This window comes from Mycobacterium sp., from assembly GCF_049683935.1.
Taxonomy (GTDB): Bacteria; Actinomycetota; Actinomycetes; order Mycobacteriales; family Mycobacteriaceae; genus Mycobacterium.
In genome coordinates this window covers 1-57,671 of sequence record NZ_JBAUJR010000071.1, presented here as the reverse complement: position 1 = coordinate 57,671, position 57,671 = coordinate 1, and the positions used below count along the sequence as shown (strand labels likewise).

The following is a 57,671-nucleotide window of genomic DNA, read 5'->3' as shown; positions in this document are numbered from 1 at the left end:
GGCGTAGATGAGCGAGCCGCCACCGAGCCCGCTCGCTGTGATCGCGTCAATTCCGGTGAACGACCACATCTGGAACATCCCGTTCCGGTAGGGCGGATCCCAGAAGCTGGCGTTGAGGCCGTTCCATGTTCTGGGAAAAGACCCCGGCGGATACGCTTTGCCACGTTCAAACAGACAGACTGAAGTCTTATCGTCCACGTTTTCGGCCAGAGTAGCCGCCGCCACCGACCCGCCGAAGCCGCTGCCGATCACCAGATAGTCGACGCCCTTCTTGATCAGGCACTTCGAAGGTCCTACCTGCCACCCCACCATGTGCGTCACCATAGCCGGGCGAAGCCCGCACTACATGCAGATCAGCGAGCACTCACGCGGTCGCGAGTTGCTTGCTACTAAGTAGCGCTACGAGCATAAACACGTAGTCGACTACGCGTGACGCCACAGTCGTCGCGTTCATACGCTCCTCCTCGTCACCCAACGCGTTTGGGCAGTACCTAGGAGGCACCAGTGCACGTCGTCGAGATGGCCCGAACTTCGCTTAACGACGGATCGATCCGATGACGGTGCCGGTGATCGAGATTCCCAGCGTGCCCGACCTGCGCGCCCTTCCACAATGGAGGTACCGACGTGACCTGCCCTCATCCTTCCCGAGCAACCCTCGAACCGGCGCTTGTCTCGGGCTGCAGTTCCGCCCGTACTTCGCCGGTCCCGGATCGCCTCCACCGGTAGGCCGGCCCGTGAATGCGAAGGACGAAGCAGCAAGCGTCACCGAATTTATCGACGCGGCAGCGCGCCAACCGTCGGCGCTGCTCATCGACGGTGAGCCGGGGATCGGCAAGACGACACTGTGGCTGGCCACGCATGACGAGGCGCGGCAGGCCGGCTTCCGTGTGCTGTCCACGCGGGCGAGCGAAGCGGAGTCGCTGTTGGACTTTGTCGGGCTCGACGATCTGCTCGGTGATGTCGAACCCGAGGTGCTCGACTGTCTGCCCGCCGCGCGGCGGGAGGCGCTCGAGCAGGTCTTGATCCGCGCGGGTGGCCCGAGTGCCGATATCGACCGTCGTTCGGTCGCCGCGGCTTTCATGTCGATCATCGAGGAACTGGCGGTGCGCACGCCGGTGCTGCTGGCGGTTGACGATGTGCAGTGGATCGATGCGGCGACGCGTGACGTGTTGGCGTATGCGCTGCGGCGGGTGCGAGGTCGGATCGGGATCGTCGTGACCGAGCGGACTGTTCCGGACCGTTCCGGTGCGGCGTCCTGGCTGGATCTGGGACGGTCCGAGAGCGTGACGCGCCTGACGATCGCGCCGATGCCGCTCGGTCGGCTCCACCGCCTCATGTCGAGTCGGACCGGCCGGTCGTTCCCCCGCTCCACGATGGCGCGAATCGCTGAGATCTCGGGTGGAAACCCCTACTACGCATTGGAACTCGCCCACGCACTGGACACCGCGGACTCGGCCTGGGGATCCGCGCTCCCGTCGACCCTGACCGACGTCATGGGTCTGCGTGTGGGCCAGCTCGACGAGGAAGTCCACGAGGTGCTGCTTGCCGCGGCCTGCGTCACCCACCCGACGCTGGACCTGCTCGCGGCGATCCTGCGGCGGCCGGTCCGGCGGATCGTGACGCTGCTCGAGGTCCCGGAGAATCGTGGCATCGTCGTCATCGACGGCGGCCAGCTACACTTCTCCCACCCCCTGCTCGCCCATGTCGTCTACAGCCAGGCACGCCCGGCGGACCGACGACGCATCCACCGGACCGTCGCCGGTATCGAGCCGGTGCTCGAACGTCAGGCCCGGCACATGGCTCTGGCGGCGACGACAGGTGACCCCGAAACCCTTCTTGCACTTGACTCAGCGGCAGATGCCGCGCGTGCGAAGGCCTCGCCGGCAGTTGTCGCGGAGTTGCTCGAACTCGCCATCGGCCTCGGAGGCGGCACCGCGACACGTCGGGTGAACGCCGCACACAGCCACCTCCTCTCCGGTGACGTGGATCGCGCGCTCGCACTGTTGGAGCCCGCCGCATCCGAACTCCCCGAAGGACCGCTACGCGCCCGCGCCCGGGTGTTGCTGGGCGGCGCCCTCTCCGTCCGCGGCGACTTCCGCCGCGCCATCGAACAACTCCACGCCGCCGTCGTCGATGCCGCCGACGATCCGGCGCTGACGGTGCGAACCCACCTCACCTTGGCGATCACGTTGTCGACCGCCGGGGACGCCGAAGGTGCCGCTCGCCATGCGCAACTGGCCCGGACACGTGCAGACGAGTTCGCCGACCGGATGTTGATCAGCCAGGCGCTGGCTGCGCAGGTGCTGTTCCGTTGTGCCAACGGGCAGGGTGTGGACGAGGTGTCCCTACAGCGGGCGATCGATCTGGAGCAGCGCCACGACACCGGCGTGCACACCGCGGCACCTTTCAGCGCGCACATCGTCAAGGCGCTCGTCTCGTCGTGGACCGGCAGGTTGACGGAGGCCCGTGGGCAATTCATCGACGCCCAGAGATACTGCGCTGCCAGGGGTTCCGATGTCGACATGCTCTGGGTCCAATCCCACGCGGCCATGGTCGACATCTGGCTGGGGCGGCACCGAGACGCCACGCAGGTCACCGACGACATGCTGCTCGGTGCCGAGCAACTGGACAGCATTCCAGCCCGCGCCCTGGCGGCGGTACCGCGGGGGCTGATCGCCGCGCTGGAGGGTCGCGAGGCCGACGCCCGGGCCGAGATCGGACTGGTCTTGGAGCACTCGGATCAACTTGGGGAGACGACGCTGCTCGACGGACCACGAATGGTGCTGGGCTTTCTCGAGCTCTCGCTGGGACAGCACGCTGCGGCGGTCGAAGTACTCCATCCGCTGCTGGCCCGCGGCGGCGTCGACGGACACACCGAGATCGCGTCGTGGTGGTTCCTGCCGGACCTGATGGAGGCGGCGTTCGCACTGGGCCGCACCGACGAGTTCGAGCCGTGGGTCGACGCACTCGAGGACAACGGTGCCCGCCTGAACCGCCCGTGGATGATCGCGATCGGTGCCCGGTGCCGAACCATGCTGCTGGCGGCGCGCGGTGAGATCCATGCCGCCGAAGAAGCCGCCGCCCGGTCGCTCGAGGCACACGACGCGCTGCCGATGCCCTTCGAGCGCGCCCGCACCCAATTGGTCGTCGGCCAGTTGCAGCGCCGCCTGCGGCAGAAGCACGCCGCCCGTGTCACTCTCGCCGACGCTCTCGCAACGTTCGAAGGTCTCGGGGCATCACTGTGGGCTGACCGGGCCCGCGCCGAACTCGAGCGCGCCGCCGCCGGCCCGTCGCAGCACATCCTCACCCCGTCCGAGTTACGCGTCGCCGAGTTGGTCGCGTCCGGAATGACGAACAGGGACGTCGCAGCTGCGATGTACATCAGCCCGAAAACGGTGGAACACAACCTCGGTCGCATCTATCGCAAGCTCGGCATCCGCGGTCGCGCCGAACTGGGGCGACAGATCGACACCCTGCGCGAGGTGTCGGGCTGAGATGGGATACTTCCTCGCCGAATGGCACCGGTCCGCATTCACCGACCCCGCGATCACCAAGTTCGTCGCGTTGCTGGAGTCCTGCAGCGCTGCGGTCGCGACCACGGAGTTCTCAGCCCGGCTGCTTCTGGTGCTCTCCGTGTCGGCCGACGACGCGGTGTATGCACTCTTCACTGCCGGATCCGCCGAAGAGGTACTGCGGGTATGCACTCGCGCCGGTGCGCTTCCACAGCGATTGACCCCGGATGTTGATGCGCGGATTCTTGCCGGTGCGGTGCCCTACGGACCAGGGTCTGCGGCCTCGTCGAACTGAGTCACCGGTGCGCGTTCGTCAAACTTCTTCGTAGCCGGGGTGGGCGATCGACAACCGGTGACGGACCAGAGCCGTCAAACACGCCATCACGTCCTCAGGGCGATCATCCAGCAGGCCACTGCGGATCGCGTGGGACAGTTCGGCCTCGTCGGCGTATCCGAGATCGTTCAGCGCGGCAACCGCCGCGTCGGCCGTGTCGTCGAGCAGTTCGCGTTCGACGATACGCAGGACGTTGGCGGCGACGCGGGCGTGGAACCCCACCTGACCGCTACACGCCGCGCGGACGTCGTTGTCGAGGAACTCGGCGACGGCCGCTACGAGTTCGGCCGCCGTGGGGCGCCCGTTCAAGGCTGTCATCTCGGTCCGCCTCCCGACATCAGATCGAGTACGTCCCATTCGGTTTCGCTGACCCGGCGACCGATCGCCGCGAGTTCCACCGACCGGGCCTCGCCGGAGAGGTGCCGCTCGGCCTGGTGCCGGCAGATGACCCCCCACCGCAACGTCGCCACCGTCAACCACCAGCGGAAGGCGCCGCGGTCGACGGCCGTCCCCGAAGCGACTTCGTACGCGCGCAGGAATGCCTCGACGCTGCCGATCCCGCCCGCACCGAGTGTCTGCGGCGCGCCGAACCGCCACGCCCGGATGCAGAACCATGCCAAGTCCTCGTAGACCTCGCCGAGGTGTGTCAGCTCCCAGTCGAGGACCGCCGCGAGGCCGGAGTCGTCGACGATCAGGTTCCCCATCCGGAAGTCGCCGTGCACCAGCCGCATCGGCGACGCTGCGGGGCGCTGCTCCGCCAAGCGGCGAAACGCCCATTCGAAAGGGGCTGTGGTGTCACCCATCTCATCGAGGCGGGCGCGCCAACCGGCCAGCTCATCCGACGATGTCAACCCGATGCCGTCCGGATCGGCATGGTGGATGGCCGCGAGCGCTGCGGCGCACTGCTCGAGCAGTCGTGCCCGACCCGCGTCGTCGAGCCTGCGGAGGATCCGGGGTGCGATCGTCTCGCCGGCGACGGCGTCACAGATCAGATACGGGTTGCCCAGGGCGGCCGGGGAGTTGTCGGCGGTCAGCACATGGGGGACCGGTGCACCCGCGGCAGCAGCACGCCGCTGCACCGACGCCTCCAACTCCATACCGGCGTGCAGGTCGTCGTCGGCACCGGTGCGAAGGATCAGGGCGCGACGTGTGTCCGCCACCGCGTCGAACGCCCAGGTGATCCTGCTCGCTCCGCCGGTGAGCGGCTGCAGGTTCTCGACGCTCACTTCTCCCACAATCGGGTGGAGCACCCGTTCCAGCGCCCTGGCCAGTGTGTCGGTCACTTGTGGCCGAACCCGAAGAGCCGCTGCGCGACCCGGCGGATCTGGATCTCCTCGGCGCCCTCGGTGATCCGGTAGCGGCGGTGGTGCCGGTAGATGTGCTCGAACGGTTCGTGTCTGCTGTAGCCCACGCCGCCGAACACCTGCATCGCACGGTCGGCGGCCTCACACACCAGGCGGTTGGCGCGGTAGTTGGCCATCGACACCTTGTCGGAGACCTCCATGTGGTGATTGCGGTCGAGCTCGGACGCCGCATAGCGCACCAGCAGCCGAACCATCTGCGCCTCGGTCTGAAGCTCCACTAACGGCCACTGCACCGCCTGATTGACCGCCAGCGGCTTGCCGAACACCGAGCGCTCCTTCGCGTACCCGACGGCGCGGTCGATGCAGTACTGGGCCGCGCCGAGACTGCTGGCTGCCTGTCGAATCCTGTTCTCGTGCAGAAACGTCTGCCCGACCTCGAGGCCGCGGTCCACCTCGCCGAGCGCCGCGTCGGCAGGCACCCGCACATCTTGCAGCAGAACCTCGCCGTGATCGGTGGGCATGTTGAACGTCCACCAGTAGTACGGGACGGAGAACCCCGGGGTATCGGTCGGCACCAGGAACGCGCTGATGCCTCTGGCCTGACCCTGGTCGCCCGAGGTTCGTGCGAACACCAGGTCATGGGTCGCCCGGTGCACGCCGGTGTTGAATCGTTTGGCGCCGTTGATGACCCATTCGTCGCCGTCCTGAACAGCGCGGGTCTCCAGCCAGGTGGCGTCCGATCCGTGATTGGGCTCGGTGAGCCCGAACGCCATCGACCGTTCCCCGGTGATCAGGGCTTCGGTCCATTCCTTCTTCTGGGTCTCGGTGCCGAACCGGTCCATCATGATCACCTGGGGGAAGTTGCCCACGATCGAGGACTCGTCCTGCAGGTCGTTGTGCAGACCGAGTCCCTTATGCGCCAGATGTTCTCGGATGACCGCCATGTCGATGTTGCTGCCGTCGCGGCCGCCGAACCGTGACGGCAGCCCGTAGCGCAGCCAACCCCCCTTGTCGGCTCGTCTTCGCATCTCGCCGAGCAGATCCTCCCACTCCCGTCGCGGGATGCCGTCGTTGTCCCAGTCGGTGCGGGCATACTCGCGGCGCTGGTCGAAGTACTGGATGTGTTCGCGCTCGAGCGGTTTGATCTCCGCCTCGATGAACGCATCCATGTCGGCCAGCAGCCCGGGAAGATGGTCAGGCAGGCTGAAATCCACAATTTCTCCTTTGGACGGTCCCCGTTGACAGTCGTGCTAAAACCCGTACAGCGTTCTCTTCCAGATACGCGCCAGTGTGGTGACCGCGTCCTCGTCGTTGATGTCGAGTCCCAGATCGGGCGTACCGACGAAGACTGTGGTGAAGTTCTCGAACAGCAGCGCAATCGCGGCGGCGGTGTACTCGGGATTCAGGTCAGCGCCATATCCCTGCTCCTGGGCGCGGCGCACCGAGGCGGCGACGATGTCGATGCCGAAGCGGCGGAACTCGTTCTGCACCTGTGCGAAGCGCGGCTGGGTGGTCGCCAGCTGTGCCACAGCGATCATGATTCCGATGTTCTGCTTGAACATCGTCCAATAGCCGGAGACCACCGCGGTGAAGAAGGCGTCGTCGTCGGGGGAGTCGGGCAGCTGCAGGCTCAGCCCCGACGGCGTCACGACCTCCCGCAGGAACGACTGGGCCAGCGCCGCCAGCAGATCCTCCTTGTCGGTGAAGTACCGGTAGAACGCGGCGGGTGACTTGCCCGCGGCGGAAGTGATGTCACCAAGCGTGGTGCCGTGGAAACCGTGCTCGGCGAACAGTTTCCGAGCCGCCTGCTCGATGGCCAGCTGTGTCTGACGCCCCTTGGCGCTCAACGTTCCCGACGTCGGGGGCGGCACGGCCGCTAGCCCAGCTTCCGGTCGCCGGCCCGCAGCAGCGCACTGGGCAGGTCATGGCCGACCGCGTCCTGCGCGACGCGTGCGGCGGCGATGGCGGCCTGCAAGTCCACATCGACGTGAATTCCGCTGTCGCGCAGCAGGTAGACCAGATCTTCGATGGCGATGTTGCCACTCGCGCCGGGGGCGAACGGGCAGCCGCCGAGGCCACCGACCGAAGCGTCGAGGCGGGTGACGCCGGCGCTGACGGCCGCGTAGGCACTGGCCAATCCGCTACCGCGGGTGTTGTGGAAGTGTGCACCGAGCGGGATGTCACCGATCCTCGGCCGGACCAGGGCGATCAGGTCGCGCACCCGCCGTGGCGTGGCGGTTCCGATGGTGTCGGCGATGGCGAGTCGGTCCACCCCGGCTTCGGTGCCGGCGGCGACGACGTCCAGCACCCGCTGCGGATCCGTCGGACCGTCGAACGGGCAGTCCCATGCGGTGGCGACGATGACCTCGACAGTGACGTCGCTGTCGTGGGCGATCGCGACGATCTCCCGGATCTGTGCCGTCGCCTCGTCCGATGTCCGACCCACGTTGGCGCGGCTGTGTCCGTCGGCTGCCGACACCACGTATTCGATCGACCTCAGTCCGGCGGCGATCGCGCGCTTGGCCCCGTTGGGACTGGCCACGAGCGCGGAGAACTCGATGTCGCCGAAGTGGTGCAACTCAGCGGCAAGCTCGGCCGCATCGGCCAGCGCGGGCACCTTCGACGGCGACACGAAGGCTGTCGCCTCCATCTCCCGCACCCCCGTCGCGGCGATGGCGGCGAGCAGATCGAGTTTGGCCGACAACGGAATCGGGTCCTCGATCTGCAGCCCGTCACGCAGGGACACATCCCTGATGTCGACGTGGGCAGGTGGTTCGCTCACAGCACGCCCTCCGATCGCAGTGTCTCGATTTCGGCGTGGCTCTTACCGAGCAGGCCGTGATAGATCTCGTCGTTGTGCTGACCGGGGCTGGCCGACCCGGCGTGCCGGATGGTTCCCGGGGTCTCGGAGAGGACCGGCACCACTCCGGGCCCCTTGACGTTGCGTCCGATGCGCTCGTCCCAGTGGTCGGCGATCATGCCGCGGGCCTGTAGCTGCGGATCCTCGACCACCTCGGCGACGGTGTTGATAGGACCGCTGATCACCCCTGCCCCCGAGAGGGTGGCGATGATGTCGGCAGGGTGGCGCTCCGCGGCCCAGGAACCGATGATCGTGTCGAGCTCGTCCTGGTTACGACCCCGCGCAACATGATTGGCGAATCTCTCGTCGGTCGAGAGTTCAGGTTGGCCCATGGCCCCGCACAACCTGCGGAAGACGGTGTCCTGGTTGGCGGCGATCACCACCCAGCTGCCGTCCGCGGTCGGATAGATGTTCGACGGCGCGATACCTTCCAGCCGGGTGCCGGAGGGCCCGCGGACCACCCCGCCGACGTCGTAGTCGGGAATCGTGGATTCCTGTACCGCCAAGCATGATTCGGTCAGTGCCGCGTCGACAATCTGGCCCTCGCCGGAAACCGAGCGGCGGTACAGCGCGGCCAACGCGCCCTGGGCGGCGAACATCCCGGCCAGGCTGTCACCCAACGACAGCGCCAGTCGCGGGGGAGGGCCGCCGGGAAACCCGTTCATGTGGCGAAGGCCGCTGGCGGCTTCGGCGACCGAGGCATAGCCGGCTTTGTGGGCGTCCGGCCCGGTCTGTCCGTACCCGGACACCCGCACCAGGATGATGCCGCGGTTGCGGTTGTGCAGTGCGTCGTAGCCCAGGCCCCACTTCTCCAGAGTGCCGGGCCGGAAGTTCTCGACGATGACGTCGCTGTGGTCGACGAGTTCGAGGAAGAGGTCTCGTCCCTTCTCCTCACGCAGGTTGAGGGTGACGGACTTCTTGTTGCGCGCGTGCACCGTCCAGAAGAAGTGGTGTCCGTCGAGTTCGGCCTGCCCCCAGGTGCGCAGCGGATCCGGCGCGCCAGGGGGCTCGATCTTGATGACTTCCGCGCCCATGTCGCCGAGCAGTCGACCGGCGAACGGCCCCGAGATCAGCGTTCCGACCTCGATGACCCGGATCCCGTCGAGGGGCCCCGTCGATGTGGTCACCGGGCTACCGCGAAATCGTGACGTACCAGCCAGTCGGTGGCGATGCCGACAGCCTCGCGCAGTTTGTCGCGCTGATCAGGCCCGGCGTAGTAGTGGTTGGCGCCGGTGATCTCGTGCATCTCCTTGTCGGGGTGTCCGATCGCCTCGAAGATCCGACGGGTGTGACTCGGTGTGCAGGCATCGTCTGCGAGGTTACCGATCACCAACGCCGGCACTGCGATATCAGGTCCGCACGTCACGGCGTCGCCGCGGGCGTCGTCGTAGCTCCACTGCGACAGCCAACTGCGCAGTGTGCAGAACCGCGCCAGGCCCACCGGACTCATGTTCACCACCTGAGGATCACCCAGATAGCAGGTTCCCGGTGTGCGTTCGTTGGGATCGACGGTCGGGTCGAGCCATCGTGGGTCCGCCATCGTGCCGTGCACGACGAACGCGAACTCGTCATCGGGTCGTCCCTGTGCCTCGAGTTCGGCGAGTTTGGCCTTGACCCACGCCGTGATCCGGCGGTTCCGCGCCACCTGCGCCTGGTGATAACGCTCGAGGAATTCCGGCGTATACGGCGGTTGGTTGGGGTTGGCGGGGTTGTAGAGATCGAGTTCGGGATCCCGTCGGGTGGGGTCACTCTCATCGAGGATGGAGGCGTCCATCCACTCGGTCATGGTGCCGTGCCTGCTGATGTGCGCGGCGAGCAGCATGATGCCGTCGGCCGGGATCAGCCCGAGCTTCGTCAGATCGGGACCATCGCCGGATGGGCTGGCCGTCACCGTCGGATGCTGCGCCTGCTGCTGGTAGAACATCGACAGCGACCCGCCGCCACTCCAGCCGGCGAGCACCACCTTTGCGTAGCCGAGTCGATTCTTGGCGTCCTTGATGCACTCGCCGAGGTCCTCGACGACCTTCTCCATCAACAGCGCCGAGTCGGTGCCCCGGAACCGGCTGTTGCAGTAGATGACGTGGTGCCCGGCGCGGGCCAGGGCGTTGATCATCGGCAGGTAGGCACCACCACCGATGGGATGCATGAACACCAGCACGGTGTCCGACGGCACGGCCGGTTTGAGCAGATAGCTCTCCAGCACCACCAGCTCGGCGACACCGCCGTACACATCGCGGACGTCTGAGTTGTTCTGGTAGGCAACCAGATACGGGATGCGCTGGTAGTCGTGCTTGACGGAGGTCGCGGCGGTCCCCATCTAGTGCTGCCCGAGGTCGTTCGCCAGCACCACGGCCGACGGAACCAGTCGCCGCCGGGTGTCGATCGCGATCACCCGCCAGTCCACGGACTGGAAATCGTCGAACTTGCGCCGAGCCCTCTCCCGGGCCTTCTCCGGTGCCCCGTGATGAACCCCCTGCGGCGCATGCGAGATCAGCCCGGGCGGCATCGGGATGCCGTAGAGCGAGCCGCCGTGGAAGAACGCGATCTCGTCGAAGTCCACGTTGCGGTGATACCACGGGGTGCGTTCGGTGCCCGCCACCCCTTCGGCCGGCTTGGGCAGGAAGTTCATCACGTACACGCCGGTGGCCTGCATGAACAGGTGCACTGTCGGCGGGAGGTGGACGCTGTCGGAGGTCACCACGTTGTAGTCGTCGATGTTGAAGGTGAACGCGAAGTTGTCGCCGCGCCAGCCCTCGACGTCGAGCGGATGGTGTTGGTAGAAAAGCGAAGTGGTGCCGGCTCCGTCGATCGGCGAGTGAACCAGCCGAACCTCGTATTCGTCCCGGCCGTCGTCGTCGAAGGGTTGGGGATCGGGGATGACCGCTTGGGAAGGGTCGAAGGGGAAATGACGGCCGAGTTGGCCGGGCGGCGGCACCCTGAAGTCGTCGGTGGCCTGGATCATCAGCCAGGTGCACTGATCGTCGGGGACGTGGCGCCACGTGCACGCCTTCGGCAGGTAGATCCAGTCACCCTTGCGGTAGCGCAGTGGTCCGAACTCGGTCTCGATGAGACCGTCGCCCTCGTGCACGAAGCACAGCAGGTCGCCGTCGATGTGGCGCGCGAAGTACGGCATCGGTTCAGCGCGCCGGGACAGCAGCACCTCGCAGTCGGCATTGGAGAACATCAGCAGGGGACCGCCGTCGGCATCGGTGGCGTCCCCGGGCTTGAGTTCGCTCGACAACACGTCGACGGGCCGCAATGGCCCCACCGAGCGGTATGCCGTCGGATCGTGGCGGCGATACAGGTTGGCCGTGCGACCGACGAATCCGCCGCGGCCGAGTTCGTCGTCCTTGAGGCCGTCGAGGTCGGCGTGCAGGCGACGGGGTGTTGTGCCTTTGCGTAAGTGGACAAACGATTCCATGGGAGCTCCTGTGACGACCAAAAGTGAAACTGACGTTACTTTTATCTTTGGTGCGAGTCAACGCTCAGCCCGGGTACGCCATCAAACCTCTTGTGTCACTGTGGTTTCTGGAGTCACATCGAGTACCGGATTTGTCGGTGGTTCGAACTAGTGTTCGATTCATGGGTGAGGTGTCGGACGCGGTCGCGGCGATCAGGTCTCAGCTGGAGATCCTGCACCAGGCGTGTGAGGTGGTGTCGCATCGCGAGTTGGTCGGGCTGCTGGCCGAGGTGACCACGATCGCTCGGTCGATCCCGGCGTTGGAGCATCGCGTGCTCAGCCGGCTTGTCGCGGAGACCGAACCGCACCGGTTGGGGGAGTCGTCGTGGCCGAAGGTGCTCACGACGGCGTTGCGGGTCAGCAGCAAAGACGCCAAACGCCGGTTGCGCGAGGCCGCGGTGTTGGGGCCGCGCCGGTCGTTGACCGGGCAACCGTTGGCGCCGGTGTGGGAGGCGACCGCCGCCGCCCAGGCTCGAGGGTCGATCGGGGCCGAGCATGTGGAGATCATCGCCGGGTTCCACAAATTGCTGCCGTCCTGGGTCGATGTGGGCACCCGGGTGGACGCGGAGGCCCAGTTGGCCAGCAAGGCTGCCGGATTGGGACCCGAAGCGTTGGACGAAGCGGCCGGGGCGTTGTTGATGATGATCGATCAGGACGGCCCCGAACCGTGCGAGAAGGAGCAGGCCCGCACCCGCGGCATCGTGCTGGGTAAACAGCAGCGTGACGGGACCAGGTCGATCCGCGGGCGCCTGGACGCCGAGGCCGGCTCCTACTGGGAGGCGATCCTGGCCAAAGAAGCCGCCCCCGGTGCCAACATCCCAGACGACGAGCCTGACGAGGGCGAGGCCGGTGCCGACGGCGAACCCGGTGCCGACGGCGGGGCCGACGGCGGGGCCGGTGAGCCGCGGGCTGGGTCCGATACCCGAACCCAGGCCCAACGCAACCATGATGCGTTCAAAGCCGTGGGCCGGGCCGCGCTGGCCTCGGGGAACCTGGGCACCCACAACGGGTTGCCGGTCACGGTGATCGTGTCGACGACCCTGCAGGACCTCGAGCAAGGTGCCGGGTTGGCGGTCACCGGCGGCGGATCCAAACTGCCCATCCCGACACTGATCCGGATGGCCGCCCGGGGCGCCCATCACTACCTCTACATCTACGACCACCACACCAAAGAATCGCTGTACCTCGGGCGCACCAAACGGTTGGCGTCGGCGGCGCAACGAATCGTGTTGCACGCCAAGGAACGAGGCTGCACCCGCCCCGGGTGCACCGTGTGCGGCTACAACAGCCAGGTCCATCACGCAGTCGCCGACTGGAAAAACGACGGCCAGACCAACATCGACGACCTCACCTTCGCCTGCGGCCCCGACAACCGGCTCATCGAGAAGACCGGCTGGACCACCCGCAAAAACAACCACGGCGACACCGAATGGATCCCACCACCAGACCTCGACACCGGCCAAACCCGCATCAACAACTACCACCACCCCCAGCGATACCTCCTGCCCGAACACGACCCACCCGAAGACGGGGGCTCACCCGAAGGCGACTCGCTCAAAGACGGGCGCGGTCCATGAAAGCCGCTGTCAGACAAAGGATTAGTCGACAAGGTCGACACGCACCGTCAGCAGGTTGGTGCCGAACGTGCGCACGCCGATGTTGTTGTACCCCGGCAATGTGCGCATCCGTGACTTGGCGTCGTCGTCCGGAAGTAGGTGTGCGGTACCGCGGTGCCAGCGGCCGTTCAACCGAACCCGCACACTCGGGTCGGCAAGGATGTTGCGGACGTATTGCGATTTTTCGCCGAACTCCGAGACGAACCAGAACGCATCAGCCACCCGCCGGCCGCCCACAGGAGTTGTGCGCCGCTCACCGGATTTACGTCCGGTTGTCTCCAGCAACGTTTGAAACGGCATGCGCCGCATCACGCGGTTGGCGACATTCTTCTGGAAGAACTTGGTGACGCGGTCGCGTGCGGTTTCGGCCATCGGAATCCTCTCTGGAGCTCACACCATGGCGGTGCGCGGGATCGTCATCCCCAGGGTCAGCGCCCCCGCGAGTTCGCGGCTCGTGTCGTAGTCGAACACCACGTGGCCCGCGATGACGTCGACGTCGCGTTTGATCCGCTGCAGCGGATTGTCCAGGAAATGGGCGCTTGCCCCCGACGTCCCGAGCAGATCGGCGATCAGCGCGCGCGACTCGTGCACGATGTGCGCCGCGGCCAGCCTGGCCTGCCCGCGTACTGCGCGCGTCACCGGATCGCCTGCGGCGACGACGGCCTCGATCTCGCCCACGGTGTCGGCCAGTAAGCCGCGTAGCGACCGAAGCCGGACCAGCGCCTGCCCGAGGTGTACGGACGCCACCGGCTTGTCTTTCTGCATGACGCCCTCGTAGGCCAGGTATCGCTGCGAGAGTCGCTCTGTATAGATGTCGGCAGCCCGTTCGGCGCTGCCCAGTGCGGGCATCGCAGCCAGCAGTGCGAGTGCGGGCACCATCGGCCAGCGATAGGTGTCGGAGTCGTGCAACGCGGCGCCGGGTGCGCTACCCGTATAGATGTCGGACACGGCCACCAGGCGGTGCGCCGGCACAAAACCCCCGTCGATGACGACGTCGTTGGACCCCGTCGCACGCATGCCATCGGTGTGCCAGACGTCCTCGATGCGCACGGCCTCGATCGGCAACAGTGCCAGCACCGGATGGAGCGTGCTCGGGTCATCCGGTTGGCGTTCACACAGCGCGCCCACGATCACCCAGTTGCCGTCCATCACCCCGGTCGCCCACGACCACCGCCCGGACAGTCGGATGCCCCCGTCGCAGGCCGTGCCGTGGCCCGTGGGCGCGAGCGGCGCCGGGGCCAGGAAGGGCCGAGTGGCAAAGGCCTCGCTCTGCGCCTGCTCGCCGAAGAGCGCGAGCATCCAGTTGTGGAGCGCGTAGAACCCCAACGTCCATGCGCTCGAGGCGCAGCCGTGGGCCATCGCGCGCACGGGATCCAGGATGGCCGGAAACGGCGCCTGAGTGCCGCCGTAGCGGGCTGGAACCAGCAGTTCGATGAACTGCGACGTTGCCGGGTCGGCCAGCGTGGCGGTGGGCAAGCGGCGGAGTTGCTCGGCCTCCGCAGCGCGGGCGGCCAGTCCGGCGACGTAGTCAGAGGTGATGGCCGGGGCGTCGGTCGAGGTCAACAGCATAATCCGAACGTACCATACCTTTTAGTATGGAAGTGGTCAGTGAGCGAGCATCAGGTCGAGAAACCGCTCCTGTTGAGCAGCCAGTTGGGCCCCGGGTGGCGCGTTGGAGAGGTGCAGGAACCCGATACCCGCCGCGAACGTCGCGTTCGCGCGCACGTCGGCGTCGTCGGCGTCGAACCCGGCATCTCGAAACGCGTGTCGGACCGCGCTGAGCACCCTCTGGTCGGCGGTGTGCACGCTCTCGGCGACGGCGGGGTCGGTGCGCGCCCACTCGCGCATCGCGCGCTCGAGGGTCCACTGCCGTGGGCCCACCAGGGCGCCCATCATCTGTGCGAGCCGTTCGCGGGGCGGGAGAACCCCCAACTCGCCGAAGTGACTCCGGTCGCGGTCGCGTAACCCGGCCCACGCCGCGACGACAGCGACTCGGTAGCTCGCCATGTCCTTGAAGTGCCAGTAGAAACTGCCCTTCGTGACACCGAGGCGGGCACACAGTCGGTCGATCTTCAGTGCCTCCAGGCCGTCGTCGGCCAGGATCGCGTAGCCGGCCTCGATCCAGTCGTCAGCAGACAATCTGCCTGCGCCTGCGGGGGCATTGGCCATCCGCTGCAGCCTACTGAACACGCCCGCGTGTGACCGCGGTCATGACTCACACCTGTTACGGGTGCATGACGGGCCTGTCGGCTCACTCGCGCCACCGACTTCCAGTGATTTCGCAGATTTGGGGCGGTCGGCTTTCCTCGGCGTCAGTTTCCGATTCCTGCAGGAAGTGCGCTGTTCGGCGTGGCCGGACTTTCTCACATGCTGGTCACATGCTTTACTGCAACCGCTACAACTGAAGGTTTCTCGGCCTTCGGCGCTGCCTACTGGCTGCTGCGCAATCGTCCGGCAACGGGGTGAATACCTCGATGTCGGCTGTGACCGGCCGAGAAATCGCAGGACAAACCGCATCATGCGGTAACCGGAAGATGGATGGATTGACGGTATGAGACTTCTTGACAAGATCCGCGGGCCCTGGGCGCGCCGGATCGGCGTTGCGAGCATGACGGCGGCGCTTCTGCCCGCGTTGGTCGGCCTCACCGGAGGTTCGGCAACCGCCGGAGCGTTCTCTCGGCCGGGCCTGCCGGTTGAGTACCTGATGGTGCCGTCCGCCGGAATGGGCCGCGACATCAAGGTCCAGTTCCAGAGCGGTGGCGAGAACTCGCCGGCCGTGTACCTCCTCGACGGTCTGCGTGCCCAGGAGGACTTCAACGGCTGGGACATCAACACCCAGGCGTTCGAGTGGTACCTCGATTCGGGCCTGTCGATCGTGATGCCCGTCGGCGGTCAGTCCAGCTTCTACGCGGACTGGTACTCCCCGGCCCGCAACAAGGGCCCGACCGTCACCTACAAGTGGGAGACGTTCCTGACCCAGGAGCTGCCCAACTTCCTGGCGTCGCAGCGCGCGGTCAAGCCGACCGGCAGCGCCGCCATCGGTCTGTCGATGGCAGGCTCCGCCTCGCTGATCCTGTCGGTGTACCACCCGCAGCAGTTCATCTACGCCAGCTCGATGTCGGGCTTCCTGAACCCCTCCGAGGGCTGGTGGCCGTTCCTGATCAACATCTCCATGGGTGACGCCGGCGGATTCAAGGCCGACGACATGTGGGGCAAGACGCAGGACCCGAACAGCGGCTGGAAGCGCAACGACCCGATGGTGCAGATCCCGCAGATCGTCGCGAACGGGACCCGCATCTGGATCTACTGCGGTAACGGCCAGCCCAACGAGCTCGGCGGCGGCGACCTGCCCGCCACGTTCCTCGAAGGTCTGACCATCCGCACCAACGAGACCTTCCAGCAGAACTACATCGCCGCCGGCGGTAACAACGGTGTGTTCAACTTCCCCGACAACGGCACGCACAACTGGGCGTACTGGGGCCGGGAACTGCAGGCCATGAAGCCTGACCTGCAGGCGAACCTCCTCCGATAGCAAGCTGACGAACGAAGCCCCTGACCGCTTGGCGGTCGGGGGCTTCTTCGTCTGAGTACCCGCGTTGGCTACTGTGGCCGTCATGACGGAAATCAACGCGATGGTGGCCCACGAGGATGCCGAGGGCGGCATCGTGCTGCGCCACGAGGTGGTCGACGAATCGTTCCTGCCCGAGGGTGACGTCGAGATCCGTGTCGAGTACTCGAGCGTGAACTACAAGGACGCACTGGCGGTCACGCCCAAAGGTGGAGTGGCGCGGTCGTATCCGTTGATTCCGGGGATCGACGTCGCAGGTACCGTGACCGCGAGTACGTCGCCGGAGTTCGCCGTCGGTGACGCGGTCGTCGCCCACGGTCAGGACATCGGCACCGGTCGGCACGGCGGTTACGCGCAGGCGGCGAGGTATCCCGCTGACCTCGTGGTCAAACTGACCACCTTGAGCCCGGCCGAGGCGGCGGCGATCGGCACCGCCGGTTTCACAGCGGCCATGAGTGTGAATGCGCTGCGGACACATGGCATCACGCCGTCCGCCGGCCCTGTGTTGGTGACCGGCGCCACCGGCGGTGTGGGCAGCGTCAGTGTCGACCTGCTCGCCGGCCTCGGCTACGAGGTGGTGGCGTCGACGGGGAAGGCCGACGCGCACGATCTGCTGCGGGAACTGGGTGCCGCCGAGGTCATCGACCGGGTTACCGGCCCCGAGGACAAAGTGCGTCCCCTGGGTAAGTCCCAATGGGCCGCAGTGGTCGACTGCGTCGGCGGGAAGACGCTGGCCCATGCGCTCAGCACACTGAACTACGCTGGCGTGGCCGCTATTTCGGGACTCGCCGGGTCGGCGGACCTGCCGGCCAGTGTTCTGCCTTTCATCCTGCGGGGGGTGACGCTCGCCGGCATCGACTCGGTGCTGCTCCCCATCAAGCAGCGCCGCGAGGTGTGGGCTCAGATCGAGTCCGAGCTACAGCCGCGGCACCTGGCGCGGATCACCCAGGACGTCCCGGTCCGCGAGGTCGCCGACGTTCTCGGGCGCATCATCGGGGGCGGCGTCACCGGCCGCACCCGGGTGGTCGTGCACGACGGCTTCTGACGCGGGCTCGCTGTGCTCACCCGGCGGCGGGCGCCGGAACCACCTGGCACTGCACCCCGTTGACGACCTGGGTGTTGCTGGGAACATCAATCAGCGCAGCAGGATTGAGCACATTTGTGTTGACGCCCGGGTGGGCGTTCGCAATGCTCATCTGAGTGCCGTCGACGCCATGGCCCCAGCCGTGGGGTAGCGACACCACGCCGGGCATCATCTCCTCGGTCACCTCGGCGGGCACGCGGATGGAGCCCTCGGTGGTGGAGACATCAACCGGTAGGCCGTCGGAGACGCCGAGGTGAGCGGCGTCGGTGGGATGGATCAGCAGCGTGCAGCGATCCCTGCCACGCATCAGACCGGCGACGTTGTGCAGCCAGGAGTTGTTCGATCGCAGGTGTCGTCTGCTCGTCAGCACCAATCCGTCACTGGCGCGGTCGATCCGGCTGAGAAGCCTCGGGAGGTCGGCGGTCAGCAGCGGATGCATCAGTTCGATCCGGCCCGACGGTGTGGTCAGCACTTCCGAGAGACGACCGCCCTCCAACTCGCCCAGCCTCAGCCCATCGGGGTGGCGACGGACCTCGTCCAGCGTCAGTCCGCCCGGCCGGCGCCCGAGGTCGTCACCCCAGGGGCCGGTGCGGATACCGAGGTCGATCATCCGCTCGGGTCCCCGGCCCCTCAGCGCCGCAAAGACTTCCATCGGGTCACGGCCGAACAGGGGAGTGTCGGCAGCCTGGCACGCGGTGTGGATGATGCCCTGGGTGTACAGGTCGTCCATCGCGGATATGTCGACGTCAGGGATCGGTGTGCCGACCACTGCTCCCGCCAGGCGGAGCATGATCTCCCATTCCTCGGGGCGCCCCGCAGGGGCAGGTAAGACGGCGTCGGACCATTTCACACACGATGCGATGGCGTACATCCAGTACAGGTCGTCGCAGTGGGCGCGTTCCAGCGGAGACAGGCCGGGCAGGATCACGTGTGCGTGCCGTGTTGTCTCGTTGAGCCAATTGTCCACCGAGATCATGGCTTCCAGCCCGCCGAGCGCCGCATCGAGGCGGCGTGCCCCCGGTGCCGAGATCGCCGGATTGCCGGCGACGGTGACCAGCGCGCGGATCTGACCGTCGCCGGGAGTGTCGATCTCCTCGGCCAGGCAGCTGATCGGGAATTGCCCGAGAACTTCCGGTGCCCCGCGCACGCGACTGCGGAACCGGCCGAACTGCCAGCCCGGCCCGTCCTGGTCGGGGGGTTTCATGAACATCGGCGACCAGACCGCGGCTTTGGGGAAGACCGCGCCGCCAGGACGGTCCACCGAGCCGAGTGCCACGTTCAGCACGAACACCAGCCAGGTGGCCAGCGTGCCGAATTCCTGCGTACACGTGCCTATTCGGCTGTAGATCACCGGACTCTCGGCGTCGGCCAGCCCAGCCGCGAGTCGACGGATCGTGTCGGCGGGGATGCCGGTGGCCGCGGCTACCCGCTCAGGTGGAAACTGCGCAGCCAGCGCGATGACGTCGTCGAGTCCTGCCACCATCTCGTCGAGATGGCTCGGGCGGCGGATCCAGTTCCGTTCTTCGAGAGTGTGCAGCAGCGCGAACAACAGCAGTGCGTCCGTGCCGGGGCGCACCGGTACCCATTCCGTCGCCCGCCGTGCCGTCTGGGTCCTGCGGGGATCGACGACCACAACGGTGCCACCACGCTCGCGGATCGCCGCCAGTCGACCCATGATGTCGGGGGCGGAGAGCATCGATCCTTGCGACGCAGAGGGGTTGGCGCCCAACATCATCAGGTGGTCGGTGCGGTCCAGGTCGGGTATGGGCGCATTCCACATCCCGCCGAAGAGCAGCGCGCTGACCACGTTGAGCGGCCACTGATCGACCGTGCCCGGGGTGTAGTACGCGGGCATTCCCGCCGCCCCCGCCAGGCCGACCAGCGCTCCGACGTAGGTCTCCAGCCCGAGGTTGTGGGCGACCGGGTTTCCGATGTACACCGAGATCGCGCCCGCTCCGTGCCGGTCCAGAACCGGCCGTAGGACCCTCTCCGCTTCGGCGAACGCGTCGTCCCATGACACCTGCACGTGCTCACCGCCGCGGTGACGCACCATGGGTAGACGTAATCGATCGGGGTCCTCGTGGATCTGGTTCAGCGAGGCGCCCTTGGGGCACAGGTGCCCGCGGGACCACACATCGTCGGGGTTGCCCCGAACAGCGCCCACGGCGTCGCCGTCCACGGCGACCCGCAAGCCACACATCGCCTCGCACAACGGACAGGTGATGCGGTGCTCCACGAGCGCACGGTAGCAAGCCGTGCGCCCCGGTTACTTCAGTTCAGCCGATGACAGGCCGAGCAGGCGGCGGGCCACCACCAGCTGCTGGATCTGCTGGGTGCCCTCGAAGATGTCGAGGATCTTCGAGTCGCGGGCCCACTTCTCCAGAAGCGCCCCCTCCGAGTAGCCGGCGGTGCCCGCCAATTCCACGGTCTTGAGCGTGATGTCGCTGGCGACGCGGGCAGCTTTCGCCTTGCCCATCGAGGCTTCCTTGGAGTTCGGGATCTTGTTGTCCGCCTGCCACGCCGACCGCAGGGTGAGCAGATAACCGGACTCCCAGTCGGCCTCCATCCGCAGGAACTCCGCGGCCGCAGCGCTCTGGGCGTGAGCGGGCTTGTCATAGGAGATGTCGATGCCGGCGTCGGTCAGGATCTTGCGCAGTTCTTCCAGCGCGGCGCGGGCGATACCCACCGCCATGCCCGCAACGACGGGGCGGGTGTTGTCGAAGGTCTCCATGACCCCGGCAAAACCCTTCTCGACGTTGATGTCCGGGCTACCCAGCAGGTAGTCCTTGGGGATGCGGACATCCTCGAAACGGATCGCGGCGGTGTCGGAGGCCTTGATTCCGAGCTTGTTCTCCAAACGCTCCACCGTGACGCCGGGGTGTTCGCGCGGCACGATGAACGACTTGATCGCCGCCCGTCCCTTGGTCTTGTCGAGCGTCGCCCAGACCACGATGTGCGTGGCGCGCGATCCGGCCGTGACGTAGATCTTCTCGCCGTTGATCACGTACTCGTCGCCGTCGAGTTTCGCGGTGGTCGTCACGGCGGCGGAGTCGGACCCGAAACCCGGTTCGGTGATCGCCATCGCGGCCCACACCTTGCCGAGCCGCTCGAGTTGCTCGTCGGTCGCGACACCGGAGATCGCCGCATTGCCCAGTCCCTGGAAGGGGATCGACAGCACCAAGCCGACGTCGCCCCAGCTGACCTCGACGATGTTGAGCACGGCGGACATGTTGCCCCCGTTGATGTTTCCCTTCGGGCCGTCGTCTCCGTCCCGGAACGCCTCGGCGCCGGCGAACGAGATGGTCTTGGCCTCGGAGATGCCCTCGAACAGGGTCGCGACGGTGTCCAGTTCGACGGGGTACGCGTGTTCCTTCAGGTCGTACTTGCGTGAGATCGGTCGCAGGATCTCCGCCGCGCCCTGATGCCCCTTCTCGATGACCGCCTGCAGCTTCTTCGGCAGTTCCAGATTGATTGCCATGTGAGTCTCTTTTCCGTCAGGTCGGTGAGTTAGAGGACCACGACACCCTCGGCGACGCCGATGGCCCGCAGATCGCGGTACCAGCGCTCGACCGGGTGTTCTTTGGTGAAGCCGTGGCCGCCGAGCAGCTGGACGCCGTCGAGGCCGATCTGCATGCCCTTGTCGGTGCCGAGCTTCTTGGCCAGAGCCGCCTCGCGGGCGAAGGACAGCCCCTGCTCGGCCCGCGCCGCGCCGCGCCACGTGATCAGCCGCAGTCCGTCGAGTTCGATGGCGATATTGGCGCACATGAAGGCGACGGACTGCCTGCGGGCGATCGGCTCTCCGAAGGCCTCGCGCTCCTTGACGTAGGGGATGACGTAGTCGAGCACCGCGTGTGAGGTTCCCACCGCCAGCGCTGCCCAGCCGAGGCGTGACAGCGCGATCGCGTCGCTGTAGAGCTGGGCGTAATCGGCTGCGGGAGCGTCCAACTCACCCAAACGCGCGCTGAGCGGAACCGAGACCTTGTCGAGTTCGACCCGGCCCAGCGCGGCGGCGCGGATGCCCATGCTCGGGTCAGCCGTGATGGTGAGCCCCTTGCTGGCCGCCTCGACGATGAACAGCGCCGGCTTTCCACCGAGCTGGGCGGCGACGATGAAGATCTCGGCGTCCGCGGCAGCCGGTACCAACGACTTGACGCCGTCGAGCCGGTATCCGCTCGGGGTGCGCACCGCGGTGGTTTTCAGCGCAGTCGGGTCGAACAGCGGCTGCGGCTCGGCGATCGCGACACAGGCCTGCGGAACGTTCTCGCCTGCGAACTCCTTGAGGTAGGTGGCCTGCTGGTCGGCGCTTCCCCAGTGGGTGAGCGCCGATGCGACGCCTCCCGGCGCCAGGATCGGCAGGGCCAGCCCCATGTCGCCGTATGCCAGCGCCTCGGCGACCAGCGTGTTGGTGACGGTGCTGCGCCGCTCGGCGATCCCGTCGAAATCCTCGGGGATGTTGATCGCCGTGATGCCGAGTTCGGCGGCCTTGGCGATCAGATCCGGCGGGTACGTGGCTGCCTGGTCGGCGTCGTGCGCGGCGGGCCGCAGGATCTCCTCGGCGAACTCGTTGACCGTTTCGACGATCATCTTCTGGTCGTCGTCGGGGGTCAGGTCGAAGTAGTCGGCGCCGCTGGGCTTGAGTCGGGTCGCCGGCTTGCCGAGGCCCTGGATGCGCTTGAACTGCCGGGTCGAGGCACCCGCTGCGGAGAAGCCGTGTTTGACGCCGTACTTGATGCCCCGGTTGAGCGGGTCGCGCAGGTTGTACTTGTCCAGGAACTCCTGGCCCATGATCGGCGTGAGCAGCGCCATTCCGATGTCGATCGCTGAGCGCTTGTGCTTCTGGAGGCCGACGGCGCTCTCGCGACCGCGTTGCTTGGACGGCAGGGTGTTCGTCATTGGCAGCTGCCCTCGGTTGATGGTCGGAGATGCGCGAACGCGCAACTGACTCCAGAGTAAGGTATAGGAACTGACCGACGAGTAAGGTACTGCGATGTGTAAGGCACGTCACACGCCGAATCGGGCGATCACCGCGTCGTGCAGCAACCCGTTGGTCGCCACCGCGCTGCCGCCGTGGGGGCCCGGCTGGGCCGCCATGTCGGTGAACCGGCCGCCTGCCTCGCGCACCAGGATGTCCAGTGGCGCCAGATCCCACACCTTGACCTCCGGTTCCACAGCGATGTCGACGGCGCCCTCGGCGACCAGGCAGTACGACCAGAAGTCGCCGTAGCCGCGCATCCGCCACACGGCGTCGGTGAGTTCGACAAGCTTCGACCGGTCCTCGTCCCAGCCGGTCGACAGGTCGGAGAACGACAGGCTCGCCGAGCCGAGGTCGCTGACCCCGGACACCGAGATCTTCCTGGTGGTGCCACCGAATGAGGTGAATGCGCCCTGATCCTGGCCGGCCCACCACCGCCGGCCCAGCGCGGGTGCACTGGCGACGCCGACCACCGGCACCCCGTCGACGAGCAACGCAATCAACGTCGCCCACACCGGCACCCCCCGGACGAAGTTCTTGGTGCCGTCGATCGGGTCGAGCACCCACTGCCGACCGCTGAATTCCCTGGTGCCGCCGAACTCTTCGCCGAACACCGAGTCCTGTGGCCGCAACTCGCCGAGCCGGTCACGTAGCAGCGTCTCGGTGTCGAGGTCGGCGTCGGTCGCCGGCGTCATGTCGGGCTTGGTCTCCACGCGCAGGTCGACCGCACCGAACCGCTGCATCGTCAGCGAGTCGGCCTCGTCGGCCAGCTGGAGGGCCAGCTGCAGGTCATTTGCATAGGTGCTCATAGCAGCCGTCCTACCATGTGGGGGTGTTCGAACTCGCGATCATCCTGATGCTCGTCGGCGCGCTGTTTCTCATTGCGCGGCCGTATCTCATGCGGCGCCGTGGCGGAGGTGGCGGTGGCGCCGGTTCCGGATGGCCGCAGGGCACCCTCCTGGTCACCGGAGTCAGCCCCCGACCTGACGATGTCACGGGTGAGCAGTTCGTCACGATCACCGGCGTCATGAACGGACCCACGGTCAACGAACACGCCGTGTATCAACGCCTTTCCGTCGACGTCGACCAGTGGCCGACGATGGGACAGCTGTTCCCGGTCGTCTACTCCCCGAAGAACCCCGACAACTGGCGGTTCGCTCCGCAGATGGAGCCGCCGCCGCCACCTCCGCCGCCACCCGCGCAGCACGGTTGACTCCCGCGTCGTCGTCAGCCCGTCAGCCGTGCTTGATGGGCTGACTCCTCACGGGCTCGTCCCTCGCCCGCTTCGTCATCAGCCGTGCCCGATGCGCAGCAGCTCGGCCACAGTCGTCAACTTGACGCGGGGCCGGCCGCTACCTTCGCCCGCCGAGCGTTCGTGCGCGTCGATCAGCTGCCAGTGATCGGTGGTCACGACCTTCGGCTGTCGCTCGACGAGCCACTGCGCGAGGTGATCAGCGTGATCGTCGGGGAAGTCGGCGAGGTCGGCGACGCTGAGGTCGGCCAGCAGCGTGTTGACGGTGTCCTGGGAGTCCTTCTTGTTGGTGCCGATCACTCCGCTGGGTCCGCGCTTGATCCATCCGGCGACGTACTCCTTGCGGCTACCCGCCACCCGTCCGTCGACGTGCGGAATGGTCCCGGCGCGCTCGTCGAACGGTAGGCCGGGGGTCGGCAGCCCGCGGTAGCCGACCGCCCGCACCACGAGCTGGACCGCCAGCTCCTCACGCTCGCCGGTGTCCTTGGCCGACACCCGGCCGTCGGCGTCGCTGACCAGCTCGTTGCGCCCGAGCACGATCGACTCGACCCGGTCGTCGCCCCGGATCTCGATCGGCGAGGTGCCGAACCGGAACACGATCCGACGGGTGGCCTCGCTCGGTGTGCGTTCGGCGTACTGCCGCAGCACCTTGATGTTGTTGCGGACCGTCTTGCCCGCTGCCTCCAGATCCTCGTCGGTGATGTCGGCGAAGTCGGCGGGGTCGACGACGATGTCCACATCGCCGAGCGCCTCGAGCTCGCCGAGTTCTCGGAGTTCCAAGGTGGTGAACGGTGCCTGCAGCGGGCCGCGCCTGCCCACGACCACGACTTCTTCGACGCCACCTGCGTGCAGCGACTTCAGCGCGTGGTCGGCGATGTCGGTGCCCGCAAGACTCTCGGGGTCGCTCACCAGGATCCGGGCGACATCGAGTGCCACGTTGCCGTTGCCGATGACCACGGCGCGATGACGGGTCAGATCGGGTGCAATCTCCTCGAAGTGGGGATGCGCGTTGTACCAACCGACGAAGTCGACGGCGGCGACGCTGCCCGGCAGATCCTCTCCCGGGATTCCCAGTGCCCGATCCGATTGTGCGCCGGTGGCATAAACGACGGCGTCGTAGCGCTCCGCCAGCTCCGCCGGGTGTACGTGGTCACCGACCGCGACGTTGCCGAAGAACCGGAACCGCGGGTCCAGCGCCGTCTTCTCGAACTGGGCGCTGATCGATTTGATCTTCGGGTGGTCGGGAGCCACGCCCGAACGCACCAGGCCCCACGGGGTCGGAAGCATCTCGAGCATGTCGACGCGTACGTCGCGGTCACCGGAGGCCGCGAACTTCAACAGGGACGCGGCGGCGAAGTACCCGGAGGGTCCTGAGCCGACGATGGCCACGTGATACGGCCGCATTGGGGGCATATAGGGCTGCCTTCTGTCGCTGGCGGGCCACATGCGAGGGCTGTCGCGGTGTGGCCGAACGAGGGTCCAACCCGATGCTAGATCGCCACCGAGGTCGGACGCGGGATTCTGCGGCGGTCGCCGGGATCGGATTCGAGAATGTGCCGAGACAGCCGTGGCATCACCGAGCTGCACGGTGAGTACCCTGAACTCTCGTGGATCCTGACCGTCAATCCGATATCGCCACCCTGGACTCCACGCTCACCACCGTGGAGCGTGTGCTCGATGTCGAGGCGCTTCGCGGCCGTATCGAGCAGCTGGAGCAGGAGGCCTCCGACCCGAACCTGTGGGATGACCAGTCGCGGGCGCAGAAGGTGACCAGCGAGCTGTCGCACGCGCAGAACGAACTGCGTCGCGTCGAGGAACTGCGCGGCCGGCTCGACGATCTGCCGGTGCTCTACGAGATGGCCGCAGAAGAGGGCGGCGCCGGCGCCGAGGAAGCCCTCGCCGAGGCGGACGCCGAACTCGAGAAGCTGCGTGAGGACCTCGCGGCGATGGAGGTCCGCACCCTTCTCTCCGGTGAGTACGACGAGCGGGAAGCCCTTCTCAACATCCGTTCCGGCGCGGGAGGCGTGGACGCCGCCGACTGGGCCGAGATGCTGATGCGGATGTACATCCGCTGGGCCGAGCAGCACAAGTACCCGGTCGAGGTCTACGACACCTCCTACGCGGAGGAGGCGGGCATCAAGAGCGCGACCTTCGCCGTGCACGCCCCGTTCGCCTACGGCACGCTCTCGGTCGAGCAGGGCACCCACCGGCTGGTGCGGATCAGCCCGTTCGACAACCAGGCCCGGCGTCAGACGTCGTTCGCCGAAGTCGAGGTGCTGCCCGTCACCGAGACCACCGACCACATCGAGATCCCCGAAGGCGACGTCCGGGTGGACGTCTACCGGTCCAGCGGGCCCGGCGGTCAGTCGGTCAACACCACCGACTCGGCGGTTCGACTCACCCACATCCCGACCGGTATCGTGGTGACTTGCCAGAACGAGAAGTCGCAGCTGCAGAACAAGGTGTCTGCGATGCGCGTGCTCCAGGCAAAATTATTGGAACGCAAGCGTTTAGAGGAGCGGGCCGAGATGGACGCCCTCAAGAGCGACAGCGGCAGCTCCTGGGGTAACCAGATGCGTTCCTACGTGCTGCACCCCTACCAGATGGTGAAGGATCTGCGCACCGAATACGAGGTCGGAAATCCAGCCGCCGTGCTGGACGGAGACATCGACGGCTTCCTGGAGGCCGGTATCCGGTGGCGCAACAGAAAAGATGACGACTAGTACCTATCAGGCCATCAACTTCGCCGAGGGCTGGCACAGTTTCTGGCACGGCGAGATCGGCAGATGGCTGCTGACACAGGGATTGCAGATCGCGCTGCTGCTCGTCGGCGCGCTGCTGGCCGCCCGGTTCATCAGCTGGATCGCACGCCGGGTGACGCGGCGCATCGATGCCGAGTATCAGGAAAGCGACCAGCTGGTGCGCTCCGAGAGCGCCAAACACCGCCAGGCGGTGGCGTCTGTGATCTCGTGGGTGTCGATCGCGATTCTGTTCGTCGTCGTCGCGGTCGAGATCACCGACGTGGTCAACGTTCCGGTGGGTTCCCTGGTGGCACCGGCGGCGGTGCTCGGTGCGGCACTCGGTTTCGGCGCGCAGAAGCTCGTGCAGGATCTGCTGGCCGGGTTCTTCATCATCACCGAACGCCAGTACGGGTTCGGCGACCTGGTGCAGGTGAACATGCTCGGCGCGCCCAACGAGGCCGAGGGCACTGTCGAGGAGGTCACCCTGCGCGTGACCAAACTGCGCACCAGCGAGGGCGAGGTGTGGACCGTCCCGAACGGCAACATCGTCCGTTCGCTGAACATGTCCAAGGACTGGGCGCGCGCCGTGGTCGACATCCCGGTGCCCACCACCGCCGACCTCAACAAGGTCAACGAGCTGCTGCACGCCGTCGGCGTGGACGCGATGGAAGATGAGGGACTCAGCGCACTTCTGCTGGACACCCCGCAGTTGATGGGTGTGGAGAGCATCGAACTGGACACCGTCAACCTGCGGATGGTGGCCCGGACGCTACCCGGCAAGCAGTACGAAGTCGGCCGCCGACTGCGCATCCGGATCATCGCGGCGCTCAACCGCGCCGGGATCGCCACCAGCGACCACCCGCCGACGGTGGACACCATCGCCGGCAAGGCGGAGGTGGCTCAGAGCCGGTCGGAGTCGAAGCAGTGAACATCCGACAGAAGCTGAGTGGTTGGCGCCGGGAAGGCCGCGGTTGGCCCCACTACCTGCCGGGCGGCCGGATCCGCACGTCGACCGCCGGCCTCATCGTCGCCTTCATCCTGTTGTCCTGGGTTTCCCAGGTCTACGAGCCACCGGCCCAGCCGGCAGCCCCGGAATCGGCGATCGTGCCACCGGGCTTCGTGCCCGACCCGAACTACACCTGGGTGCCGCGGACCAACGTGCGCCCCCGCGAGACCGAGACCCCCGCGGAAACCACCACCACCACGACGACGACCGCCGAACCCACACCGACGACCAGCCCGACAGAGCCGACGACGTCACCGGGGGAGACGCCGACCACCACCGCTCCGGGCGATCCGTTCGCCCCGCCGACGACAACGATGATCGACCCGGACGGGGCCGGTCCGCAGGGTCCGCAGACCTTCACCCAGGCGCCCGACGCCACACCCACGGTGACCGGTCCGGTGCCGCCCACACCGGCGCCACCGCAGTAGCGCTGAGGAAATCGGATGTCTCCCCGCTACACTGGCGTGCCGTGATGATCACCCTCGACCACGTGTCAAAGCAGTACAAGTCGTCGGCACGTCCAGCGCTCGACAACATCTCGTTGAAGATCGACAAGGGTGAGTTCGTCTTCCTCATCGGACCGTCGGGTTCTGGCAAGTCCACGTTCATGAGACTGCTGCTGGCCGAGGACCAACCCTCGTCCGGCGATATCAAGGTGTCGAAGTTCCACGTCAACAAGTTGTCCGGGCGACACATCCCGGGTCTGCGGCAGGTGATGGGCTGCGTTTTCCAGGATTTCCGGCTTCTGCAGCAGAAGACGGTGTTCGAGAACGTGGCGTTTGCGCTCGAGGTGATCGGTAAGCGCGGTGACGTGATCAACCGGGTGGTCCCCGACGTGTTGGAAATGGTGGGCCTGTCGGGAAAAGCGAACCGATTGCCCGCCGAATTGTCCGGCGGCGAGCAGCAACGCGTCGCCATCGCCCGCGCATTCGTCAACCGGCCGCTGGTGCTGTTGGCCGACGAGCCGACAGGCAACCTCGACCCTGACACCAGCAAGGACATCATGGACCTGCTCGAGCGGATCAACCGCACGGGCACGACGGTCCTGATGGCCACCCACGACCACCACATCGTCGACTCGATGCGCCAGCGCGTCGTCGAACTCGAACTCGGCCGGCTGATTCGCGACGAACAGCGCGGCGTCTACGGAATGGACCGATAAGTGCGCTTCGGCTTTCTCATCAACGAGGTCCTTACCGGGCTTCGACGCAACGTGACCATGACGGTCGCGATGATCCTGACCACGGCGATCTCGATCGGTCTGCTCGGTGGCGGGCTACTGGTGGTGCGACTGGCCGACCAGTCCCGCGACATCTACCTCGACCGGGTGGAGAGCCAGGTCTTCCTCACCAACGACGTCTCTGCCAACGACCCGTCGTGTGACGCCGACCCGTGCACGGCGCTGCGCCAGGCGATCGAAGACCGAGACGACGTCCGCTCCGTGCGGTTCCTCAACCGCGACGAGGCGTACGACGACGCGATCCGCAAGTTCCCGCAGTACGAAGACGTCGCGGGCCGAGACGCGTTCCCGGCGTCCTTTGTCGTCAGGCTCGAGGATCCCGAACAGCACCAGGACTTCGACCAGGCGATGGTCGGTCAGCCCGGCGTGCTCAACGTCCTGAATCAGAAGGACCTGATCGACCGACTGTTCGCGGTGCTCGACGGGTTGTCGAACGCGGCGTTTGCGGTGGCGTTGGTGCAGGCGATCGGGGCGGTGTTGCTGATAGCCAACATGGTCCAAGTCGCGGCCTATACGAGACGCACCGAGATCGGCATCATGCGTCTGGTGGGCGCGAGTCGCTGGTACACGCAGTTGCCGTTCCTCGTCGAAGCGATGCTGGCGGCACTGCTGGGTGTCCTGATCGCCATCGGCGGCCTGATCGCGGTGCGGGCGCTGTTCCTGGAGAAGGCTCTCGACCAGTTCTATCAAGCCAATCTGATTGCCCGCATCGACTATGCCGACATCCTCTACATCGCCCCCATCCTGCTGTTCGTGGGCGTGGCGATGGCAGGTGTCACGGCGTACGTCACGCTGCGGCTCTACGTCCGAAGATAGCCATGGCCAAGAAACCCAAAGTGGCCAAGGACAGCAACAACCAGGTGGTGGCCAGCAATCGCAAAGCGCGGCACAACTACGCGATTCTCGAGACCTTCGAGGCCGGGATTGCGCTGATGGGCACCGAGGTCAAGAGCCTGCGCGAGGGCCAGGCATCGCTGGCCGACGCGTTCGCCACCCTCGACGACGGCGAGATCTGGTTGCGAAACCTGCACATCCCCGAGTATCACCACGGCAGCTGGACCAACCACGCGCCCCGGCGGAATCGCAAGCTGCTGCTCCACCGCCGGGAGATCGACAATCTGATCGGCAAGATCCGTGACGGCAACCTGACCCTGGTCCCGCTGTCGCTGTACTTCACCGGGGGCAAGGTCAAGGTGGAGCTGGCGCTGGCACGCGGCAAGCAGGCCCACGACAAACGTCAGGACCTGGCCCGCCGGGATGCCGAGCGTGAGGTCACCCGTGAGTTGGGCCGCCGCGTCAAGGGCATGACCTCCTGACCGGCATCATCACTGCGCTGATCGCGGCGCTGGGCTACGGCGTCAGCGACTTCGTCGGCGGCATCGCGTCGCGCCGGGTCGCCGCCCTTCGGGTGGTGCTGGTCTCCTATCCGGTCGCGTTGGTGATGCTGATCGTGATCGCGGTGCCGTTCGGGGGCCAGGTCGGTACCGCTGCCATCGTGTGGGGCCTGCTGTCCGGAGTGGCCCAGGCGTTCGGTGTGTGGTGGTTCTACGCGGCGCTGGGGTCGGGTCCGATCTCGGTGGTGTCGCCGCTGACGGCAATCCTGGTTGCCGGCATCCCGGTGGGTGTCGGGCTGGCGCTGGGGGAGCGGCCCGGGCCGATTGCCCTGGTCGGGGTCGTGCTCGCGCTCGCCGCCGTGGTGCTGGTCAGTCGCGAGGCAAGCGATGAGGACGTCACCGCGCACAAGTTCACGGTGAAAGTGGCCTGGCTGACCGTCGGCTCCGGGGTCGCGTTCGGGATGAACTTCGTGATCCTCGACCAGGTGCCGGTCGAGGCGGAGTTGTGGCCGCTGGTGTTCGGGCGGATAGCTGCGACCGCGATCGTGCTGCTGGCGGCGGCCGTCACGGCCAATCTGGTGCTCGAACGCGGCATTCCGCTCCGGTTGGCGGTGTTCGCCGGGGTGCTCGACACCGTCGCCAACGTCGCGACACTGCTGGCGTTGCAATCGTCGATGTTGTCGCTGGCCGGGGTGCTGATCGCGCTGTACCCGGCGGCGACGGTACTGCTGGCGATCATGGTGCTGCGTGAGCGGGTCACCCGCTGGCAAGCAACCGGCATGGTGCTGGCTCTGGCATCTGTCGGAATGATCGCCGCGGGTTAGCTACCGTCATGGGCACGCCCGAACTCCGGGGCTGCCCGCGGCGGGAAGGAGCGGTCGATCAAGGCATACCACCTGCGGATCTACCTGTTCGTCTTCGTCGTGCTGGTGGTGTCGGTCAACGCGCTGGCGCTATGGGGGGACGAGGCGGCTCGTCGCGGAGAAGCGTTACTCCAGCTGAGTACCGGATTGGGGGCGGTGGTCTTCGGCGTGGTCGTCGCGTTGCGGGTGACCGGGGCGGCGCGCTGGTGGCGGCTGCTGACTGCGGCGGCGTTGCTGAGTTGGCTTGTCGGCCAGGCGTTCTGGTGGTCCAGCGGAGCCGGTGCGGATGCGGCGCCCGCGCCGCCGGCCGCTGTCGTCGCCTACCTGATCTGCCCGGTGTTCGCGTTGGCGGCGGTGGTCGCGCTCGTGCGAGCCAGTGGCGCTGCGCCTGAAAAATCGGCGGGCCCGCCCCGGCATTCCGTGCTCACGACCGTCCTCGACGGTGTGGTGGCGGCCACGTCCTTCATCATCCTGATCGCCATGGGCGGGTTGGGCGCCCACTCGATGGCGTCGCTGCCCCGCTCGGGAAACGCGGCGGTGGAGATCATCTTCTCGATTGCCGAGTTGGTCGTGGTGGTCGCGGCCGTCGTGATCACGATGCTCTACACACCCGACCAGCCCCATCGGTCGCACTATCTGTTCTTGGCCGGCGGCATCGTCACCATGGCCGCATCCGACCGAATGCGCGCCTATCTGGACGAGGTGGGCGTGGACAACGCAGACCTGTGGAGCGGCGTCGGCTTTGTCGTCGGGCCGCTGCTGCTCGCCTACGCGATGCTCGACTATCGGCAGTCCGCCGTAGCGCCCCGCAAGCTGCGCGAGCAGGAGATGGACTGGGCGCAGCTGATCCTGCCGTATCTCGGATTCCTCGGAATCGCGGTCCTTTTTGCCTTCCACGTCCTGATCGGTCAGCAGTTGCAGCCGTTCGTGGTCTGGGTGACGGTGCTGCTGGTCTTGCTCGTGGCTATTCGGCAGGTGGTGGCGATCCGCGCCCAGCACGTGTTGACCCAGGAGCTGTCGTGGGCGCAACTCGGGCTGGCACATCAGGTACACCACGACGCGCTGACGGGCCTGCCCAACCGCCTGCTGTTCGGCCAGCGGCTCGACAGTGCGATGCGCGGAGGCGGGCGATTCGTCTTGATCTTCGTCGCCCTCGACGATTTCAAGGAGGTCAACGACCGGTTCGGCCACGCCGCGGGGGATTCGCTGCTGCGGGCGGTCGGTGAGCGACTCCAGCGGTGCGTGCGCGACGTCGACATCCTGGCCCGCGTCGGTGGCGACGAGTTCGCGATCTTGATCGACGGTGAGTCCGAGGAGCCGGAGGTGGTCGCGGACCGTCTGCGGGTGGCCCTCCGGGATCCCTTCCCCGTGCACGGCTCATCGGTGCGGGTGCGGGCCAGCATGGGACTGGTCCGGCCGAGTGTCGGCGACATGACGCAGACCTCCGACGACCTGCTCAGGCAGGCAGATATCTCGATGTACGCGGGAAAGCGGCTCGGCAAGGACACCGCGGTGGTGTACCAACCGACGGCGGGGGTCCGCGGGGACTTCCCGACGGCGCTGCGCAAGGCAGCCGGTGGAGTTCCCGCCGGATTCAGCCTGGCCTATCAGCCCATCGTGCGGTTCCCGGACAGGGCGCAGGTGGCAGTCGAAGCCCTGGCGCGGTGGACCGCGCCGAGCGGTATCGACATCTCGCCCGAGACCTTCGTCGCCGCCGCGGAAGCGTCCGGGCTGGGTGCCGACCTCGACGCCCTGGTCCTCGACATGGCGTGCAGTGCGGTCCAGACGGCCGGCCTGGATCTCGACATCCACGTGAACATCGGCGCAGCGCGGCTGGGCAACCCGACCTTCGAACAGCATGTCCGCTTCGCTCTGGCGAGGTACGACATCGATCCGAGCCGGTTGGTCGTGGAGATCACCGAGACCGTGCCCATCGTCGACCTCGCCGACGCCGCGGCCCAGATCACCCGGTTGAATGCGCTGGGTGTGAAGGTGGCGCTCGACGACTTCGGTGCCGGGTTCAACTCGCTGATGTATCTGCACGCGCTGCCGGTGCAGGTCGTCAAACTCGACCGCAGTTTCGCCTCGGGCACCGATCCGGCACGCAGTCTCGCGCTGTATCGATCGGTGGTCGGGCTGTGCAACGAGTTGGGGCTCGCGGTGATCGTGGAGGGTATCGAATCCCCGGCACAGGCGGAGACGGTCTTAAACGCCGGCTGCCGGCTGGGCCAGGGCCACCTGTTCGGAAGTGCGGTGCCCATCTCGGAACTCGGCCATGGCTATGAGACCCGCAACGCGCCGGTCTGATGTGGCCGTTTGATGCGCCGAACGTGCACTCACTGCCGCTCTCGCGCAGTTTTCGCAGCAGTGGTTGCACGCTCGCGAGCGGGTCGTTTTCAACCTGGAACATTTATTCGCTGGCCGATGTTGAAACGGCCGGTATTATGAACTATCCCGCCGGAGGTCGGTGGGGGTGCGAGGGGCTGAACGGTTTCGACTTCGCGCATCGAATCAAGGGAAGCGTGCCGGTGCAGGCAATTGACCACCGTAAGCGTCGTTGCAACCAATTAAGCGCCGATTCCAATCAGCGCGACTTCGCCCTCGCTGCCTAAGCGACGGTGAGTCTGTCAGACCGGGAGCGCCCTCGGCCCGGACCCTGGCATCATCTAGAGGGACCCACCGATACGTCCGGTCGCGGGACATATCGGGACATCAAACAGCGACTGGGATCGTCATCCTGACTTGTTCGCGTGATCAGGAGATCCGAGTAGAGACATAGCGAACTGCGCACGGAGAAGCCTCGAGGGAATGCCGTAGGACCCGGGTTCGATTCCCGGCAGCTCCACCAGAAGGAACCAGGTCAGGGACATAATCCCTGGCCTGTTTTCTTTGTGGAGGCACGGTCTAGGAATTTTGCAGCGAATGGACGCGTCGCGTCGCGTCTATCGAGCGCGGGTGGCGGCCGACTCGCCCAACCTCAGATAAAACGCAGGCCGTCACTTGGTGGCGTCGAGAATGAACTCCCTCTGGAGTCCGAGCAGGACTCTGTCAGCGGTGAGCAGTCGTAAGCCGGCCCGGTCGGCTTGGGCGACGAGGAGTCGATCGAACGGGTCATGCCGCGTCAATTCGGGATAGTCGCGGATCGCTTCGGCATGCTCGGCGGTGATGTTCAGCAAAATGAGACCTTGACCGATCAGGGCTGCGGACAGCCCAGCCGGGACGGAGAGCTTGCCGAGCATCGCCTTGATGGTCAATTCCCACACCGTCGCGGTGGACACGTGAACACCGGGCGATGCGCTGATCGTCTTTCGAGCCGCGGAACCGAGGCGCGGGCTGTCGTCGAGCAGCCAGAGGAGCGTCTGACTGTCAAGAAGCAGCATCGCCGCGGTCTTGTGCGCCGTAGAACATCTCCTGAATCTCCGGATCGACGTCGAAGGACGCGTCGTCGTAGGTGAGTTGGCCCCGCAACCCACCGAACGCGATATCGACCGCTTGATGCGGTATGAGGTCCGCTACCGGCTTCCCGGCTTTCGAGATGACCACCCGCTCCCCGGCTGCCACCCGTTCGAGGAGACGAGAGAGGTGCGTCTTCGCCTCGTGAATGTTCACGTTCACCGTCACCACACCAAGCTACCGAACTGACTTAGTCTGGTCTAGTCTATTAAGCGGACTACTCAGCGAGCCTGCAGCGTGATTTCGGAGATCTCCGTCCGGCTCTGGCCGTCGGTGGTGCCCAATGTGCTGATCCACACCAGCACATTGGAGGTCTCGGTCGCGTCATCGACCTCGATGCGGTTCTCGCCGGGCTGCAAGGTCGTGGCCGGGGTCAGTTCCGCGGTGTCGGCCAGCGAGGCCGGAGTCTCGGTGGGCGACGAGCGGATCTGCACTTCGGTTCCCGTGCTGGACAAGTCAATGGTGACGGCACCCAGCGCCGCCGGTTCGGACAGGTGCAACATCAGTCCCTGTCCCTCGATGAAGTTCGGGAACGGGACCGCGTCCCGGTAGGTGACGGTGGACCAGGACGTGTCGGGGTCACCGTCGATCGCCAGTTCGGCTTCCTGCGGATTGTCCGGCGCGCTGTCGGGCGCGAACACCGTGACGCTCTCGGGTGTGAGGATCGGGCCCGGGCGAGTCCACAGGCCGAACCCATCGGTGAACCACACCACCGCGCCCGCCACCACCACGATCACACCGACGAGGGCGGCGACCACCGCCAACCGAGCGCGACCGCGTCGGGGCGCCGTTTCGGTTTCCCACCTCGCCGTAGTGCTGGGCGGAGACGACCGGCGCTGGGGAGGGGTGGCGGCCGGGAAGATGCCGACCTCGTCGGCGTCGAGGGTATGGCCGTCCCAGACACCACTGACCTCGACCTGGTCGCCTTCTGACAGTCGACCCGCTTCGAGTTCAGCGGGGATGTCGACCGGGACAGGGACAGGGAGGTTGTTGGTCGGGCCATCCGGCATCAGGTGGAACGACAGGGTCCCTGGTTGGCCCGGCCCGCCGGACGCGCTGTGCGTGACCGCGCGCGCTGTCCCATGAAGGGTCACCCGCTCGAGACGCTGCGTGCCGAGACGGCCTTCCGACGCCGGCGAACCCGACCGCGGATGCGGTGGAGCGTGGAGGCTTCGACCTGGTTGCGCGAGGGCGTGGGTGAAGTCGAGACAACTGGGATATCGCTCGTCGGGATCCTTCGCCAGCGCTCTGGCGAGGACGTCGTCGAGGTGTGCGAGATCGGGTCGGCGCTCCGATATCCGCGGCGGCGGAGTGCCCAGATGGTGACTGATGACAACCGCCCGATTGGCATCGGGAAAGGGCGGCGCACCGGTCAAAAGATGAAAAATTGTGGCAGCCAACGCATATTGGTCGGCGCGGCCGTCGAGCGACTGGCCGCGCAGTTGCTCGGGCGCCATGTAGCTGACGGTTCCGATCGCGACGTTGTCGTCGGTGAGATTGCTGACGTCGTCGAACCGGCGTGCGATGCCGAAGTCGGTCAGGAGCACCCGTCGCCGACGTCCATCCGACTCGGTCACGAGGACGTTCTCCGGCTTGACGTCACGGTGGAGCAGACGGTGCTCGTGGGCGAAGTCGAGCGCGTCGGCCACCGCCGACGCGATCTCCCGGACATCGCGCTCCGGCATACCGCGCGGGTACGACTCTTTGATCAACCGGCCGGCGTCGATCCCGTCCACGTAGTCCATCGAAATCCACAGCCGGCCGTTGTACTCACCTCGATCGAGAACGCCGACGATGTGCGGGTGTCGCAGGGTCGCGGCCAGTTCGGCCTCGCGAATGAATCGTGCGCGGAACTCGGTGTCCGCCGTTGAGGTGGGCGACAAGATCTTGAGCGCGTCGTGACGAGGCAGCCGAGGATGCTGGGCGAGGTAGACCTCGCCCATCCCACCGGTGCCGAGTAACCGCTGGATCACGTACCCGGCGAATTCCTCGCCGTTGTTCAACGGCATGCCCGAAAGCCTACAAACCGGCTCCGGTACGGCGGAGTCCAGTAGGGCCGATCGCGCTGTCGACGCCTTGCACCTGCTCTCATTTCGGCCACAGAACGCACCGCGGCGACCAAAGCCCGGACACCGTCCGACCAGCGGTGACACGATGCGGCGGTGAACTCAGGGGCGAATATCGACGGGCTGACCGCGATGGGGAAGTTGTGAGCCAGGAACCGGGGCGTCTTCTCGGGAAGTCGGCTGTGATCACCGGGGCGGCGTTCGGCATCGGTCGGGCGACCGCCGAGCTGTTCGCCCGCGAGGGGGCGCGGCTGACCTTGACCGACATTCAGGGCGAACCGCTGCTGGCGCTGGCCGATGAATTGCGGCACGCCGATGCGGAGGTCGAGACGGTCATCGGCGACGTCTCGGTCGAGGAGGACGCGCGACGGATGATCGGGGCCGCGGTCGACCGCTTCGGCCGGCTCGATGTGCTGGTGGCCAACGCCGGAATCATCCCGCTCGGCGATGTGAGGGAGATGACCGCCGACAGCTGGGACGAGGTGATGGGCATCGATGGACGCGGCATGTTCCTCACGTGCAAGTTCGCGATCGAGGAGATGCTGCCGACCGGTGGCGGCGCCATCGTCTGCCTCTCCTCGATCTCGGGGCTGGCCGGGCAGAAGCGGCAGGCGGCCTACGGGCCCGCCAAGTTCGTCGCAACCGGCCTGACCATGCATCTGGCGGTCGAGTGGGCCGACCAGGGGATCAGAGTCAACGCCGTTGCACCGGGAACGATTCGGACCGAGCGGGTCAGGCGGCTCCCGGACGAGCCGGGCGGCTCGGAATACCTGGCGACCATCGAGGGGATGCACCCGATGGGCCGTCTCGGCGAACCGGCCGAAGTCGCCAGCGCCATCGTCTTCCTGGCCTCTGACGACGCCTCCTTCATCACCGGCGTGGTGCTGCCTGTCGACGGCGGGTATCTCGCGCAGTAGCGCCCGGTTTGGGGTTCGAGAAGTCAGCCCTCGCCGCCGAGCTCGGTCCGGTCCCGCTCGTTCTCGCCGGCATCCTGGGCCATCACCGACTCGTCGAGCCACTGCTGGACATCACCGCCGAGGCGATCCGCGGACAGCTGGGCGAAGTCGAGCGCCTGAACTGCCATGGCTGCCAACACCTTCATGGCCCGTTCGCTGTGGTGGATCTCCACCATCAGTGCCTGGAGCGCCTCATAGTCTTCGGCGCACAACGCTGACAGATACCGACGGGCATCGGAGAACTCCCGATCGACGTGGGCCAGCTTCCTTCGGAAATCAGCGGGCGAGGGGAGGTCGTCGGGCGTGTGGGTCATGGGCTCATTGTGACGTTGATGAACTCAAACCAGAGGCGGTTCGCGACTGTCAGTTCTCGGTGTTGCTGCCCCGCCCGAAGAGGCTGAAGTTGTTGGGCAACGAAAGTCGGAACACCTTCTTCCACGCCGAGGCAACCTGGTTGGGAAGCGATCCGCTGGTGTACGTCAGGCCGTAGCGCTCGAACAGGTCCTGCACCTTGGGCGCGATCTCCTGGTAGCGGTTGCTGGGCAGATCGGGGAACAGGTGGTGCTCGATCTGGAACGACAGGTTGCCGGTCATGAAGTGCAGCAGCGAACTGCCGGAAATGTTTGCCGATCCCAGCATTTGGCGCAGGTACCATTCGCCGCGGGTCTCGCCGTCGATGGAGCTCTTCTCGAATGTCTGGACACCTTCGGGGAAGTGTCCGCACATGATCACCGAGTGCGTCCACAGATTACGGACCAGGTTGGCCGTCACGTTCGCGGTGAGGGTCGGCAGCGCCGACGGGCCCGACATCAGCGGGTGCAGAAGGTAATCGCGGGTCGCGTGCTTGCGAATCTTCGCGACGACCTGCTTGGCATTGCGGCGGAACTCGTCTTTGTCGGTCCGGCCCTTCAGGAACTTGCCGATCTCGAGGTCGTACGCGGCGATGCCGTACTGGAACATGCAGGCGTTGATGGCATTCCACAGCGGCTGCGCGAGGTAGAACGGGATCCACTTCTGGTCCTCGTCGACGCGCATGATGCCGTAACCGAGGTCGTGATCCTTGCCGAGCACATTCGTGTAGGTGTGGTGCACCTCGTTGTGGGAGTGCTTCCACATATCCGACGGGGAGGCGTTGTCCCACTCCCATGTCGTCGAGTGGATCTTGGAGTCGCGCATCCAGTCCCACTGGCCGTGCATGACGTTGTGGCCGATCTCCATGTTCTCGACGATCTTTGATACCGACAGGCCCGCGGTGCCGATGATCCAGGCGGGCGGGAACAGCGAGAACAACAGCACGGCGCGGCTGCTCAGTTCGAGCTTGCGCTGGCCGTCGATGACCTTGCGGATGTAGGCAGCGTCGTGCTCGCCGCGTTCGGAGAGGATCTGGTCACGGATGGCGTCCAATTCGAGGCCGATGTTCGTGATGTCGTCGTCGGTGAGGTGGGCGGCCGGGCCGGTGTTGGTTTCAGTTGTCGGCTCGAGGGTGGAAACGGTCATGTCGAATCTCCTTGACTAAAGATCGATTTCGCAGGTGCCCGCGGCGGCGGAGACGCAGGTTTGGATCTGGACGTTGTCGCCCGGTGAGGCGGTGGTGACGTCGCCGGTGCGGAGGTCACGCACCGCACCCTGGCGCAGCGGAGCGACGCAGCCGAAGCAGATGCCCATCCGGCACCCAGAGGGCATCAGCACTCCTGCGGCCTCGCCGGTGTCGAGCAGCGTCTGGGATGCTTCCGCATCGACGGTTGTTCCGGACTTCGCGAAGGTGACGGCGCCGCCGTCGCCCGCGGTGATGATCGTCGGGCGAAAGCGCTCGGTGTGCAGTTGGTCGGCGATTCCGGCAGCGTCCCAGCGGGCTTCGAGGGCGTCGAGCATCCCGGCGGGTCCGCAGGCCCACGTCTGGCGGGTGGCGAAGTCGTCGACGAGGTCGGCGAGGGTCTCCATGTCGAGCACTCCTTCGGCGTCGGTGTGCCTCTCCACCAAACGGATTCGGCCTCGGCGTGCCATCGTCCTGAGTTCTTCTCCGAAGATCACGTCGCCCGCGGTGGGCGCGGAGTGCACGACTGTGACGTCGCGGTGCTGATCGGTCATGTTGCGCAGCATCCCCATCACCGGGGTGACACCGCTGCCCGCGGTGACGAAGAGGATCTTTGCCGGCTGGTGTCCTTCGAGGGTGAATTCGCCTGCGGGCTGGTCCAGCTGGATGACAGTGCCGACGGTCGCGCGACCGACCAGATGGTTGCTCACGGTGCCGCCCGGGATCGCCTTCACGGTGATGGTGATGCAGTCGTCGGGTCTGGAGGTCTCCGAGGTCAGCGAGTAGGCCCGCCACTGGCGGACTCCGTCGACGTCGATCCCGATCCGCACGTATTGGCCGGGGGTGTGGCCGCGCCATCCGCGGCCGGGCTTGATCACCACGGTGACGGAATCGCGGGTCTCGGGGTGGAGCGCGACGATGCGGCCACGGAGATCGGCGCCGGAGCGCAACGGGTCGATGACGTCGAGGTAATCAGCAGGAACCAGAGGAGTGGTCACCCGCTCCGCGAGCTTCATCACGCGCGCCCGCAGCACACCGAGCGAGGTCGTGCGGGGTGCCGTTGTGGTCATGACTCCACTCTGACTGAGGTAGAGGTATAAACTCTTGGACTCTGGGCGTGAAGAAGCCGCATGAATTTGTTCGGAGAGGATAGTTATTTCAGAACCGGAGCTCCGCTTCACTGGACTCGACCTGTCGGAGGACGTCGCGTCGGCGTTGCTGGCGGTGCTACCGAGCATGGCGGAACGCACCGTGGCCGCGGTGACCGGAGAGGTGCCCAGTTACGCCGGAGCTTTCAGCGGTCGAATGGGCGACAACATCGAGAACGCGGTGCAGATGGCGCTCGGCGGCTTTCTGCGGCTGGCGGTCCGCGCGCAGGACTCCGATGCCACGGCGACGCTGAGCCCGGCACTGGACGGCGCCTACGAACTGGGACGCGGCGAGGCGCGTCAGGGCCGGTCCATGGACGCGCTGCTCTCGGCGTACCGCGTCGGCGCTCGGGTGGCCTGGCGCGAGCTGTCGTCGACGGCCGTGGACGCCGGCGTGCCGGCCGACACCGTGGCCCGGTTCGCAGAGTTGGTCTTCGCGTTCATCGATCAACTGTCGGCGTCCAGTGTCGCCGGCCACGCCGACCAGTTGGCCACCACGGGGCGGGTGCGCGAACGCTATCTCGAACGGTTGGCCCGTCAGTTGCTCGACGGGGAGCCTGTCGAGGTTCTGCACGACAGCGCGGACAAAGCCGATTGGCAATCTCCGGCCACCCTGACCGCCGTGGTGCTCGCGGTGTCCCAAACCCGCGGTTTGGCCGCTCGATTCGGCGCGTCCACGTTGCAGCTCAACGAAGACCTGCCGGGGATCAGCCCGTCGGAGTCGCTGGCGGTGTTGCTGGTCCCGGATCTGGACGACCGGCATCGCGGCCAGTTGCGTTCGGCGCTGCAGGGCCGACGAGCGTTGGTGGGTCCGGCTCGGCCGTGGATGCTGGTCCGGTCGTCGTATCAACGAGCCCTGCGGGCACGGGAGCTGACGGTGGCCGGCGATGCCACCGTCGAGGTCATCGACACCGACGATCACCTGGTCGAACTCGTCCTGACCGCCGATCGGGACGCTGCCGACGATCTCCGCCGCCACGCGTTGGCGCCGTTGGCGGGTCTGCGGCCCAACACCGCCGAGCGGTTGGCCGAGACCCTGAGGTCGTGGCTGCTGCATCGAGGCCAGCGCGAGGTGGTCGCGGCGGAACTGTTCGTCCACCCGCAGACGGTGCGCTACCGGATGACCCAACTGCGGGAGTTGTTCGGCGACCGGCTCAACGACCCGAAGACGGTGATGGAGCTGACCGTGGCGCTGGCGGTCCCGAACGCGAAGGTGCAGTCGCGGCCTGCTCATCGTGATCATCGCGGTGGCAGTCATGGTCGGAGGCGGTCGCGGTGAGGTGGGCCGCATCACCGAACTGCCCGACGGCTCCGTTCCCGCGCCGGCGATCCTCAGCGGCGCCATCGTCGCCTACTACTCGTTCGTCGGGTTCGAGACCTCAGCCAACGTCGCAGAAGAGATCCGAAACCCGGCCAAGGTGTACCCGGCCGCGCTCTTCGGCGCCCTCATCACCGCGGGCGTCATGTACGCGCTGGTGGCCGTGGCCAATGGGGCCCTGCTCACCATGATCATGGCCAGCCGCCTGACCTACGGGATGGCTGAGCACCGGCTGTTGCCGAGCGTGTTGGGCCGGGTACTGCCCAATCGGCGTACCCCCTGGGCGGCCATCCTCGCCACGACCTTGGTGGCGATGCTGCTCACCCTGACCGGTGATCTGTCGACTCTGGCGGAGACGGTCGTCCTGCTGCTGTTGGTGGTGTTCATCTCGACCAACGTCGCGGTGCTGGTGCTGCGCCGCGACACCGTCGCCCACGACCACTTCCGGGTGTGGACTGCCATCCCGGTGCTCGGCGTCGCGTCGTGTCTTCTGCTGATGACCCAGCAGAGCGGCAAGGTGTGGCTGTTCGCGGCCATCCTGATGGCCGTGGGCGTGGTGCTGTACGTACTGGCGCGCGCAGCAACCCGGCGTTCAGCGGTCTGAGGGCGTGTCTGATTGACGGCTTCAGCGCCCCAGCGCCCCGGCGATCAGGGCGGCGACTTCGGCGGCGACCGCCAGTGTCGGCGCGTCCTCGGCGGGAAGGTAGCAGTCGAGCGCCGCGTCGTAGCGTGCACCGGCGATCGCCCCGTGATCGGTGTCGATCTCGACGACGTCCACCGGCCAGCCGACCTGTCCCAGGGCGGCCGCGAACTCACGGCTGGACGTGACGGGGACGACGTCGTCATCCACCCCGTGCAGCAACGTGATGGGCGATCCCACGCAACCGGGTGCCGGGCCGTCGAGCAGTAACCCGCCGGATATCGGATCCTTCGCTATGAAGGCGCCGCCGAGGCACACCGTGTGTGTGAGCGGGATGTCGAATTCCGTTGCATGCAGCGTGAGTCCGGCAGCCGCGAGACCACCCATCGACCAGCCCACCAGTCCCAGACCGTCGGCAGCTCCGGTGAATCGGCGGGCGAAGGCCGCCGAGTTCAACAGGTCCGACCGGCCGCCGTCGGCGGCATGTGAGTTCCAGTCGGGCACCACGACGCCGAACCGACGTTCGGCGAGCCGTTCGGCCAGTGGGCGGACTGCCGCGCGGGCGTCGGTCTGCATGCCGTGCCATAGCAGCACCGTGGGTTCCGACATCTCTCCGTAGAGATCGACCGCACGGCCCGGGGCGTACTCCTGAGTCTCCATGCGACCCGTGTTCCCCCGATCCGGCGTCAGAACCCCTACGCCGGGCGTCGGTACGTCCGCTACTGCGGGACCTTCTTGGCGTCCTGTTCCGCGGCGTGGTCCTCGATGGCTTTGCCGATCGCGTGCGCAGCGCGGTCGACGAACTCGGTTCCGTGTCCGGTCACCCAGTCGCGCGACGCGGTCGGCGGCGCAAGCTGGCCGGTGAAATGCGGCATCCCGTACTGCGCGAACAGCTCGTAGCTGTGCAGTTTCGCCGCCGGCGGTGCCCAGTCGTGGTCGAACAGCAGGAAGGCCCCGAACCCGCCATTGCTGGCCTCGACGAGCTCGGAGATCTTGGCCACCGCGTCCTCGGGCGTGCCGATCACCGCGAAGCCGGATTCTCGGTTGTTGGCGATGATCTCGGCCGCGGTGTCGCCCTGAACCGGCCCTGCCGGCAGGATGTGGGTGAAATACCTTGAGAATTCCGCGATTCCGTACTCGACATCGCGCTCTGCCTGCTCGCGGGTGTCGGCGAGGTGCATCGGGCCGACCAGCCGCCACTTCGAGCGGTCGGCGACGTGGCCGTGCTCGAGCGCGACCTCCTCCCATGTCGCCCAGTGCTGGGCCAGCAGATCCATGCCCTGCTTGGCGGTGGCGGCGATCGACAACATCCCGACGCCGTGCTTACCGGCGCCCCGCGGACCCGTGGGGGAGAACGATGCCGCCACCGCGACGTCGAAGCACGGGTCGCTGTACGGCTTCAGCTGCAGTCGGGCGTCCTGCAGGGTGAAGCCGTCGGTATGCATGGTGACGGTCTCGCCGCGCAGCAGGCGCATGATCGCGTCGAGGCTCTGCTCCATCCGGGGTCGTTGCTGATCGGCGGGGATGCCGAGCATGTGGGCGTCGGACGTGAGCTGGCCCGGACCGCAGCCCAGCATGGCGCGGCCCCGGGTGAGGTGGTCGAGCAGGACCATCCGGTCGGCGAGCATCAACGGGTTGTGATACGGCAGCGAGCTGACGCCCGTCCCGAGCTTGATGTGCTTGGTCCGCTCGGCGGCGACGGCGATGACGACCTCGGGGGAGGCGATGATCTCGAACCCGGCGGAGTGGTGCTCGCCGATCCACGCCTCGGCGAATCCGAGGCGGTCCATCATCACGATCAGGTCGAGGTCTCGTTCGATGGCGAGGGTCGGGTTCTGCCCGACCGGATGGAAGGGAGCCATGAAGTTTCCGAAGCGCATTCGCACATTGTGGCCGTAAGCGAGCAGTTCTTGGCCGCGTTTCGGGGAGCGTGGAATCCGCCGGGAGGGTTTTCCCACCGAGTTCCTCTACTTTGGGGGTGATCGATCCTGAAGGCCGACGGCGTTTCCGTATGCGGTCAGGTGGCAATACGGCCATGATCGCGTTGCGGCTGCTGCGTGCGCACTGCAAGAACTGAGAAGGAGAGGCCCATGTCGGAGTTGGAGGACTTCGGTGACGAGGAGGCTCCCGACCCGGTCGAGCCGACGTTCGCCGAACACCTTCACCCCGCGCGTCCGCGGACGCTGCGGTACCGGCCGCGGGTCAAAGCGCCGTTCGCCCGCCGGTCCGTCACGCAGGACGGACCCGCGAACGGCAGCAATCCCGCCTACGTGGAGTGGTTGCGCGCCCAGTCGATGCTCGCCGACGCCAACGAGATCAGCCAGCAGTTCTCCGGTCAGGGCTCGATGTGGCAGAACCCGTTCGCCACGCCGAACCCGCGCGCCGCGGTGGACACCGCGTCGGTGTGGTTCACGGCCTACCCGTTGTCGCTCATCACCCGGGCCGATGAATCGTTTCTCAAGGCCATGGCCAACGAGGACATGTGGCAGGCCTTCGCCGAGATCGGCATCGAGGCGGTCCACACCGGTCCGGTGAAGCGGGCCGGCGGGATCGCGGGCTGGCAGCACACGCCGAGCGTGGACGGCCACTTCGACCGGATCAGCACCCAGATCGACCCGGCATTCGGAACCGAAGAGGAGTTCCGTCAAATGTGTTCCACCGCAACCTGGTACGGCGGAACCATCATCGACGACATCGTGCCCGGTCACACGGGCAAGGGTGCCGACTTCCGGCTCGCCGAGATGAAGTACGCCGACTACCCGGGCATCTATCACATGGTCGAGATCGACCCGCGCGACTGGCATGAACTGCCCGAGGTGCCCGGCGGCGCGGATTCGGTGAACATCGATGCGGCGACCGAAGAGTGGCTGGACAAGGCGGGCTACATCATCGGGCGCCTGCAGCGGGTCATCTTCTACGCCGAAGGCGTCAAGGAGACGAACTGGAGTGTCACCCGCGCGGTCACCGGCATCGACGGGGTCGCGCGGCGATGGGTGTATCTGCACTACTTCAAGGACGGTCAGCCGTCGATCAACTGGCTGGATCCCTCGTTCGCCGGGATGCGGATGGTCATCGGTGATGCCCTGCACTCGTTGGCCGACCTCGGAACAGGGGCGCTGCGGCTGGACGCCAACGGTTTCCTGGGCGTGGAAAAGGCCGCATCCGAGGGCAGCACCGCGTGGTCCGAGGGTCATCCGCTCTCGGAGGCCGCCAACCACCTCATCGCGAGCATGGTGCGCAAAGTCGGCGGCTTCACATTCCAGGAACTGAATCTCACCATCGACGACATCCGTCAGATCGGTGAGGCGGGCGCCGACCTCTCGTATGACTTCGTCAATCGTCCCGCCTACCATCACGCGCTCGCGACCGCCGACACCGAGTTCCTCCGGCTAACGCTGCGCACCACTCTCGAATTGGGTGTCGACCCGGCGTCTCTGGTGCACGCGTTGCAGAACCACGATGAACTGACCTACGAACTGCTCCACTGGGAGAACGGTCACCGCGACGACATCTACAGCTACAAGGGCGCAGAGCTCACCGGTGAACAGATCGCCGCCTCGGTGCGCGGCGACCTGACGGACCAGCTGACCGGGGCGAACGCGCCCTACAACCGGGTCTTCACCACCAACGGCATCGCCTGCACGACCGCGACGGTGGTGGCCGCGGCGCTGGGCGTCCGCGACCTCGACACCATCGACGACATCGACCTGATCCGGCGCGCGCATCTGCTGCTCGCGATGTTCAACGCCCTGCAGCCAGGGGTGTTCGCGCTGTCCGGCTGGGATCTGTGCGGAATGCTGACGCTTCCCACGGGAAAGGTGTCCGAACTCATCGCCGGCGGGGACACCCGCTGGATCAACCGCGCCGCGCACGACCTGATGGGAACCAACCCGCAGGCTCAGCAGTCCAGTGCCGGCATGCCGCGCGGCCGGAGCCTCTACGGTTCGATCCCCGAGCAGCTCGCCGACGACACCAGCTTCATCCGACAGCTGCAAGCGATCCTGAAGGTCAGATCCCACTACGGAGTCGCGACCAGCCGTCAGCTCGACATCCCCGAGGTGTCCCACCGGGGAATGCTGGTGCTCGTCCATGAGCTCGAAGGGCAGGGACGGTTGCAGCTGACCGTGCTGAACTTCGCCAACGAGCCCAGTGCGGGAACAGTCCGGTCAGACCATCTGCCCCCGGGCGCGCGGGTGTCGGACATGTTCACCGGCACCGAACTGGCCACCGTCGACGACCTGCACAGTTTTGCCGTCGAGTTGACGCCGCTGCACGGCATGTCCCTGCTGGTGGAGACTCAGGGCGAAGAGCAAGAGGATCCGGTCACTGCTTCCTGAAAACTGTTCGCTCAGTTGAGGAATCGTTGCGCGTAGGGCGCGAACCTCTCCCGGAGGTCGTGTTCGTCGATGCCGAACATGTCGCAGGAGGTCTGGACCCTGCCGAACCGGTTGCGCTTGTGCTCGGCGAGATAGCCGTCGATCGCGATCCGGTCGTCGTCGGTCATCGGCTCGCCCGCCACCGCGTAAACCCTTTCGGCGACCCCGATCTGGTCGGACATGTAATCGTCGAATCGGACGTCCATCGACCGATCAGGAGGGATGACCTCGCGGTCGCGCACCATCGCGGACAGCAACAGGTCGAGTCGGTTCACCCACGACGCCCCGATCTCGCGCACCGGCGGGGCGGCACTGTACATCCGTGAGGAGTACGCGACCATCGCCACCATCGACAGCGCCACCGGAACGGGATCTCGGTGGGTGCAGACGACGACCAGACCCGGGAAGACCCGGTTCAGCACGGGCAACTGTTCGAGGTGCTGCGGTGATTTCAACAGCCAGCGCCGCCCACCGCGCAGGAACTGCATCGCTTTGAGTTGTGTTGCCATGTACTCGTAGTGAGGCGTCTGATCCAACTCCAGATAGTGGTCACGCCACGTCGGCACATGCGCCAGCGTCTCCATCAGCATGGTGGAGAAGTCATTGGCGAGGAGCTGGATCTCCTCGTGCACATGATCGGTGGTCATCTCGTGCATGCTGCGAAAATGCGGCATCATCAGGTCCATCATCGACAGTGCCACATCCATGCGGGCCCGCCTCGGATCCGGCTCGATTCCGGCCTCCGACGGCAGGGGGAACGGTTCGACGCTCTCCCAGTACTGCATGGTGCGGAATGTCGGGCCGGCGGCGAGCAGATTGTGGAGATGGGTGGTGCCGGTGCGCGGCAGGCCGGCGATCACCACCGGCGGAACGAGTTCGACGTCGTGGATCTCGGGGTGGCGGGTGAGGAGATCGGTGAGGAGTAGCCGATTTTTCAGCCACTGGGAGAGTTGGCTGAAGAAGTTCACCACCCCGGGGGTGTGCATGTCCTCGATGTCGTTGAGCGCCACCAGATAACGGTCGAGGCGGTCGCGGTAGTCATCGGGTCCGAAGTCGTCGAGCCCGGTCGCCTCGCGCGCATGGCGGTGCAACACGTCGGAGTCCAGCGCGCAGTCAGCCGCGAGGGGTGTCATCAGATCGCGAATCTGTTGTGCCTCAGCGCTATAACGCGGAGCAGACAGGTCGTCGAGCACGATCAGATCGCCTGGAGGTTCGGTCACGGCCAGTTATGTTACTCTGCGTTACGTAATGAGAACAGACCTGGGACGCCCCCGGAATCAGCTGATCGACGACGCGGTGCTGACCGCGACCGTCGAGTTGATCGGCGAGATCCCGTACGCCGAGTTGTCGGTCGACGCGATAGCCCGGCGAGCCCGAACCAGCAAGCCCGCCATCTACCGGCGCTGGCCGAGCAAGGCCCATCTGGTTCACGAAGCGGTGTTCCCGATCGGTGAGTCGACCGAGATCCCCTCCACCGGATCCCTTCCCGACGACATCCGGGAGATGGTGCGCCGCGTCGCCGGCGTGCTGTCAGCGCCACCTGCCCGCGCGGCGCTGCCCGGTCTGATCGGGGAGATGGCGGCCGACCCGACCCTGCACGCCGCGCTGCTGACCCGGTTCGGCGACATCATCACCCGCGGCCTCGGTGACTTCCTGGCAGGTGCGGCCGACCGTGGGGAGATCCGCTCCGAGGTGACGGCCGATGAGTTGGCCGAGGCTGTCACCGGAATCGCCCTGGTGTCGCTGCTGGCCCGGGGGACTGCCCTCGACGACGGCTGGATGGACCGAGCCGCCGCCCTGATCCTGAGAGGAATACGCGCATGACCGAATCCACCGCAGCGTGGCGGGAACTGATCGAGACGCTCGGAGGGCTGGATCGCAGCTTCCTCGAGGGGGACCGGGCCGTCACCGACGACCGCCACCTCGCCGACGGGTACCGGATGCTGGCCACCACGCTCGGAGTGGCGTTCGACACCTACCTGTTCCCCGAGCCGAGCAGACCTCAGTTCGTCGAACTCAACACGCCGTTTCGTCGGGACCGGCGCTGGGGTGGTGACAACACCGACGCGTGGTACCACATGTGCCCGGTCGACGACCGACGTCGGTACCGGATCAGCGGCAATCGTGGTGACAGCGTGTACTTCTCGGTCACCGCCTACAACGAACCCACTCCCGGGACCTGGTCGGACCGGGTGGTGAAGATCGTCAACGACAGCGATCTGGAGAGCTCAGGGGCCGTCGACGTGAACGGTGACTTCTCGTTCGAGATCGGTCCGCTACCGCAGATGGCCGTGCTGGTGACCCGCGACTATCAGGTCGACCCGCTGGTCGGCCGCCCGGTCAGCTGGAAGATCGAGGCACTCGAGGAGCCTGACCCGATCCGGCACGGAGACGACGAAACGGCGGCGGCGCTGCGGGCCTGCGCGGCCTGGCTACGCACCATGTTCGCGATCGTACCGCTCGCCGTCGGCGCCCGCGTCGACGAAGGTCACGCTCTCGGTCACGAAACCTCACAGGTGGCAAACGAATTCGGTGATCCGTACCAGGTGGGGGACAGCAATTTCGGATGGTCGGCCCGTGATGCCTGTTACTCCTACGGTAGCTTCGTCCTCGAGGACGACGAGGCACTCGTGGTCACTCATCACCCACCTGTCTGCAGGTTCTGGAACATGGTGGTGTGGAACCAGTTCATGGGTGGACACATCGTCACCGACGCCCGGGTCTCGGTCAACGCACGCACCGCGGTTCCCAACAGCGACGGTTCGGTGACCATCGTCATCTCCAAAGGCAGGACCGAGCATCCGAATTCGGTTTCCACGGTGGATTATCCGCGTGGCAACCTCGCCTTTCGCTGGTTCCATGTCGAGCAGGTGCCGGCCCGGCCACAAGCCGAACTGGTGACACTGTCGCGAGCACCCACCTCGGTGTCCTGATCAGGGGCGGGCACTGCCGGTCAACAGCGTGAAGAACCCGTGCGCGGGATCGTCGGCCCCGGGGCTGCCCTTAGGGGTGTCCCTGGTGATCGGGTGGCTCATGTCGACGGTGGACGGATCATGGACATGCGCCCAATCGGTGACGATCCTGCGGTCGCTGAACTTCCATGTACCGGTGCGTTTCTCGTACTTGTCCAGGTAGCGGCCGCCCACGACGACATCGACGTCGTGACCTCCCGCGACGAACGTGTGGTTCGAGATGGTGTAGATCTCGCCTTCGGCGCGATCCGCGCTGATGGCGAAGTTCACCGTGGTGATGTGGTGCTGCATGGACCGGATGTAGGGCCGAGCCGCGACGAGCTGGTCGAGGAACTCAGCGGCGGACCCCGCTGAGAAGGCGCCGTGGTCGTCCTGTGCATCGTCATGGTAGAGATCACGAAGCGCAGCGATGTCGCCACGATCGACGGCGCGGCAGTAGCTGTGGACGAGCCTGCGCAACTCGAATTCGTCGAACATTTCCTGCAGCAGCGATTCTGAGGGTGCCATCGCGCCTCAGCCTAGTCGCGTGACGCCGCGAGCAGCGGCGTAAGCTGGAACTCTCCAAAGGCATCTGGGCGGTATCAACTCCGAATCGTAATCGCCCGCCTACGCGTCTGTCGCCCGCCAGAATCACGCGTCTCATGAACGGGAATCTCTGATGAATCGCAGACGCGTCACGTGACCTACTGCATCGGCGTGATGCTCGACGAGGGCATCATCTTCGCGTCGGATTCCCGGACGAACGCCGGCGTCGACAACTTCGCAAAGTTCGGCAAAATGACCGTTTTCGAGCGTCCCGGGGACCGCGTCATCGTCCTGCTGAGTTCGGGAAACCTGGCCGGCACCCAGGCGATCGTCAGCCTGTTGACCCAGCGCTGTGCCGACGGCGCCGCGGAGAGCAATGTGCTGGGTGCCCGGACGATGTTCGACGTCGTGAGGTTGATCTCTGATGCGATGCGGGAGACCGAGCAACGCGACGCCGAATACCTGCGGCGGACCAAAGGCGGGTTCAACGCCTCGTTCATCGTCGGCGGCCAGCTCGCCGGGGAGCCGATGCGGTTGTTCCGGATCTATGCCGAAGGCAATTTCATCGAGGCCGGGCCGGACACGCTTTTCCTGCAGTCCGGCGAAACCAAGTACGGCAAACCCATCCTCGATCGGGTCGTCTCCTCCGACACCTCCCTCACCGACGCCACCAAGTGTGTACTGGTGTCCTTTGATTCGACCATGCGCAGCAACCTGTCGGTAGGGATGCCGATCGACCTCATCTGTTATGAACGGGACAGCGTCGAGGTGAAATTGCGTCGCAGATTCCATGACGGCGACCCGTATGTCAGTGCTCTGGGCCAAGCCTGGGGCGAAGGCACCCGTCAGGTGTTCCGCCAACTGCCCGAGCTGCACTGGTGAGCAGGAGTCACCGCGGCGATTCAGGCCTTGTCCCGTAACCGCACCATCCGGGTGGTCGAGCTCTCATCGAGCTCGACGACGTCGGACCTCGAGCGCAGGAAGTCGCTGAAGGACTTGAATCCCAAAGACTTTTCGCTGAACGACGGATCCATGCGCTTCATCTGAGCTTTCACGGCGGAGTTGTGCAGCCAGTCGGCGTCGTCCTTCTCCAAGCCGATGCGCAGCGCCCGCGTCAACAGCCCGGTGGCCGCAGCCTGCTGGTCCGGCGGGTCGGGCTCGTCGCTCTGCAGTTGCTGGTCGGCCGCGGCGGACTTGGACTTTCCGGACCTACGCTTGGGTGCGGGCTTCTCCTCGGCGACCTCGACGGGCTCGAACACCGGGATCCCGGGCAGCGTGTCGTAGGTGACGAACTCGTCGCATGCCGCGGCGAGCATGCGACTCGACGAGCCCGCCACCCCGATGCCCACCACGTACCGCCCGAGCCGTTTGCATCGCTGGGCCAGCGCGATGTAGTCGGAGTCGCCGGCCACGATCACCACGTGGGTGAGGTCGGGCAACCGGAACATGTCCTCGACCGCGTCAACGGCCAGACGGATATCCGCGCCGTTCTTGCCGTATGCCGCAGCGGGGAACAGTTGGACCAGATCGACAGCGCGCCCCACCAGTTGCCCGCGGTATCCGGCGTTGATCTCCGCCGACCAGTCGGCGTAGGCGCGAGTGAGCACCAGGGTGCCGAACGACGATGCGAAGTCGATGATCGCCCCGACATCGACGGTGGCCCGGCTGAGCCGGCCGGGATCCTCGTCCAGGCCCTTGGCCTTGTCGCGCTGGAAGGAGTTGCGACCATTCACCTGGTCGTACCGCGAGATCACGATGTTGTCGAAGTCGAGGTACACCGCAACGCGAGTGGCGCCGAGTTCCGTCATCACCTCAGTGTGGTCGATGGGCTCCGGGACGCACAGATCAGCCCCGATTCGGTGAAGTCACCCCACACCACCGCCCGACCGGCGCACCATGGGACCGGCAATTCAGCCACGAGGGAGGGGTGTTCGCAGTGAGCAGCGCGGTGGAGGGTTCCCAGCCGGCCAGGCATACCGTGCTTGCCGAGATCGACAGCGGCGCCTATCACTCACTGCGACAGCGACCCGTGACCCGCGCGGAGCGGTACGCGCTCGGAAAGAGCCTGCGCAAACGGGTGCCTCGGCGGACGCTGGCCGAGTGGACGGCGCCCCCGGACCGGCCGGATCCGGTGCATCTCATCGAGGTCAATCACCAGGGTCGACTGGACCGCCTGATTCCGATCCGGGTAGGCCGCATGGTGGCTTCCCCCTACGGCTTTCTGCGCGGCACCGCCGTGGTGATGGCCGACGACGTCGCCCACCTCCCGTCGACCGGCATCACACCAGTGGTCTGCGGCGATTCCCATCTGGGCAACTTCGGGTTCTACGCCTCACCCGAGCGCGATCTGGTGATCGATCTCAACGACTTCGACGAAGCGCACCCAGGCGGGTGGGAGTGGGATCTGCGCCGGTTGGTGGCCAGCATCTGGGTGGCGGGACGTCACAATGGCGCCTCCGAGGACGACTGTGGCTCGGCGGTGCGCTCCTGCGTCGCGGCCTACCACCAGGAGTTGCGTCGACTGGCCGACGAGCCGTTGTTCTCGCGCTCGTTCACCCGATTGGAGGTCGACCGGCTGGCCGGCGAAACCGCCGGTCCGCTCGCCGACGAGGTGAAACGGTCGGCCAAACGGGCGCGCAATCGCACCAGCGACCGCGCGCTGCCCCGCTTCACCCGTGAGGTCGACGGCGTCCGCCGGATCGTCGAAGAGTCACCGTTGATCACCCGGCTGCCGTCGCGCGAAGCGGACGCCCTGGCCGAGGCGCTCGACAACTATCTGCCCACCCTGTCCACCCACTGGCGCCGGGTTCTCGGCGGCTACACCTTGCTCGACGTCGCGCACAAGGTGGTCGGCGTCGGCAGCGTCGGTCTGCGCGCGTATGTGGCGCTGCTGGAGGGATCATCACCGGAGGACGTCGTCTTCCTGCAACTCAAGCAGGCCCGCCGTTCGGTGCTCGCGCGCTACGTGCACGGTGAGTCGGCGTGGCACGCACATCAGGGCCAGCGCGTGGTCGAGTACCAGCAGGCCCTTCAGACGGTCAGCGACCCGCTGTTGGGTTGGACGACTGTCAACGGCCTGCAGTTCTACGTGCGTCAGTTCCGCAACATGAAGGGCACCATCCCGCTGGATGCGATGGACCCCAAGGCACTCATCGACTACACGGGAGTCGTCGGGCAGCTTCTCGCCAAAGGTCATGCGCGGACCAGTGGCGCCTCGATGATCGCCGGCTACATGGGCCGCTCAGAACGGGTGGACGACGCATTGTGTGTGTTCGCGCGCCGCTACGCCGATCAGACCGAAGCCGACCACGCGGCGTTGGTGGCGGCCGTCGACAAGGGGAGATTGCCGGTCGAACGCGGGGTGTAGCCTCAGCGCATTCCCATCCAAGGTGCGGCCAGTGGCCCGATCCGAGTCGCCGTGCTGGCGCCGATCGCGTGGCGGACACCGCCGCGGCACTACGGGCCGTGGGAGCAGTTCGCCTCGCTGCTCACCGAAGGACTGGTCGCGGCCGGTCACCACGTCACCCTGTTCGCCACCGCCGACTCGATCACCTCGGCCGAACTGCACGCCACCGCGGCGACGGGGTGGTCGGAGGACACCACGATCGACGCCAAGGTCGCCGAGTGCCTGCACATCGCGTCGGTGTTCGAACGGGCCGGCGACTTCGACGTCATCCACAACGGATTCGACTTCCTGCCGTTGACCTACAGCGAACTCGTCGAGACGCCGGTGGTCACCACCATCCACGGGTTCTCCTCGGAGCGGATCGTGCCCGTCTACGAGCGCTACGGCGGCACCACCGGCTACGTGTCGATCAGCGACTCCGATCGACACCCGAAGCTGCACTACGCCGCCACCGTTCACCACGGCATCGACGTCGCCCAGTTCGGCGTCCACCCGGATCCCGGAGAGCATCTGTTGTTCTTCGGCCGCATCCACCCCGACAAGGGCACGGCGCACGCGATCGAGGTCGCCCGACGATGCGGCCGTCGTCTCGACATCGCCGGCATCATCCAGGACGACGAGTACTTTCGCGACGAGGTCGCCCCCCATGTCGACGGAGAACGGGTGCGCTATCTCGGCCCTGTCGAGGCGGCCGCGCGTGCCGAGGTGCTCGGGAGCGCGCACGCGCTGCTGCACCTGATCGACTTCGACGAGCCCTTCGGGTACAGCGTCGTGGAGGCGTTGGCGTGCGGCACCCCGGTGGTTGCCAATGCGCGAGGGTCGATGGGGGAGTTGATCATTGACGGTGTGACCGGGTATCTGGTCGGCGACATCGACTCCGCGGTGGCGGCGGTCGCCTCAGCAGGGGAACTCGACCGCAGCGGCATCGCCGGGTACGCCGCCGAGCGCTTTGCCGTCGCCACCATGGTCGACAACTACGTCGCCGTGTATCGCGACATCATCAGTGGTCGGGCTTGAATTCGCCGACCGGGAGCCAACTTTCAGTCGGTCACGTGCAGCAGTCGGGGTTGAGCACCACACACAGGGCGCCGACCGCTTCGGGGGCGGGCCGGTGGTAGACGTGCATGCCCTGCCGATCGGATTCGATGAAGCCGGCGCGGCGCAGTTGTGCGATGTGGTGGCTGACCGTCGATTCGCTCAGGCCGATCAGTGCGGCGAGTTCCCCGCTGTTCTGGGCGCCGGCCGACGAACTGAAGAGTAGCGACATGATCTTCACCCTCGCCGGGTCCGCGAGCGCCTTGAGTCGCAGCGCCACATGGAGTGCGTCCTCGTCGCTCATGGGTCCGGCGGCCACGGGTGCGCAGCACACCGGGGCGGAGATGTCGATCGTCGGCAGTGTCTTGGGCACTCTTTGATAGTGCCACGGGATTGACATATATCAAAAAGGTGGCAGGGTGTCGGTAGCTCGACAATTCGATATAAGTCTCACAGGTCCGGAGGTTCCTCATGTCCCGCGTCCAACTCGCCCTCAACGTCGACAACCTCGACGAGGCGATCACGTTCTACTCGAAGCTCTTCGACACCGCACCCGCCAAGATCAAGGAGGGGTACGCCAACTTCGCCGTTTCCGAACCGCCGCTCAAGCTGGTGCTCATCGAGAACCCGGGCAAGGGCGGCAGCATCAACCATCTCGGCGTCGAGGTGGCCACCAGCGACGCGGTGCACGCCGAGATCGGCCGACTTGCCGCCGGGGGTCTGTTCACCGAGGAGGAGATGAACACCACCTGTTGCTTCGCCACCCAGGACAAGGTGTGGGTGACTGGTCCTGCAGGGGAGAAGTGGGAGGTCTACACGGTGCTGTCAGACTCGGAGGCCTTCGGTACCAGCCCACAACACACCGAGGGTGGCAGCGCGGAGAAGGGTGTGTGCTGTGGCGGCAGTGCCGCCGACAAGGCCGACGCCTGCTGCTGAAAGGCACCAGCCGATCCCGCCGTCTTGCCAATACGGAGATCACCTGCGGTCTTAGCTGCCGCGCCCTACATTGATACCGGGATCGGCCACGCCATGCGCCGATGAGTCGGGGGTGCGGCTGTGATTCCACGGGTCAAGACGGCGATGCGGCTGGCAGGGATGCGCCCGCTGCCGCGATGGCCGGCCCGCTCCACGGTGGATCTGCGCGGCAAGCGGATTCTGTTGACCGGTGCGTCCTCGGGGATCGGCGCGGTTGCTGCGCAGAAGCTGGCGGCCGAAGGTGCATCGGTCATCGTGGTCGCCCGGCGAGAAGCCCTGCTGGCAGAGGTCGTGGAGGCGATCGTCTGCTCCGGCGGCAGCGCGTCGGCGATCCGGGCCAACCTGGCCGACCTCAACGAGGTCGACGAACTGGTGAAAACAGTTGGCCCCGTTGATATTTTGATCAACAACGCTGCCAGGTCGATCAGGAGACCGCTCGAAGAGTCGCTGGAACGCTGGCATGACATCGAGCGCGTCATGCAATTGAACTACTACGCACCGCTGCGACTCATCAGGGGTCTGGTACCCGGGATGATCGAGCGCGGTGACGGGCACATCATCAACATCGCCACCTGGCGTGTGCTGCCGGAATCGTCCCCGATGTTCGCCGCCTACAACGCATCCAAGGCGGCATTGAGTGCCGTGAGTCGTGTCATCGACACCGAATGGGGTCCCCGCGGCGTGCACTCCACCACCGTGTACTACCCGCTGGTGGCGACGGCCATGATTGCTCCGACCCGGGCGTACGACGGGGTGGCTGCGCTCAGTCCCGACGAAGCGGCCGACTGGATGGTGACCGCCGCTCGCACGAGACCGATCCGGATCGCTCCGCGCAAGGCGTTGGCGCTGCGAGCCCTCGACGTCGTAGCGCCCGGGATGCTCAACCACATCCTGGCGCGCGAAACCGATCGGATGAACGCCAACGCCAACAGGTCTGACGTCACCGCATCCACTGCGGGAACGGTCATCCCGCTCGCACGTCCCTCGTAGCCCGCAGTGTCCGGAACCGCAACGGGCCACCGGCCCGAGAACCTGGCGCTGGCAGCGATTCTCACCACTGCCGCCTTCTTCTGCGTCGCACTGGTGGGCGCCCTGGCGAAGGCATCGAGTCAGTACACCTCCACCGGGGTCCTGCTGCTGGCCCAGAACGTGATCTGTCTGGTGTTCATCACCCCGGTTGCGCTGCGCGGCGGATTCTCGTCGCTGCGAACCGGCAAATTCGGTCTGCACCTCCTGCGTGCTGCGACCGGAACCGCTTGCTGGTACGCGCTGTTCTTCGCGATCACCCAGATACCGCTGGCCAATGCCACAGTGCTCACCTACAGCGCACCGCTGTGGATGCCCCTCATCGCCTGGTGTGTCACCCGGCAGCGGGTGTCCAGATCAACCTGGGGCGGCGCCTGCATCGGCTTTGCCGGGGTGGTGCTGGTGTTGCAACCCCAGGCGCGCGGCTTCAACGTCGGTGAGCTCTCCGCCCTTGCGGGTGCACTGTTGCTGGCTGTGGCGATGATGTCGGTGCGTTGGCTGGGGGCTACCGAGCCGATGATCAGGGTTCTCTTCTACTACTTCCTGCTCTCCACCGTGATGGTGCTACCGCTCGCCGTGGTCGACTGGCAACCGTTTCCGCCGGCGGCGTGGGCGGGCTTGATCGGCCTCGGGTTCGCGCAGTTGTTCTCGCAGGTCCTCATCGTCGTGGCCTACCGGTACGCGTCAGCGGAGAAGGTCGGTCCGTTCATCTACACCGTCATCGTGTTCACCGCGCTGATCGACTGGATCGTCTGGGAACATCGACCGACGGCGACAACGTATGTCGGGATGGCACTGGTCATCGGCGGCGGACTCATCGCGGTGCGTACAGCCCGCGCGCCTGCGGGTCCGCAGGAGCTGGTGTCACCGCCGTGACAGTCACCGCGGGTCGCTTTTCGGGCGGTGCCAGTACTCTTCCAACGTGACCGCCATCGACCCGGACAAGCTGAGCACCTGTCTGCAGGTGCTGGCCGACGTCGAGTCGCTGCCGCCCGAGCACCCCGACGCCGTTGCCGTGCGCAGGGCCACGGCAGCGATCTTCAAGTCGGTGAAGAAGGCCCGCCGCGACGCCAAGCGCGACGCGGTGGCCGAGGC

54 protein-coding genes, 1 other RNA gene and 2 pseudogenes (1 of these 57 running past the window's edge) are annotated in these 57,671 nt (G+C 66.4%); 28 read left to right on the top strand and 29 right to left on the bottom strand.

Annotated features, from left to right (window positions below):
• Positions 1-312, bottom strand: partial view of a GMC oxidoreductase gene (locus WA965_RS03995; RefSeq protein ID WP_526302972.1) — the beginning only. Its footprint begins 1,401 nt before the window's first position; the window shows 312 of its 1,713 coding nt (coding positions 1-312); its start codon is at positions 310-312; the stop codon falls past the left edge of the window.
• Between the two features lie 242 nt (positions 313-554).
• On the opposite strand from WA965_RS03995, the gene WA965_RS03990 reads away from it, so the two are divergent.
• Together WA965_RS03990 and WA965_RS03985 are read left to right on the top strand one after the other, a co-directional pair.
• On the top strand, positions 555-3,494 hold the full coding sequence (locus tag WA965_RS03990; RefSeq protein WP_526302973.1) for an ATP-binding protein: 2,940 nt from the start codon (positions 555-557) through the stop codon (positions 3,492-3,494).
• Position 3,495: 1 nt separating this feature from the next.
• Entirely contained in the window at positions 3,496-3,807 is a 312-nt protein-coding gene (locus tag WA965_RS03985) for a hypothetical protein (RefSeq protein ID WP_526302974.1), read from the top strand.
• 18 nt (positions 3,808-3,825) lie between these two features.
• On the opposite strand, the gene WA965_RS03980 is transcribed toward WA965_RS03985, so the two are convergent.
• Genes WA965_RS03980 through WA965_RS03945 form a run of 8 tightly spaced genes read right to left on the bottom strand, consistent with a single transcriptional unit; the run spans position 3,826 to position 11,431 of the window.
• Positions 3,826-4,164, bottom strand: coding sequence for a DUF6285 domain-containing protein (locus WA965_RS03980; protein ID WP_526302975.1), 339 nt, complete (start codon positions 4,162-4,164; stop codon positions 3,826-3,828).
• Positions 4,161-5,129 carry a phosphotransferase family protein gene (locus WA965_RS03975; RefSeq protein WP_526302976.1) on the bottom strand — a complete coding sequence of 323 codons (969 nt, stop codon included), beginning with the start codon at positions 5,127-5,129 and terminating at the stop codon, positions 4,161-4,163. The genes WA965_RS03980 and WA965_RS03975 overlap by 4 nt, the downstream gene beginning before the upstream one ends.
• Entirely contained in the window at positions 5,126-6,364 is a 1,239-nt protein-coding gene (locus tag WA965_RS03970) for an acyl-CoA dehydrogenase family protein (RefSeq protein WP_526302977.1), read from the bottom strand. The genes WA965_RS03975 and WA965_RS03970 overlap by 4 nt, the downstream gene beginning before the upstream one ends.
• A gap of 36 nt (positions 6,365-6,400) precedes the next feature.
• Positions 6,401-7,021 carry a TetR/AcrR family transcriptional regulator gene (locus WA965_RS03965; RefSeq protein WP_526302978.1) on the bottom strand — a complete coding sequence of 207 codons (621 nt, stop codon included), beginning with the start codon at positions 7,019-7,021 and terminating at the stop codon, positions 6,401-6,403.
• A gap of 5 nt (positions 7,022-7,026) precedes the next feature.
• Positions 7,027-7,932, bottom strand: a complete 906-nt coding sequence (locus WA965_RS03960) for a hydroxymethylglutaryl-CoA lyase (RefSeq protein ID WP_526302979.1) — start codon at positions 7,930-7,932, stop codon at positions 7,027-7,029.
• Complete coding sequence (locus WA965_RS03955; RefSeq protein WP_526302980.1) at positions 7,929-9,137, bottom strand: CaiB/BaiF CoA transferase family protein; 1,209 nt, start codon at positions 9,135-9,137, stop codon at positions 7,929-7,931. The genes WA965_RS03960 and WA965_RS03955 overlap by 4 nt, the downstream gene beginning before the upstream one ends.
• Positions 9,134-10,327, bottom strand: coding sequence for an alpha/beta hydrolase family protein (locus WA965_RS03950; RefSeq protein WP_526302981.1), 1,194 nt, complete (start codon positions 10,325-10,327; stop codon positions 9,134-9,136). The genes WA965_RS03955 and WA965_RS03950 overlap by 4 nt, the downstream gene beginning before the upstream one ends.
• Positions 10,328-11,431, bottom strand: coding sequence for a homogentisate 1,2-dioxygenase (locus tag WA965_RS03945; protein ID WP_526302982.1), 1,104 nt, complete (start codon positions 11,429-11,431; stop codon positions 10,328-10,330).
• A gap of 161 nt (positions 11,432-11,592) precedes the next feature.
• On the opposite strand from WA965_RS03945, the gene WA965_RS03940 reads away from it, so the two are divergent.
• Positions 11,593-13,047, top strand: coding sequence for an HNH endonuclease signature motif containing protein (locus tag WA965_RS03940; protein ID WP_526302983.1), 1,455 nt, complete (start codon positions 11,593-11,595; stop codon positions 13,045-13,047).
• A gap of 21 nt (positions 13,048-13,068) precedes the next feature.
• Here WA965_RS03940 and WA965_RS03935 read toward each other — a convergent pair whose 3' ends face one another.
• The 3 genes from WA965_RS03935 to WA965_RS03925 are packed head-to-tail and all read right to left on the bottom strand — an operon-like array spanning position 13,069 to position 15,255.
• Positions 13,069-13,458 (bottom strand): nitroreductase/quinone reductase family protein, encoded by a 390-nt coding sequence (locus tag WA965_RS03935; protein WP_526302984.1) that lies wholly within the window; start codon positions 13,456-13,458, stop codon positions 13,069-13,071.
• A gap of 18 nt (positions 13,459-13,476) precedes the next feature.
• Positions 13,477-14,655: an acyl-CoA dehydrogenase family protein gene (locus WA965_RS03930; protein WP_526447103.1), complete on the bottom strand. Its 1,179-nt coding sequence runs from the start codon at positions 14,653-14,655 to the stop codon at positions 13,477-13,479.
• Between the two features lie 36 nt (positions 14,656-14,691).
• Positions 14,692-15,255 (bottom strand): TetR/AcrR family transcriptional regulator, encoded by a 564-nt coding sequence (locus tag WA965_RS03925; protein WP_526302986.1) that lies wholly within the window; start codon positions 15,253-15,255, stop codon positions 14,692-14,694.
• Positions 15,256-15,637: 382 nt separating this feature from the next.
• Here WA965_RS03925 and WA965_RS03920 point away from each other — a divergent pair, with 382 nt between their 5' ends.
• Complete coding sequence (locus tag WA965_RS03920) at positions 15,638-16,618, top strand: alpha/beta hydrolase (protein ID WP_526302987.1); 981 nt, start codon at positions 15,638-15,640, stop codon at positions 16,616-16,618.
• 82 nt (positions 16,619-16,700) lie between these two features.
• On the top strand, positions 16,701-17,699 hold the full coding sequence (locus tag WA965_RS03915) for an MDR family oxidoreductase (protein ID WP_526302988.1): 999 nt from the start codon (positions 16,701-16,703) through the stop codon (positions 17,697-17,699).
• Positions 17,700-17,715: 16 nt separating this feature from the next.
• Here WA965_RS03915 and WA965_RS03910 read toward each other — a convergent pair whose 3' ends face one another.
• From WA965_RS03910 to hisN, 4 genes are all read right to left on the bottom strand, one after another.
• Positions 17,716-19,974, bottom strand: coding sequence for a molybdopterin-dependent oxidoreductase (locus WA965_RS03910; RefSeq protein WP_526302989.1), 2,259 nt, complete (start codon positions 19,972-19,974; stop codon positions 17,716-17,718).
• A gap of 30 nt (positions 19,975-20,004) precedes the next feature.
• Entirely contained in the window at positions 20,005-21,216 is a 1,212-nt protein-coding gene (locus WA965_RS03905; RefSeq protein ID WP_526302990.1) for an acyl-CoA dehydrogenase family protein, read from the bottom strand.
• Positions 21,217-21,245: 29 nt separating this feature from the next.
• Positions 21,246-22,631 (bottom strand): acyl-CoA dehydrogenase family protein, encoded by a 1,386-nt coding sequence (locus WA965_RS03900; protein WP_526302991.1) that lies wholly within the window; start codon positions 22,629-22,631, stop codon positions 21,246-21,248.
• Between the two features lie 108 nt (positions 22,632-22,739).
• Entirely contained in the window at positions 22,740-23,519 is a 780-nt protein-coding gene (gene hisN, locus WA965_RS03895) for a histidinol-phosphatase (RefSeq protein WP_526302992.1), read from the bottom strand.
• A 23-nt stretch (positions 23,520-23,542) separates the two neighbouring features.
• On the opposite strand from hisN, the gene WA965_RS03890 reads away from it, so the two are divergent.
• Positions 23,543-23,923 carry a hypothetical protein gene (locus WA965_RS03890; protein WP_526302993.1) on the top strand — a complete coding sequence of 127 codons (381 nt, stop codon included), beginning with the start codon at positions 23,543-23,545 and terminating at the stop codon, positions 23,921-23,923.
• 78 nt (positions 23,924-24,001) lie between these two features.
• On the opposite strand, the gene WA965_RS03885 is transcribed toward WA965_RS03890, so the two are convergent.
• Entirely contained in the window at positions 24,002-25,375 is a 1,374-nt protein-coding gene (locus WA965_RS03885) for an FAD-dependent oxidoreductase (protein WP_526302994.1), read from the bottom strand.
• Between the two features lie 194 nt (positions 25,376-25,569).
• Here WA965_RS03885 and prfB point away from each other — a divergent pair, with 194 nt between their 5' ends.
• From prfB to ssrA, 9 genes are all read left to right on the top strand, one after another.
• Positions 25,570-26,685: a peptide chain release factor 2 gene (gene prfB, locus WA965_RS03880; protein WP_178357504.1), complete on the top strand. Its 1,116-nt coding sequence runs from the start codon at positions 25,570-25,572 to the stop codon at positions 26,683-26,685.
• Complete coding sequence (locus WA965_RS03875) at positions 26,675-27,631, top strand: mechanosensitive ion channel family protein (RefSeq protein ID WP_526302995.1); 957 nt, start codon at positions 26,675-26,677, stop codon at positions 27,629-27,631. Before prfB ends, WA965_RS03875 begins: the two co-directional genes overlap by 11 nt.
• On the top strand, positions 27,628-28,137 hold the full coding sequence (locus WA965_RS03870) for an Rv3103c family proline-rich protein (protein WP_526302996.1): 510 nt from the start codon (positions 27,628-27,630) through the stop codon (positions 28,135-28,137). The genes WA965_RS03875 and WA965_RS03870 overlap by 4 nt, the downstream gene beginning before the upstream one ends.
• Positions 28,138-28,181: 44 nt before the next feature.
• The gene (ftsE, locus tag WA965_RS03865; RefSeq protein ID WP_526303028.1) at positions 28,182-28,871 is read left to right on the top strand and encodes a cell division ATP-binding protein FtsE; all 690 of its coding nucleotides are present in this window, start codon (positions 28,182-28,184) and stop codon (positions 28,869-28,871) included.
• Complete coding sequence (gene ftsX / locus WA965_RS03860; RefSeq protein ID WP_526302997.1) at positions 28,872-29,765, top strand: permease-like cell division protein FtsX; 894 nt, start codon at positions 28,872-28,874, stop codon at positions 29,763-29,765.
• 2 nt (positions 29,766-29,767) lie between these two features.
• Entirely contained in the window at positions 29,768-30,265 is a 498-nt protein-coding gene (smpB, locus tag WA965_RS03855; RefSeq protein ID WP_526302998.1) for an SsrA-binding protein SmpB, read from the top strand.
• Complete coding sequence (locus WA965_RS03850) at positions 30,262-31,107, top strand: EamA family transporter (RefSeq protein ID WP_526303029.1); 846 nt, start codon at positions 30,262-30,264, stop codon at positions 31,105-31,107. Before smpB ends, WA965_RS03850 begins: the two co-directional genes overlap by 4 nt.
• A 99-nt stretch (positions 31,108-31,206) precedes the next feature.
• Entirely contained in the window at positions 31,207-33,453 is a 2,247-nt protein-coding gene (locus WA965_RS03845; protein WP_526447101.1) for a putative bifunctional diguanylate cyclase/phosphodiesterase, read from the top strand.
• A gap of 172 nt (positions 33,454-33,625) precedes the next feature.
• Positions 33,626-33,994, top strand: a transfer-messenger RNA (tmRNA) gene (gene ssrA, locus WA965_RS03840).
• Between the two features lie 148 nt (positions 33,995-34,142).
• Here the strand turns inward: ssrA and WA965_RS03835 are convergent.
• From WA965_RS03835 to WA965_RS03825, 3 genes are read right to left on the bottom strand one after another with little or no spacing between them, the layout of a single operon-like run.
• The gene (locus WA965_RS03835; protein ID WP_526303000.1) at positions 34,143-34,526 is read right to left on the bottom strand and encodes a type II toxin-antitoxin system VapC family toxin; all 384 of its coding nucleotides are present in this window, start codon (positions 34,524-34,526) and stop codon (positions 34,143-34,145) included.
• Positions 34,513-34,767 carry a type II toxin-antitoxin system Phd/YefM family antitoxin gene (locus tag WA965_RS03830; RefSeq protein WP_526303001.1) on the bottom strand — a complete coding sequence of 85 codons (255 nt, stop codon included), beginning with the start codon at positions 34,765-34,767 and terminating at the stop codon, positions 34,513-34,515. The genes WA965_RS03835 and WA965_RS03830 overlap by 14 nt, the downstream gene beginning before the upstream one ends.
• Positions 34,768-34,820: 53 nt before the next feature.
• Entirely contained in the window at positions 34,821-36,608 is a 1,788-nt protein-coding gene (locus tag WA965_RS03825) for a serine/threonine-protein kinase (RefSeq protein WP_526303002.1), read from the bottom strand.
• A 200-nt stretch (positions 36,609-36,808) separates the two neighbouring features.
• Here WA965_RS03825 and WA965_RS03820 point away from each other — a divergent pair, with 200 nt between their 5' ends.
• On the top strand, positions 36,809-37,582 hold the full coding sequence (locus tag WA965_RS03820) for an SDR family NAD(P)-dependent oxidoreductase (RefSeq protein WP_526303003.1): 774 nt from the start codon (positions 36,809-36,811) through the stop codon (positions 37,580-37,582).
• A gap of 23 nt (positions 37,583-37,605) precedes the next feature.
• Here WA965_RS03820 and WA965_RS03815 read toward each other — a convergent pair whose 3' ends face one another.
• The 3 genes from WA965_RS03815 to WA965_RS03805 are packed head-to-tail and all read right to left on the bottom strand — an operon-like array spanning position 37,606 to position 40,225.
• The gene (locus WA965_RS03815) at positions 37,606-37,935 is read right to left on the bottom strand and encodes a hypothetical protein (RefSeq protein ID WP_526303004.1); all 330 of its coding nucleotides are present in this window, start codon (positions 37,933-37,935) and stop codon (positions 37,606-37,608) included.
• A gap of 49 nt (positions 37,936-37,984) precedes the next feature.
• Entirely contained in the window at positions 37,985-39,118 is a 1,134-nt protein-coding gene (locus WA965_RS03810; RefSeq protein ID WP_526303005.1) for a fatty acid desaturase family protein, read from the bottom strand.
• A 15-nt stretch (positions 39,119-39,133) separates the two neighbouring features.
• Positions 39,134-40,225, bottom strand: coding sequence for a ferredoxin reductase (locus WA965_RS03805; RefSeq protein WP_526303006.1), 1,092 nt, complete (start codon positions 40,223-40,225; stop codon positions 39,134-39,136).
• Positions 40,226-40,289: 64 nt separating this feature from the next.
• Here WA965_RS03805 and WA965_RS03800 point away from each other — a divergent pair, with 64 nt between their 5' ends.
• Both WA965_RS03800 and WA965_RS03795 read left to right on the top strand, forming a co-directional pair.
• Positions 40,290-41,582 (top strand): PucR family transcriptional regulator, encoded by a 1,293-nt coding sequence (locus WA965_RS03800; RefSeq protein WP_526447111.1) that lies wholly within the window; start codon positions 40,290-40,292, stop codon positions 41,580-41,582.
• Positions 41,527-42,225: pseudogene (locus tag WA965_RS03795) on the top strand (amino acid permease); the annotation flags it as partial. The gene WA965_RS03800 and the pseudogene WA965_RS03795, both read left to right, overlap by 56 nt.
• A gap of 21 nt (positions 42,226-42,246) precedes the next feature.
• On the opposite strand, the gene WA965_RS03790 reads toward WA965_RS03795, so the two are convergent.
• Together WA965_RS03790 and WA965_RS03785 are read right to left on the bottom strand one after the other, a co-directional pair.
• Complete coding sequence (locus tag WA965_RS03790) at positions 42,247-42,921, bottom strand: alpha/beta hydrolase (protein ID WP_526303007.1); 675 nt, start codon at positions 42,919-42,921, stop codon at positions 42,247-42,249.
• 59 nt (positions 42,922-42,980) lie between these two features.
• Positions 42,981-44,141, bottom strand: a complete 1,161-nt coding sequence (locus tag WA965_RS03785) for an LLM class flavin-dependent oxidoreductase (RefSeq protein WP_526303008.1) — start codon at positions 44,139-44,141, stop codon at positions 42,981-42,983.
• Positions 44,142-44,351: 210 nt separating this feature from the next.
• Between WA965_RS03785 and treS the strand changes: the two genes are divergently transcribed.
• Positions 44,352-46,598 (top strand): maltose alpha-D-glucosyltransferase, encoded by a 2,247-nt coding sequence (gene treS / locus WA965_RS03780; RefSeq protein ID WP_526303009.1) that lies wholly within the window; start codon positions 44,352-44,354, stop codon positions 46,596-46,598.
• An 11-nt stretch (positions 46,599-46,609) separates the two neighbouring features.
• On the opposite strand, the gene WA965_RS03775 is transcribed toward treS, so the two are convergent.
• Entirely contained in the window at positions 46,610-47,857 is a 1,248-nt protein-coding gene (locus tag WA965_RS03775) for a sulfotransferase (protein WP_526303010.1), read from the bottom strand.
• A 28-nt stretch (positions 47,858-47,885) separates the two neighbouring features.
• Between WA965_RS03775 and WA965_RS03770 the strand changes: the two genes are divergently transcribed.
• Positions 47,886-48,461, top strand: coding sequence for a TetR/AcrR family transcriptional regulator (locus WA965_RS03770; RefSeq protein WP_526303011.1), 576 nt, complete (start codon positions 47,886-47,888; stop codon positions 48,459-48,461).
• On the top strand, positions 48,458-49,570 hold the full coding sequence (locus tag WA965_RS03765; protein ID WP_526303012.1) for a DUF1214 domain-containing protein: 1,113 nt from the start codon (positions 48,458-48,460) through the stop codon (positions 49,568-49,570). The genes WA965_RS03770 and WA965_RS03765 overlap by 4 nt, the downstream gene beginning before the upstream one ends.
• Here the strand turns inward: WA965_RS03765 and WA965_RS03760 are convergent, their stop codons facing one another.
• Positions 49,571-50,116: a nuclear transport factor 2 family protein gene (locus WA965_RS03760; RefSeq protein WP_526303013.1), complete on the bottom strand. Its 546-nt coding sequence runs from the start codon at positions 50,114-50,116 to the stop codon at positions 49,571-49,573. It abuts the gene before it with no gap.
• A gap of 171 nt (positions 50,117-50,287) precedes the next feature.
• On the opposite strand from WA965_RS03760, the gene WA965_RS03755 reads away from it, so the two are divergent.
• Positions 50,288-51,016 (top strand): proteasome-type protease, encoded by a 729-nt coding sequence (locus WA965_RS03755; protein WP_526303014.1) that lies wholly within the window; start codon positions 50,288-50,290, stop codon positions 51,014-51,016.
• A 20-nt stretch (positions 51,017-51,036) separates the two neighbouring features.
• On the opposite strand, the gene WA965_RS03750 is transcribed toward WA965_RS03755, so the two are convergent.
• Complete coding sequence (locus WA965_RS03750; protein WP_526303015.1) at positions 51,037-51,942, bottom strand: NYN domain-containing protein; 906 nt, start codon at positions 51,940-51,942, stop codon at positions 51,037-51,039.
• A 119-nt stretch (positions 51,943-52,061) separates the two neighbouring features.
• Between WA965_RS03750 and WA965_RS03745 the strand changes: the two genes are divergently transcribed.
• Both WA965_RS03745 and WA965_RS03740 read left to right on the top strand, forming a co-directional pair.
• On the top strand, positions 52,062-53,501 hold the full coding sequence (locus WA965_RS03745; protein WP_526303016.1) for a DUF2252 domain-containing protein: 1,440 nt from the start codon (positions 52,062-52,064) through the stop codon (positions 53,499-53,501).
• Between the two features lie 51 nt (positions 53,502-53,552).
• A complete protein-coding gene (locus WA965_RS03740; protein WP_526303017.1) occupies positions 53,553-54,557 on the top strand; it encodes a glycosyltransferase family 4 protein in 1,005 nt (334 codons plus the stop codon).
• Between the two features lie 31 nt (positions 54,558-54,588).
• Here the strand turns inward: WA965_RS03740 and WA965_RS03735 are convergent, their stop codons facing one another.
• A complete protein-coding gene (locus tag WA965_RS03735) occupies positions 54,589-54,948 on the bottom strand; it encodes an Rv2640c family ArsR-like transcriptional regulator (protein ID WP_526303018.1) in 360 nt (119 codons plus the stop codon).
• Between the two features lie 98 nt (positions 54,949-55,046).
• Here WA965_RS03735 and WA965_RS03730 point away from each other — a divergent pair, with 98 nt between their 5' ends.
• The 4 genes and pseudogenes from WA965_RS03730 to WA965_RS03715 form a co-directional block, all read left to right on the top strand.
• Positions 55,047-55,511 carry an ArsI/CadI family heavy metal resistance metalloenzyme gene (locus tag WA965_RS03730; protein ID WP_526303019.1) on the top strand — a complete coding sequence of 155 codons (465 nt, stop codon included), beginning with the start codon at positions 55,047-55,049 and terminating at the stop codon, positions 55,509-55,511.
• 120 nt (positions 55,512-55,631) lie between these two features.
• Positions 55,632-56,540: an SDR family oxidoreductase gene (locus WA965_RS03725; RefSeq protein WP_526303020.1), complete on the top strand. Its 909-nt coding sequence runs from the start codon at positions 55,632-55,634 to the stop codon at positions 56,538-56,540.
• Between the two features lie 6 nt (positions 56,541-56,546).
• A complete protein-coding gene (locus WA965_RS03720) occupies positions 56,547-57,452 on the top strand; it encodes an EamA family transporter (RefSeq protein ID WP_526303021.1) in 906 nt (301 codons plus the stop codon).
• Between the two features lie 46 nt (positions 57,453-57,498).
• A pseudogene (locus tag WA965_RS03715) lies at positions 57,499-57,671 on the top strand (short-chain dehydrogenase); the annotation flags it as partial.

Coding starts and splice junctions, on each gene's coding strand:
- WA965_RS03785 (WP_526303008.1), bottom strand. CDS start 44,141: ATGCGCTTCGGAAACTTCATGGCTCCCTTCCATCCGGTCGGGCAGAAC.
- WA965_RS03885 (WP_526302994.1), bottom strand. CDS start 25,375: ATGCCCCCAATGCGGCCGTATCACGTGGCCATCGTCGGCTCAGGACCC.
- WA965_RS03815 (WP_526303004.1), bottom strand. CDS start 37,935: ATGACCCACACGCCCGACGACCTCCCCTCGCCCGCTGATTTCCGAAGG.
- WA965_RS03915 (WP_526302988.1), top strand. CDS start 16,701: ATGACGGAAATCAACGCGATGGTGGCCCACGAGGATGCCGAGGGCGGC.
- WA965_RS03990 (WP_526302973.1), top strand. CDS start 555: ATGACGGTGCCGGTGATCGAGATTCCCAGCGTGCCCGACCTGCGCGCC.
- WA965_RS03930 (WP_526447103.1), bottom strand. CDS start 14,655: ATGCTGTTGACCTCGACCGACGCCCCGGCCATCACCTCTGACTACGTC.
- WA965_RS03935 (WP_526302984.1), bottom strand. CDS start 13,458: ATGGCCGAAACCGCACGCGACCGCGTCACCAAGTTCTTCCAGAAGAAT.
- hisN (WP_526302992.1), bottom strand. CDS start 23,519: ATGAGCACCTATGCAAATGACCTGCAGCTGGCCCTCCAGCTGGCCGAC.
- WA965_RS03950 (WP_526302981.1), bottom strand. CDS start 10,327: ATGGGGACCGCCGCGACCTCCGTCAAGCACGACTACCAGCGCATCCCG.
- WA965_RS03925 (WP_526302986.1), bottom strand. CDS start 15,255: ATGGCCAATGCCCCCGCAGGCGCAGGCAGATTGTCTGCTGACGACTGG.
- WA965_RS03730 (WP_526303019.1), top strand. CDS start 55,047: ATGTCCCGCGTCCAACTCGCCCTCAACGTCGACAACCTCGACGAGGCG.
- WA965_RS03980 (WP_526302975.1), bottom strand. CDS start 4,164: ATGACAGCCTTGAACGGGCGCCCCACGGCGGCCGAACTCGTAGCGGCC.
- WA965_RS03750 (WP_526303015.1), bottom strand. CDS start 51,942: ATGACGGAACTCGGCGCCACTCGCGTTGCGGTGTACCTCGACTTCGAC.
- WA965_RS03790 (WP_526303007.1), bottom strand. CDS start 42,921: ATGGAGACTCAGGAGTACGCCCCGGGCCGTGCGGTCGATCTCTACGGA.
- WA965_RS03805 (WP_526303006.1), bottom strand. CDS start 40,225: ATGACCACAACGGCACCCCGCACGACCTCGCTCGGTGTGCTGCGGGCG.
- WA965_RS03770 (WP_526303011.1), top strand. CDS start 47,886: ATGAGAACAGACCTGGGACGCCCCCGGAATCAGCTGATCGACGACGCG.
- WA965_RS03920 (WP_526302987.1), top strand. CDS start 15,638: ATGAGACTTCTTGACAAGATCCGCGGGCCCTGGGCGCGCCGGATCGGC.
- WA965_RS03765 (WP_526303012.1), top strand. CDS start 48,458: ATGACCGAATCCACCGCAGCGTGGCGGGAACTGATCGAGACGCTCGGA.
- smpB (WP_526302998.1), top strand. CDS start 29,768: ATGGCCAAGAAACCCAAAGTGGCCAAGGACAGCAACAACCAGGTGGTG.
- treS (WP_526303009.1), top strand. CDS start 44,352: ATGTCGGAGTTGGAGGACTTCGGTGACGAGGAGGCTCCCGACCCGGTC.
- WA965_RS03825 (WP_526303002.1), bottom strand. CDS start 36,608: ATGCCGTTGAACAACGGCGAGGAATTCGCCGGGTACGTGATCCAGCGG.
- WA965_RS03905 (WP_526302990.1), bottom strand. CDS start 21,216: ATGGCAATCAATCTGGAACTGCCGAAGAAGCTGCAGGCGGTCATCGAG.
- WA965_RS03810 (WP_526303005.1), bottom strand. CDS start 39,118: ATGACCGTTTCCACCCTCGAGCCGACAACTGAAACCAACACCGGCCCG.
- WA965_RS03875 (WP_526302995.1), top strand. CDS start 26,675: ATGACGACTAGTACCTATCAGGCCATCAACTTCGCCGAGGGCTGGCAC.
- WA965_RS03985 (WP_526302974.1), top strand. CDS start 3,496: ATGGGATACTTCCTCGCCGAATGGCACCGGTCCGCATTCACCGACCCC.
- WA965_RS03940 (WP_526302983.1), top strand. CDS start 11,593: ATGGGTGAGGTGTCGGACGCGGTCGCGGCGATCAGGTCTCAGCTGGAG.
- WA965_RS03945 (WP_526302982.1), bottom strand. CDS start 11,431: ATGGAATCGTTTGTCCACTTACGCAAAGGCACAACACCCCGTCGCCTG.
- WA965_RS03900 (WP_526302991.1), bottom strand. CDS start 22,631: ATGACGAACACCCTGCCGTCCAAGCAACGCGGTCGCGAGAGCGCCGTC.
- WA965_RS03835 (WP_526303000.1), bottom strand. CDS start 34,526: ATGCTGCTTCTTGACAGTCAGACGCTCCTCTGGCTGCTCGACGACAGC.
- WA965_RS03760 (WP_526303013.1), bottom strand. CDS start 50,116: ATGGCACCCTCAGAATCGCTGCTGCAGGAAATGTTCGACGAATTCGAG.
- ftsE (WP_526303028.1), top strand. CDS start 28,182: ATGATCACCCTCGACCACGTGTCAAAGCAGTACAAGTCGTCGGCACGT.